This window comes from Pseudomarimonas arenosa (assembly GCF_014841215.1).
Taxonomy (GTDB): Bacteria; Pseudomonadota; Gammaproteobacteria; order Xanthomonadales; family Xanthomonadaceae; genus Pseudomarimonas; species Pseudomarimonas arenosa.
Map to the genome: position 1 here is coordinate 56,591 of NZ_JACYTR010000007.1, position 55,576 is coordinate 112,166.

The 55,576-nt window shown below is 62.8% G+C and carries 61 protein-coding genes (2 of these 61 cut by a window edge); 8 read left to right on the forward strand and 53 right to left on the reverse strand.

Going from position 1 to position 55,576, the window contains the following annotated elements:
• The 11 genes from IFO71_RS05285 to ubiE all read right to left on the reverse strand — a co-directional run.
• Positions 1-1,276 carry the 5' portion of a proton-conducting transporter transmembrane domain-containing protein gene (locus tag IFO71_RS05285; protein ID WP_192028498.1) on the reverse strand. The gene continues 191 nt to the left of window position 1, outside the view, so only the first 1,276 of its 1,467 coding nucleotides appear in the window; its start codon is at positions 1,274-1,276; its stop codon lies beyond the left edge, outside the window.
• A gap of 4 nt (positions 1,277-1,280) precedes the next feature.
• On the reverse strand, positions 1,281-2,777 hold the full coding sequence (locus IFO71_RS05290) for a monovalent cation/H+ antiporter subunit D family protein (RefSeq protein ID WP_192028499.1): 1,497 nt from the start codon (positions 2,775-2,777) through the stop codon (positions 1,281-1,283).
• Entirely contained in the window at positions 2,774-3,169 is a 396-nt protein-coding gene (locus tag IFO71_RS05295; protein ID WP_192028500.1) for a cation:proton antiporter subunit C, read from the reverse strand. Before IFO71_RS05295 ends, IFO71_RS05290 begins: the two co-directional genes overlap by 4 nt.
• Positions 3,166-3,594 (reverse strand): Na(+)/H(+) antiporter subunit B, encoded by a 429-nt coding sequence (locus IFO71_RS05300; protein WP_192028501.1) that lies wholly within the window; start codon positions 3,592-3,594, stop codon positions 3,166-3,168. Before IFO71_RS05300 ends, IFO71_RS05295 begins: the two co-directional genes overlap by 4 nt.
• The gene (locus IFO71_RS05305) at positions 3,591-4,130 is read right to left on the reverse strand and encodes a DUF4040 domain-containing protein (RefSeq protein ID WP_192028603.1); all 540 of its coding nucleotides are present in this window, start codon (positions 4,128-4,130) and stop codon (positions 3,591-3,593) included. The genes IFO71_RS05300 and IFO71_RS05305 overlap by 4 nt, the downstream gene beginning before the upstream one ends.
• Positions 4,118-4,447 carry a monovalent cation/H(+) antiporter subunit G gene (mnhG, locus tag IFO71_RS05310; RefSeq protein WP_192028502.1) on the reverse strand — a complete coding sequence of 110 codons (330 nt, stop codon included), beginning with the start codon at positions 4,445-4,447 and terminating at the stop codon, positions 4,118-4,120. The genes IFO71_RS05305 and mnhG overlap by 13 nt, the downstream gene beginning before the upstream one ends.
• Positions 4,447-4,737 carry an MrpF/PhaF family protein gene (locus IFO71_RS05315; RefSeq protein WP_192028503.1) on the reverse strand — a complete coding sequence of 97 codons (291 nt, stop codon included), beginning with the start codon at positions 4,735-4,737 and terminating at the stop codon, positions 4,447-4,449. The genes mnhG and IFO71_RS05315 overlap by 1 nt, the downstream gene beginning before the upstream one ends.
• Positions 4,737-5,213, reverse strand: coding sequence for a Na+/H+ antiporter subunit E (locus tag IFO71_RS05320; protein ID WP_332309320.1), 477 nt, complete (start codon positions 5,211-5,213; stop codon positions 4,737-4,739). Before IFO71_RS05320 ends, IFO71_RS05315 begins: the two co-directional genes overlap by 1 nt.
• Before the next feature lie 81 nt (positions 5,214-5,294).
• Positions 5,295-8,090, reverse strand: coding sequence for a bifunctional [glutamate--ammonia ligase]-adenylyl-L-tyrosine phosphorylase/[glutamate--ammonia-ligase] adenylyltransferase (gene glnE, locus IFO71_RS05325; RefSeq protein WP_225444408.1), 2,796 nt, complete (start codon positions 8,088-8,090; stop codon positions 5,295-5,297).
• 219 nt (positions 8,091-8,309) lie between these two features.
• A complete protein-coding gene (locus tag IFO71_RS05330) occupies positions 8,310-9,506 on the reverse strand; it encodes a magnesium transporter (protein ID WP_192028506.1) in 1,197 nt (398 codons plus the stop codon).
• 95 nt (positions 9,507-9,601) lie between these two features.
• Positions 9,602-10,420: a bifunctional demethylmenaquinone methyltransferase/2-methoxy-6-polyprenyl-1,4-benzoquinol methylase UbiE gene (ubiE, locus tag IFO71_RS05335; RefSeq protein ID WP_192028507.1), complete on the reverse strand. Its 819-nt coding sequence runs from the start codon at positions 10,418-10,420 to the stop codon at positions 9,602-9,604.
• Positions 10,421-10,504: 84 nt separating this feature from the next.
• Between ubiE and IFO71_RS05340 the strand changes: the two genes are divergently transcribed.
• Positions 10,505-10,990, forward strand: coding sequence for a GNAT family N-acetyltransferase (locus IFO71_RS05340; RefSeq protein ID WP_192028508.1), 486 nt, complete (start codon positions 10,505-10,507; stop codon positions 10,988-10,990).
• Positions 10,991-11,011: 21 nt separating this feature from the next.
• Here IFO71_RS05340 and IFO71_RS05345 read toward each other — a convergent pair whose 3' ends face one another.
• From IFO71_RS05345 to IFO71_RS05395, 12 genes are all read right to left on the reverse strand, one after another.
• Positions 11,012-11,374: a gamma-butyrobetaine hydroxylase family protein gene (locus IFO71_RS05345; RefSeq protein WP_192028509.1), complete on the reverse strand. Its 363-nt coding sequence runs from the start codon at positions 11,372-11,374 to the stop codon at positions 11,012-11,014.
• Positions 11,374-11,850, reverse strand: a complete 477-nt coding sequence (locus IFO71_RS05350; protein ID WP_192028510.1) for a nuclear transport factor 2 family protein — start codon at positions 11,848-11,850, stop codon at positions 11,374-11,376. The genes IFO71_RS05345 and IFO71_RS05350 overlap by 1 nt, the downstream gene beginning before the upstream one ends.
• 112 nt (positions 11,851-11,962) lie before the next feature.
• Positions 11,963-13,309, reverse strand: a complete 1,347-nt coding sequence (hslU, locus tag IFO71_RS05355; protein WP_225444409.1) for an ATP-dependent protease ATPase subunit HslU — start codon at positions 13,307-13,309, stop codon at positions 11,963-11,965.
• 137 nt (positions 13,310-13,446) lie between these two features.
• Positions 13,447-13,980, reverse strand: a complete 534-nt coding sequence (gene hslV, locus IFO71_RS05360; protein ID WP_192028511.1) for an ATP-dependent protease subunit HslV — start codon at positions 13,978-13,980, stop codon at positions 13,447-13,449.
• Positions 13,981-14,176: 196 nt separating this feature from the next.
• Positions 14,177-15,082: a tyrosine recombinase XerC gene (locus tag IFO71_RS05365; RefSeq protein ID WP_192028512.1), complete on the reverse strand. Its 906-nt coding sequence runs from the start codon at positions 15,080-15,082 to the stop codon at positions 14,177-14,179.
• Between the two features lie 4 nt (positions 15,083-15,086).
• Positions 15,087-15,773, reverse strand: a complete 687-nt coding sequence (locus tag IFO71_RS05370) for a DUF484 family protein (protein WP_192028513.1) — start codon at positions 15,771-15,773, stop codon at positions 15,087-15,089.
• A complete protein-coding gene (dapF, locus tag IFO71_RS05375) occupies positions 15,770-16,591 on the reverse strand; it encodes a diaminopimelate epimerase (RefSeq protein ID WP_192028514.1) in 822 nt (273 codons plus the stop codon). The genes IFO71_RS05370 and dapF overlap by 4 nt, the downstream gene beginning before the upstream one ends.
• A 5-nt stretch (positions 16,592-16,596) precedes the next feature.
• Entirely contained in the window at positions 16,597-16,719 is a 123-nt protein-coding gene (gene lptM / locus IFO71_RS21770; RefSeq protein ID WP_225444410.1) for an LPS translocon maturation chaperone LptM, read from the reverse strand.
• Between the two features lie 70 nt (positions 16,720-16,789).
• On the reverse strand, positions 16,790-17,155 hold the full coding sequence (locus IFO71_RS05380) for a hypothetical protein (protein WP_192028515.1): 366 nt from the start codon (positions 17,153-17,155) through the stop codon (positions 16,790-16,792).
• 288 nt (positions 17,156-17,443) lie between these two features.
• Entirely contained in the window at positions 17,444-19,510 is a 2,067-nt protein-coding gene (locus IFO71_RS05385; protein WP_192028516.1) for a prolyl oligopeptidase family serine peptidase, read from the reverse strand.
• Between the two features lie 135 nt (positions 19,511-19,645).
• Positions 19,646-20,215 carry a DUF2179 domain-containing protein gene (locus IFO71_RS05390; RefSeq protein WP_192028517.1) on the reverse strand — a complete coding sequence of 190 codons (570 nt, stop codon included), beginning with the start codon at positions 20,213-20,215 and terminating at the stop codon, positions 19,646-19,648.
• Positions 20,216-20,266: 51 nt separating this feature from the next.
• Positions 20,267-20,824, reverse strand: a complete 558-nt coding sequence (locus IFO71_RS05395) for a GNAT family N-acetyltransferase (protein WP_225444411.1) — start codon at positions 20,822-20,824, stop codon at positions 20,267-20,269.
• On the opposite strand from IFO71_RS05395, the gene IFO71_RS05400 reads away from it, so the two are divergent.
• Positions 20,823-22,307: a RimK family protein gene (locus IFO71_RS05400; RefSeq protein WP_192028518.1), complete on the forward strand. Its 1,485-nt coding sequence runs from the start codon at positions 20,823-20,825 to the stop codon at positions 22,305-22,307. The two genes, IFO71_RS05395 and IFO71_RS05400, sit on opposite strands and share 2 nt — an antisense overlap.
• An 8-nt stretch (positions 22,308-22,315) precedes the next feature.
• Here IFO71_RS05400 and rodA read toward each other — a convergent pair whose 3' ends face one another.
• The 5 genes from rodA to IFO71_RS05425 form a co-directional block, all read right to left on the reverse strand.
• On the reverse strand, positions 22,316-23,419 hold the full coding sequence (gene rodA, locus IFO71_RS05405) for a rod shape-determining protein RodA (RefSeq protein ID WP_192028519.1): 1,104 nt from the start codon (positions 23,417-23,419) through the stop codon (positions 22,316-22,318).
• Positions 23,416-25,287 (reverse strand): penicillin-binding protein 2, encoded by a 1,872-nt coding sequence (mrdA, locus tag IFO71_RS05410; protein WP_192028520.1) that lies wholly within the window; start codon positions 25,285-25,287, stop codon positions 23,416-23,418. The genes rodA and mrdA overlap by 4 nt, the downstream gene beginning before the upstream one ends.
• On the reverse strand, positions 25,277-25,768 hold the full coding sequence (gene mreD, locus IFO71_RS05415) for a rod shape-determining protein MreD (protein WP_192028521.1): 492 nt from the start codon (positions 25,766-25,768) through the stop codon (positions 25,277-25,279). The genes mrdA and mreD overlap by 11 nt, the downstream gene beginning before the upstream one ends.
• Positions 25,765-26,661 carry a rod shape-determining protein MreC gene (mreC, locus tag IFO71_RS05420; RefSeq protein ID WP_192028522.1) on the reverse strand — a complete coding sequence of 299 codons (897 nt, stop codon included), beginning with the start codon at positions 26,659-26,661 and terminating at the stop codon, positions 25,765-25,767. Before mreC ends, mreD begins: the two co-directional genes overlap by 4 nt.
• 84 nt (positions 26,662-26,745) lie before the next feature.
• Positions 26,746-27,792 (reverse strand): rod shape-determining protein, encoded by a 1,047-nt coding sequence (locus tag IFO71_RS05425; RefSeq protein ID WP_192028523.1) that lies wholly within the window; start codon positions 27,790-27,792, stop codon positions 26,746-26,748.
• Between the two features lie 227 nt (positions 27,793-28,019).
• On the opposite strand from IFO71_RS05425, the gene IFO71_RS05430 reads away from it, so the two are divergent.
• The 3 genes from IFO71_RS05430 to IFO71_RS05440 all read left to right on the forward strand — a co-directional run bounded on the left by IFO71_RS05430 (position 28,020) and on the right by IFO71_RS05440 (position 29,882).
• Positions 28,020-28,955 carry a carbohydrate kinase family protein gene (locus IFO71_RS05430; RefSeq protein WP_192028524.1) on the forward strand — a complete coding sequence of 312 codons (936 nt, stop codon included), beginning with the start codon at positions 28,020-28,022 and terminating at the stop codon, positions 28,953-28,955.
• Positions 28,956-29,000: 45 nt separating this feature from the next.
• The gene (queD, locus tag IFO71_RS05435) at positions 29,001-29,357 is read left to right on the forward strand and encodes a 6-carboxytetrahydropterin synthase QueD (RefSeq protein WP_192028525.1); all 357 of its coding nucleotides are present in this window, start codon (positions 29,001-29,003) and stop codon (positions 29,355-29,357) included.
• Between the two features lie 141 nt (positions 29,358-29,498).
• A complete protein-coding gene (locus IFO71_RS05440; RefSeq protein ID WP_192028526.1) occupies positions 29,499-29,882 on the forward strand; it encodes a phasin family protein in 384 nt (127 codons plus the stop codon).
• Positions 29,883-30,023: 141 nt separating this feature from the next.
• On the opposite strand, the gene IFO71_RS05445 is transcribed toward IFO71_RS05440, so the two are convergent.
• The 21 genes from IFO71_RS05445 to IFO71_RS05545 all read right to left on the reverse strand — a co-directional run bounded on the left by IFO71_RS05445 (position 30,024) and on the right by IFO71_RS05545 (position 50,545).
• Positions 30,024-30,392, reverse strand: coding sequence for an MAPEG family protein (locus IFO71_RS05445; RefSeq protein WP_332309321.1), 369 nt, complete (start codon positions 30,390-30,392; stop codon positions 30,024-30,026).
• A gap of 47 nt (positions 30,393-30,439) precedes the next feature.
• Complete coding sequence (locus IFO71_RS05450) at positions 30,440-31,075, reverse strand: STAS domain-containing protein (protein ID WP_192028527.1); 636 nt, start codon at positions 31,073-31,075, stop codon at positions 30,440-30,442.
• A gap of 5 nt (positions 31,076-31,080) precedes the next feature.
• Positions 31,081-32,139 carry an FHA domain-containing protein gene (locus IFO71_RS05455; protein ID WP_192028528.1) on the reverse strand — a complete coding sequence of 353 codons (1,059 nt, stop codon included), beginning with the start codon at positions 32,137-32,139 and terminating at the stop codon, positions 31,081-31,083.
• Positions 32,136-32,918 (reverse strand): cyclic nucleotide-binding domain-containing protein, encoded by a 783-nt coding sequence (locus IFO71_RS05460; RefSeq protein WP_192028529.1) that lies wholly within the window; start codon positions 32,916-32,918, stop codon positions 32,136-32,138. Before IFO71_RS05460 ends, IFO71_RS05455 begins: the two co-directional genes overlap by 4 nt.
• 119 nt (positions 32,919-33,037) lie before the next feature.
• Positions 33,038-34,411, reverse strand: coding sequence for a bifunctional UDP-N-acetylglucosamine diphosphorylase/glucosamine-1-phosphate N-acetyltransferase GlmU (gene glmU, locus IFO71_RS05465; RefSeq protein ID WP_192028530.1), 1,374 nt, complete (start codon positions 34,409-34,411; stop codon positions 33,038-33,040).
• Positions 34,408-35,013: a hypothetical protein gene (locus tag IFO71_RS05470; RefSeq protein WP_192028531.1), complete on the reverse strand. Its 606-nt coding sequence runs from the start codon at positions 35,011-35,013 to the stop codon at positions 34,408-34,410. Before IFO71_RS05470 ends, glmU begins: the two co-directional genes overlap by 4 nt.
• A gap of 506 nt (positions 35,014-35,519) precedes the next feature.
• The gene (locus tag IFO71_RS05475) at positions 35,520-35,942 is read right to left on the reverse strand and encodes a F0F1 ATP synthase subunit epsilon (protein ID WP_192028532.1); all 423 of its coding nucleotides are present in this window, start codon (positions 35,940-35,942) and stop codon (positions 35,520-35,522) included.
• 138 nt (positions 35,943-36,080) lie between these two features.
• Complete coding sequence (atpD, locus tag IFO71_RS05480) at positions 36,081-37,487, reverse strand: F0F1 ATP synthase subunit beta (protein ID WP_192028533.1); 1,407 nt, start codon at positions 37,485-37,487, stop codon at positions 36,081-36,083.
• A gap of 155 nt (positions 37,488-37,642) precedes the next feature.
• Positions 37,643-38,506 (reverse strand): F0F1 ATP synthase subunit gamma, encoded by an 864-nt coding sequence (gene atpG / locus IFO71_RS05485; protein WP_192028534.1) that lies wholly within the window; start codon positions 38,504-38,506, stop codon positions 37,643-37,645.
• Between the two features lie 137 nt (positions 38,507-38,643).
• Entirely contained in the window at positions 38,644-40,185 is a 1,542-nt protein-coding gene (gene atpA, locus IFO71_RS05490) for a F0F1 ATP synthase subunit alpha (RefSeq protein WP_192028535.1), read from the reverse strand.
• 52 nt (positions 40,186-40,237) lie between these two features.
• Positions 40,238-40,768: a F0F1 ATP synthase subunit delta gene (locus IFO71_RS05495; RefSeq protein WP_192028536.1), complete on the reverse strand. Its 531-nt coding sequence runs from the start codon at positions 40,766-40,768 to the stop codon at positions 40,238-40,240.
• 17 nt (positions 40,769-40,785) lie between these two features.
• The gene (locus tag IFO71_RS05500; protein ID WP_192028537.1) at positions 40,786-41,256 is read right to left on the reverse strand and encodes a F0F1 ATP synthase subunit B; all 471 of its coding nucleotides are present in this window, start codon (positions 41,254-41,256) and stop codon (positions 40,786-40,788) included.
• 79 nt (positions 41,257-41,335) lie between these two features.
• On the reverse strand, positions 41,336-41,608 hold the full coding sequence (atpE, locus tag IFO71_RS05505; protein WP_192028538.1) for a F0F1 ATP synthase subunit C: 273 nt from the start codon (positions 41,606-41,608) through the stop codon (positions 41,336-41,338).
• Between the two features lie 82 nt (positions 41,609-41,690).
• Complete coding sequence (atpB, locus tag IFO71_RS05510) at positions 41,691-42,509, reverse strand: F0F1 ATP synthase subunit A (protein ID WP_192028539.1); 819 nt, start codon at positions 42,507-42,509, stop codon at positions 41,691-41,693.
• A gap of 9 nt (positions 42,510-42,518) precedes the next feature.
• A complete protein-coding gene (locus tag IFO71_RS05515) occupies positions 42,519-42,887 on the reverse strand; it encodes an ATP synthase subunit I (protein WP_192028540.1) in 369 nt (122 codons plus the stop codon).
• Between the two features lie 140 nt (positions 42,888-43,027).
• On the reverse strand, positions 43,028-44,365 hold the full coding sequence (locus IFO71_RS05520) for a sensor histidine kinase (protein WP_332309322.1): 1,338 nt from the start codon (positions 44,363-44,365) through the stop codon (positions 43,028-43,030).
• The gene (locus tag IFO71_RS05525) at positions 44,365-45,705 is read right to left on the reverse strand and encodes a sigma-54-dependent transcriptional regulator (RefSeq protein ID WP_192028541.1); all 1,341 of its coding nucleotides are present in this window, start codon (positions 45,703-45,705) and stop codon (positions 44,365-44,367) included. Before IFO71_RS05525 ends, IFO71_RS05520 begins: the two co-directional genes overlap by 1 nt.
• A gap of 196 nt (positions 45,706-45,901) precedes the next feature.
• A complete protein-coding gene (locus tag IFO71_RS05530; protein ID WP_192028542.1) occupies positions 45,902-47,125 on the reverse strand; it encodes an ABC transporter permease in 1,224 nt (407 codons plus the stop codon).
• A 15-nt stretch (positions 47,126-47,140) separates the two neighbouring features.
• Positions 47,141-48,454 carry an ABC transporter permease gene (locus tag IFO71_RS05535; RefSeq protein ID WP_192028543.1) on the reverse strand — a complete coding sequence of 438 codons (1,314 nt, stop codon included), beginning with the start codon at positions 48,452-48,454 and terminating at the stop codon, positions 47,141-47,143.
• Positions 48,455-48,459: 5 nt separating this feature from the next.
• Positions 48,460-49,182 carry an ABC transporter ATP-binding protein gene (locus tag IFO71_RS05540; RefSeq protein ID WP_192028544.1) on the reverse strand — a complete coding sequence of 241 codons (723 nt, stop codon included), beginning with the start codon at positions 49,180-49,182 and terminating at the stop codon, positions 48,460-48,462.
• Between the two features lie 76 nt (positions 49,183-49,258).
• Positions 49,259-50,545: an efflux RND transporter periplasmic adaptor subunit gene (locus tag IFO71_RS05545; RefSeq protein WP_332309323.1), complete on the reverse strand. Its 1,287-nt coding sequence runs from the start codon at positions 50,543-50,545 to the stop codon at positions 49,259-49,261.
• A 262-nt stretch (positions 50,546-50,807) separates the two neighbouring features.
• Between IFO71_RS05545 and IFO71_RS05550 the strand changes: the two genes are divergently transcribed.
• A complete protein-coding gene (locus tag IFO71_RS05550) occupies positions 50,808-51,293 on the forward strand; it encodes a hypothetical protein (protein WP_192028545.1) in 486 nt (161 codons plus the stop codon).
• A 72-nt stretch (positions 51,294-51,365) separates the two neighbouring features.
• Entirely contained in the window at positions 51,366-51,953 is a 588-nt protein-coding gene (locus IFO71_RS05555) for an LOG family protein (protein WP_192028546.1), read from the forward strand.
• 131 nt (positions 51,954-52,084) lie between these two features.
• Here the strand turns inward: IFO71_RS05555 and IFO71_RS05560 are convergent, their stop codons facing one another.
• From IFO71_RS05560 to IFO71_RS05570, 3 genes are all read right to left on the reverse strand, one after another.
• The gene (locus tag IFO71_RS05560; RefSeq protein WP_192028547.1) at positions 52,085-53,302 is read right to left on the reverse strand and encodes a hypothetical protein; all 1,218 of its coding nucleotides are present in this window, start codon (positions 53,300-53,302) and stop codon (positions 52,085-52,087) included.
• A gap of 94 nt (positions 53,303-53,396) precedes the next feature.
• Entirely contained in the window at positions 53,397-53,792 is a 396-nt protein-coding gene (locus IFO71_RS05565) for a TfoX/Sxy family protein (RefSeq protein ID WP_192028548.1), read from the reverse strand.
• On the reverse strand, positions 53,789-54,280 hold the full coding sequence (locus IFO71_RS05570) for a GAF domain-containing protein (protein ID WP_192028549.1): 492 nt from the start codon (positions 54,278-54,280) through the stop codon (positions 53,789-53,791). Before IFO71_RS05570 ends, IFO71_RS05565 begins: the two co-directional genes overlap by 4 nt.
• 63 nt (positions 54,281-54,343) lie before the next feature.
• Here IFO71_RS05570 and bioD point away from each other — a divergent pair, with 63 nt between their 5' ends.
• Positions 54,344-55,069, forward strand: a complete 726-nt coding sequence (bioD, locus tag IFO71_RS05575; RefSeq protein WP_332309324.1) for a dethiobiotin synthase — start codon at positions 54,344-54,346, stop codon at positions 55,067-55,069.
• Between the two features lie 117 nt (positions 55,070-55,186).
• On the opposite strand, the gene IFO71_RS05580 is transcribed toward bioD, so the two are convergent.
• On the reverse strand, positions 55,187-55,576 hold the final stretch of the coding sequence (locus tag IFO71_RS05580) for a sensor histidine kinase (RefSeq protein WP_192028550.1). The gene runs 1,746 nt beyond the window's last position; only the last 390 of its 2,136 coding nucleotides appear in the window; its start codon lies off the right edge, out of view — the gene reads right to left on this strand; it ends in the stop codon at positions 55,187-55,189.

The following is a 55,576-nucleotide window of genomic DNA, read 5'->3' on the forward strand; positions in this document are numbered from 1 at the left end:
TGATCACCAGGGCGGCCACAGCCAGCCATTGCTCGCTCGCCATGGCGCCCTGCAGGATGAACCATTTCGACACCAGCCCCATCGCCGGCGGCAAGCCAATCATTGAAAGCGCGCCGATGGCGAAAGCGGTCATGGTCATCGGCATCTGCCGGCCAATGCCGTCGAGCTGGCTGACTTCGGTCTTGTGTGCAGCGGTGTAGATGGCGCCAGCGGCAAAGAACAGGGTGATCTTGCCAAACGCGTGCGCCACCAGATGCAACACGGCACCAATGACCGAAAACGGCGCGATCAAGGCCACAGCCAGCACCACGTAGGCGAGCTGGCTGATGGTCGAATAGGCCAGGCGCCGCTTCAGGTTATCGGCACCGATGGCAACCACCGAGGCGGCGACCAGGGTGAATGCGGCAGCGGCGACCAGGGCCGCGGCAGCGCTGCTATCTCGCAGCAGGTCGAACCCGAACAGGTAAACCACCAGTTTCACCACGGTAAAGACACCGGCCTTGACCACGGCCACCGCGTGCAACAGCGCCGATACCGGAGTCGGCGCCACCATGGCTGCCGGCAGCCAGCGGTGCATCGGCATCAGCGCGGCCTTGCCCACGCCAAACGCACACAGAGCCAGCATGCCCAGAACAGCCGGCCCCTCGAGCTTGTCGCGCAGCAAGCCACCGACGACAAAATCGGTACTGCCGGCCAAGGCCCAGGTCCAGATCAAGGCCGGCAGCAGCAGCACGATCGAACTGAACAACAACACCCCCAGATACACCCGACCACCGGCCTTGGCCTTGCGTGTGCCGTGATGTGTGACCAAGGGGAACGTGATCAGGGTGAGAATTTCGTAAAACACGAACAGGGTGAAGAAATTGCCAGCGAAGGCGATGCCCAGCGCCGAGCCGATTGCCAAAGCAAAGCAAACGTAGAATCGCGTCTGCCTGGCCTCTCGGTTGCCGCGCATGTAACCGATCGAATAGATCGAACTGACTACCCAGAGTGAGCTGGCCACCAGGGCGAACACCATGCCCAAGGGCTCTAGAACAAACTTCATGTTCAGACCCGGCAGCACCTCGAATAGATCAAGAGTGGGTCGATGACCTTGCAACACCAGCGGCAGCAGGCCCACGACCTGCAACAGGACCAGCACAGCTGTGACCAGGGTCACCGCCTCACGCAGGTTCGGCCGGCGGCCCAGCAGACTGATCGCAACGGCGGCCAGGGCCGGCAAAACGACAGCGAGCCAAAGGGCTTGGGTGGGGTTGAAATTCAATAAGCCATCCATAGCATCAAGGTCCCGCGCTCAACAGCCACTCGGCCGCCGCCTTGGCCGGCACCACCGTCCACTCGGTTTGCCAGCCGAACCACAGAGCCAGGCTCAGCATCGCCAGGCTGGGCAGCAAGTAGCCGAGCGGCGCCTCCCCCCTGATCTGCTCATTGCGTCGCGGACCACTGAGATAGGCCACTTCAACGAAGCGCCAGACATAGATCACTGCTAGCAAGGAGCTCAACAGAATGGCGAACACCAGCCACCATTGCCCGGTTTCAATGGCCGCCAGGACCAGATACCACTTGCTGATGAAGCCGGCCGTGCCCGGCACGCCGATCAAGGACAGACCGGCAAGCACCATGGCAAACGAGGTAATCGGCATGCGTGAGGCAAGACCACGCAGATCGCTCATCTGCACGCCGCCGGCACGCAGCGCAACACCGCCAAGCAGCATGAAGATCGCGCCCTTGGTGACACCATGATTGATCAGGTGAACGATGCTGGCGGTCAGCCCATTGACCGTGGCGAACGCGATACCCAGCACGATATAGCCGATCTGAGCCACGCTGGAATAGGCGAACAGGCGCTTCAGGTCGGCCTGATAGATGGCCACTGCAGAAGCGACGAACATGCCCGCCAGGGCCAACAGCAACATCAGTTCGCGCATCGGCAACTGCTCGAACACGCGGGCATCGCCAAACACGCTGAAGTAGATCCGCAGCAGCACATAGACCGCCACCTTGGTGGCGGTGGCGGCGAGGAAGGCCGATACCGGCGATGGCGCGAAGGCGTAGGCATTCGGCAACCACTGGTGCAAGGGGAACAGCGCCAGCTTCAGCGACACACCGACGGTGAGAAAGGCCAGCGCGGCCAGCACCGGGCGCAGATCTGCCGCCTCGCCTAGGCGACCTGCCATGTCCGCCAGATTCAGCGTGCCGGTCATCAGATACAGAAATCCGACACCGATGACGATGAAGGTCGCGCCGATCGTGCCCATGATCAGGTACTGATAGGCCGCCACCAGGGCACGCCGATCACGGCCCAAGGCAATCAGCACATAGGTCGACAGTGAGGAGATTTCCAGGAATACAAACAAATTGAAGGCATCGCCCGTCATGCAGATACCGTTCAAGCCGGCGATGCACAGCAGCAGCATCGTGTAGTAGAGGTAATGCTGCCCGTAGGAGATTTCTTCGCGAATGCTGGACTGGCTGTACGGCAGCACCAGGCTGGCGATCAGATTGACCAGCACCATCACCAGCGCATTCAGCGCGTCGGCGCGGTACTCGATGCCGATCGGCGGCGGCCAGCCGCCGATGGCATACGAAATGACGCCAAGCTCACCGACCCGAACAAGCAGCCAGACCGAGCAGATCAGGCTGACCAGAACCACCAGCATGGTGAGCAGAAAGGCCAGCGTACGCTGACGCAGCAGTACCGTCAGCGGTGCCGCCAGCAAGGGCAGCACCACAGGTAGGATCGGCAGGTGTTCGGCGACCTTGTCGAGCAGGCTCATCGATCCTCACTCACCCGCCGACGCTCCTCTTCGGCCTCCAGAATTTCGTCCTCGTCGATCGACCCATAGGCCTCACGAATGCGCACCACCAGGGCCAGGCCCAAGGCCAGGGTTGCCACTCCCACCACAATCGCGGTCAGGATCAACACATGCGGCAGCGGGTTCGAGTACTGCTGATACTGCGGGCTAAGAATCGGCGCGGTACCGTTGAGCAGCTTGCTGGGCGCCACGTACAGCAGGTAGACCGACGTCTGGAAAATGCTCAGCCCGACCAGCTTCTTGATCAGGTTGCCGCGGGCAATGACGATGTACAGGCCAGCCATCATCAGGAACACGGTGATGAAATAGCTGAAATGACTGACCCATTGGCCGAGCAGCGAATCAGGGCTCATTCCTCGTCCAGCCTCCCGCGGTCGGCAAACATGTAGAAGATCTTCAACATCACCCCGGCCACGGTCACTGCCACGCCCAACTCGACCCAGAAAATGCCGCGGTGCTGACCATGAATGGGATCGTGCGACAGCAGGTCGTAATCGAGGTACTGGCCACCAAGCAAAAGGCTGGCGACACCGACCCCGGCGAAGATCAATACACCAGCGGCCATCATCACTTCGACCAGCCGCTCCGGCACCTGACGCCGCGCGGCATCCAGACCGAAGATCAGGGCATAGAAGACCACCGCCGCAGCCAGAATGGTGCCAGCCTGAAAGCCGCCGCCTGGGCCAAAGTCACCGTGAAACTGCACGTACAGTGCAAATACCACCAGGAACGGGATCAGCAACTTGGCCACTACGCGCAGAATCAGGTCTTCTCTCATGCAGACTTCTCCGACTTGCGTCGTCGGCGCAGCAGGGCCACCACACCGGCACCGGCGGTGAATACCACCGTGACCTCACCGAGGGTGTCGAAACCGCGATAGCTGGCCAGCACAGCAGTGACCACATTGGGCACGTCGATTTCCTTCGGCATCTCGTTCAAGTAGTGCGGTGCGACGTGACGGTGGATCGGTGCGTTAGGGTCGGAAAACGCCGGCAATCCAAGCGCACCGTATACCAGCAGCAAGCCCACCGAGGCCGCTAAGCCCAGTGGAACCCAGGGCTTGTGCGGCCGGCCGGTGTCCTCGCTCTTCACCAGCAACAAGGCGCCAAGGAGCAATACGGTGGAAATGCCGGCGCCGACCGCCGCCTCGGTCATTGCTACATCGACCGCATCCAGCGCCACCAGCACAGTCGCCATCAGAAAGCTGTAGACACCGCTCAGCACGACCACCGAGAACAGATTGCGACTGCGGATCAGCGCCAAGGTGGCCACCACCATCAGCAGCAGCAGGACATTGATGATCAGGGTTTCGATGACCGATCCTCCCGCTTTGCCAACAAAGGTTCGATGCCCTTGGCCAGTGCCGCCTTGGCCAGCGCATGGGTGGAGGTGGGGCTGCTCAGAAAGATCAGGCCGGCTAGCATCAGCAGTTTCATGGCGACCAAGCCAAAACCGGCCTGCAGCAGCAATCCCAGCAGAATCAGGCCAGCCCCCATGGTGTCGATCAGGCTGGCCGCATGCATGCGAGTGAAGAAATCCGGCATGCGCAGCAGGCCCAGACCACCGATGGCGGCAAACAGCCCACCGGCTGCCAGACAGACCCAACTTAACGTATCGATCAAAGAAATCATCAGCGCTCCTCGGAACCGGTGTCGGTGACGCCACTGTCGCCAAGATCGGCCTTGCGGAAATACTTCAGCACGGCAATCGTGCCGATCACGTTGAGCAGGCCATAGACCAGGGCCAGGTCGAGAAACTCCGGCCGCCCATCCAGAAAGCCGAACACCGCCAACAGCAGGGTGGCGACGGTGCCGCAGGAGTTGGCCGCCTGCAGGCGATCGAACACGGTCGGCCCAAGCCAGGCACGCGCGATGGCCAGGCTCAGAGTGACCAGCAGGGCAATCGCGGCCACGGCGAACATCAGCGCCCCTGCTCGCAACGAGACACCCAGCGATCCATCGCGCTGTTGACGCAGCCCTCGGCGCCTTCGCGAGTCAAGCCATGCACCAGAAACTCTTCGGCATTGCAATGGATGCTCAGAGTTCCAGGCGTCAAGGTGATGGAATTGGCGTGGATCACTCGGCCAAGATCTGTACTCTGACTGGCCTTGAAGCGCACCAAACTGGGTGAGATAGGCAGTTTGGGATGCAGCACGATGCGGGCCACGGTAAGCGACGACTTCGCCACTTCGCCGGCCAGCCACAGCCAGTAGACGAAGATACGCCAGCCGAGTTGGAACGGCTGACCTTCAGGGTCGACTACCGACAGGCGACGACCGAACCAGGTGGCGAACAGTGCCGTGCCGACGCCAGCGCCGATCAGGAACGGTGTATAGAGGCCGGAGAGCAGCAGCCAGAACACGAGAAGGACAATGAATAGGCCAATCGCACGCAGCACAGGTCAGGCCGGGATGTGGGCGGCCCCCGATTGTACGGAATCCGTCCGCTGAAGGTGATGAAGAATTCCTTGTCCACGCGGTCAGTCCTCAGCTGGATGCAAGCCCAACGCCTGCCATTGCTGGCGTACCTGCGCCCTGGCGGACTCGATGGCCACCTCTTCCATTACCACACGCGGCCGCCCATCAAGGGTGCAAGTCAGGCCCCGGGCCAACAGCAGTTCGTAGGCTTCCAGCAGGGCGCCGGCGCGAATCGGCCAGTCAGCTGGCGCCGCGATCTCGGCCAGGCGGGCCAGCAGATCTCCGCTGGCGGTGCTCAGCAGCAGGTCTGGATACTGTGGTGAAAGGTAGATCACCGACGCCTGTAGCATGAATTCGATATCGACCAGGCCGCCCTGCCCCTGCTTGAGATCGAACTGCCCCTGGCGCCCACGATCGAGTTCACTGCGCATGCGCTGTCGCATCCTGACCAGGTCGGCGATCAGATCCTCGCGTTCGCGTCCCCGACTTAGCACTTCGTTGCGAAGACGCTGAAATCCAACCGCCAACGCTGGCGCTCCGGCCACCGGCCGGGCGCGAACCAGGGCCTGATGCTCCCAGGTCCAGGCACGCTGGCGCTGGTAGTCGGCGAAGCTGTCCAAGGACACCATCAGCAACCCCTTGGCACCATCGGGCCGCAAGCGCAGATCGACTTCATACAGACGACCGGCCGAGGTCAGTGTCGAGAGCAGGCTAAGCGCCTTCTGTACCACCCGCATCTGGTAGCGGCCAGCGTCCAGCGACCGCGACCCGTCGGTCATCAGCGCCTCGCAGGCGCGGTCGTACAGGAACACCAGATCGAGGTCCGAGGCAAAGCCAAGTTCCAGGCCGCCGAGACTGCCGTAGCCAATGATGGCCAGCCCGGCATCAGTGCCGTAGCCAGGCAGCACACCGTGCGCGGGCTCCAGCGAGCGAATCGCCAAACGCAGCACGGCAGCCACGATCTGCTCGGCCAGCTCAGCCAGCTGACGTGCGCTGGCGCTGGCTGACTGGCGTTGAAACAGGGTGGCGAGGCCGATACGAAACGACAGGCTTTGGCGGATCTCGTTCAGCGCCTGCAGGCTGGCCTCGACATCGTCGCCGTGGCGGTGCAGCTGCTCTTCAATATCGCGCCGCAGCTCATCTTCCGATGGAACATAGAGCTCAGAGCGACTGTCCAGCAGGTCATCGAGCAGAATCGGATGGGCAATGATGCGTTCGGCCAACAGCACCGAGCCGGCCATCACTTCAGTCAGCCGCTTCAGCGCTGCCGGCTGCTCGTCCAGCAAGGCCAGATAGGAGGCGCGGCGCAGCACCGCCTGAACCAGGGCCGCCAGGCGCTGCGCGGCCACCGAATTGCGCTCCTGCGAGGCCGCCCCGGCCAACAGTTCTGGCATCAGTCTATCGAGCAGCTTGCGTGCCCGCGCCGAGGCCGCGCCACTTTCCATCTGGTGGATTAGTGTGTGCAGTGAACTGTGCACCCGCTCGGGCTCAGTGAAGCCCAGCTCGGCCAACTCAGCCTCACCGGCATCACCCGCCTGCAGCGCCTGCCAATAGCCCTGAAAGCGGGCCAGTTGCGGGCCGGCGGTGCTGCGCTGTCGCGCTTCGAACACCCGCGAGAACTCGCGTCGCACCTGGCTGCGATGCTGTTCCAGCTGCTCCAGCAGCTGAGCCCAGTCGGCGAAACCCAAGCCGGCGGCCAAGCGACCACGCAGCAGCGGATCGGTAGGCAGGGTGTGGGTCTGCTCATCGCGCAGCATCTGCACCCGATTCTCCAGCCGCCGCAAGAAGCGGTAGGCCTGACGCAGACGCTCAGCCGCAGCCTCGGGAATGTGCCCGCGATACTCCAGCTCAGCCAGGGAGGACAGCAAACCGGACTGCCTGAGGCTGGGCTCGCGACCGCCACGAATCATCTGCTGCAACTGCACCACAAACTCGATCTCGCGAATGCCACCGGCGCCGAGTTTGAGATGACCGGACAGGTCCTTGCGCTGCACCTCGGCTTCGATCATCGCCTTCATTTCGCGCAAGCCTTCGAACGCGGTGTAGTCGAGATAGCGGCGAAACACGAAGGGTCGCATCTGCTGCAACAACTGCTGACCGGCGACCACATCACCGGCAATCGGCCGCGCCTTGATCCAGGCGTAGCGCTCCCAGTCACGACCGTCGCGTTGGTAATACTGCTCCATGGCAGCGAATGACAACGCCAGCCGGCCGGCATTGCCGAATGGTCTGAGGCGCATATCCACCCGAAAACCGAAACCGTCGGCGGTAACCTCGCCGAGCAGTTGGATCAGCCGCTGACCCAAGCGCTGGAAGTAAGTCTCATTGTCCAGCGCCGCGCCGCCATCGCTCATGCCGCCCTCAGGGTAGGCGAACACCAGATCGATATCGCTGCTGAAATTGAGCTCGTTGCCACCCAGCTTGCCCAACCCCATCACCACCAGCTCCACTGGCTCGCCGGAGCGCCCCAAGGGCCGGCCGTGGCGCTGCACCATACGATTGAACAATGCGTTCAGTGCCTGCTGACAGCAGTGATCGGCAAGCCAGCTGCTGTGCGCAAGACTGCTTTCCAACGGCGCTCCGCTCACCTCGCGGGCAATCAGCGCCAGGCTATGGCGATGTCGAAACTGGCGCAGCGTCGACGGCCAACCCGCCTCCTGCTCTGCTGCCAGTTCCAGCGACTGCGGCGGTGCGTCGAGTTGAGTCAGCCACTCGGGATGACGGCGCAATTGCTCGAAGGCGTAGTCACTGGCCAACAGCAAGGCGCTCAGCGCCACTTCGGATCGGGCGCCCGCCAACGACAAGCCGGCCCGGCGTTGATCCAACCAATCCTGCAGTTCAGGGCTCAGCGTGGGCATCGATGTCGACATCGGGGCAGTGTCGCATGCACAGGCAGGCGTGGAAAAAAGAAACCCGCTTCGGTCATCGACCGAAGCGGGCTTCGCCCTCCCCACCTGATATCAGCCCTCCCCGGCCAATGCCCCGGCATCCTACCGGGGTCGGTGCTCCACAATCACGCTGCGGTGCAACGAAAAATTCACAGATTGGCTACGACGCTTGTCGTGCAAAGGCGGCTGCTAGATCACCCACATCGCCGCCAGACTCAGGAACAGTCCCATGCTGACAACGTCGGTGGCGGTACTGAGCACGATGGTCGAGGCGGTGGCGGGGTCGGCCCCGAGTCGCTTCATCACCACCGGAACCAGGGCACCGGCCATGCCGGAAAAGGCACTGCCAATCGACATCGCCACAAAGATGACCAGGCTCAGAGTCAGCGGATCCGCGGTTTTCTCGCCGGCCGCGAGGTAGTACATGGCCGCACCGGCAAGCAGACCAGTAATCAGACCGTTCAACAGCCCAACCGCCCCTTCCTTCAGCACGGTACGGGCTACCGGCAGGCTGTTCAGTTCACCCAGGGTCATACCGCGCAGCATCACCGCCAGCGATTGCGCGCCGAGGTTGCCGCACTGACCGGCCATCACCGGCAGGAACATCGCCAGCACCACGATGCGGTCGATGGTGTCCTCGAAGAAACCCACCACGGCGGCCGCCACAAACACCGTCAACAGATTGATCAGCAGCCAGGGATGGCGAAACTTGAAGCTACGCAGCCAGGGTGTCTGCAGGCGCTCTTCTTTCTCGACGCCGACCATGGCGCCAGCCTGGGCCGAGATCTCGAATGCCTGCTGCTCGAACATCACCTGCCCGCGCACCAGACCAACCAGGTAGCCGTTGTCCTCGCACACCGGATAGACCGGAAAATGCCGCGTCACCACCTCACGCATGGCATCGACCAGGCGCTGCCGCGGATGCAGGGCGAACGGCTTGGGGATCATGATCGAATCGAGGGTCGCGTCTGGCTTGGCGTACAACAGCTCGCGAAAGGCCACCACGCCAAGCAGGCACTCCTGCGGATCGACCACGAACAAATAGACCACCAGGCGCTGGCGAATCAGCTCGCGCAGCTCGTTGACCGCGTCGCGCACCTTGGTGCCGCTGAGAAACACCGCGGGCGGATCCTCCAGAAGACGACCGACCGTACCCTCCGGATAACTTTGCGCGTCGGTCCAGTCGGTTCCCGGTGGCGCCACCTGCAGGATCGCTTCGCGCAGCGTCTGCGGCATCGCCGCCAGGATGGTCGAGGCGCGGCCCACGGGCAGGGCGGCGAGCAGCTCGGCCGCTTCGATCGGATCGATACGACGCAGACGATCGGTAGCGGTCAGGGCATCTAGCGTCGACAGACGATCAGAGGAAATCGGCTCACGCGGACTCATGCGGCTCCAAGCGACAGCGAACAGGGACACCCAGGATCGGGCGTGCGCAGCATAGCAAGGCCCGGCGCCGGCGCCGTATAGGCGGCGCCAAGGTCTTACACTGCGTATCCGGAGTGAATCGCCACGATGCCGGCGCTCAGATTGCGGTAGCTGCAACGCGTCAGGCCGGCCCGCTCCATCATCGCCTGCAGTTCCTCCTGCGGCGGGTGGCGACGGATTGACTCAGCCAGATACTGATAGCTGTCGCTGTCGCCGGCAAACAGACGTCCCAGGCGCGGCAGCACCTGAAAACTATGAAACTCGTAGAGCGGCTTGAACCAGTCGGCCTTGACCTCGGAGAACTCCAGCACCAGGGCACGACCACCGGGCCGCAGCACACGGCGAATCTCGCCCAGCGCGCGCTGCTTGTCGGTGACATTGCGCAGTCCAAAGGCCATCGTCACCAGATCGAAGCTGGCATCAGCGAACGGTAGGGCCTCGGCGTTCAGCTGCATGTACTCCAAGCCTTGAACCAAACCGCGATCGATCATGCGATCGCGGCCGACCCGCAGCATCTGCGCATTGATATCGCCGACCAGAATGCGGCCGCGCGCACCGACCCGAGGCAGCAGCAAGGAGGCGATATCAGCCGTACCCCCAGCCAGATCCAGCACCTGATCACCGCTACGCACACCACTGGTGGCAACGAAGTATCGCTTCCACAGCCGATGCACGCCCAGACTCATCAGGTCGTTCATCAGGTCGTAGCGGCTGGCCACCGAGCTGAATACCTGACCGACCAGCCGCTGCTTCTCCTGGGTCGGCACCTCACGAAAGCCGAAATGGGTCGAGGGCTGGCCCTGCTGCGCGACGGGCGTGGCGACGCCAGCTTCGGCGTCGGTCTGGCGAGAATCGTTCTGGCGCGAATCAGTCATCCGCGCATTATCCCGATTCAGCCGCGATGCGTCTTGTGTCCGGGCCTCATGGCACACTCTGCGCCTGCGAATCTTGGACCGGGCATGAACACCTCATTGCAAACGCTGCGCTGGCAGTGGCTGGCCCTCGGCGAGATGGGCCCCGAGCAGGTCTACGCCTTGTTGCAATTGCGCGCGCGGGTGTTTGTGGTTGAGCAGAATTGCCCCTATCTCGATGCCGATGGCAAGGACCTCAAACCCGGCGTAGAGCATCTTCTGGCCTGGGACGAACAGACCCTGGTGGCCTGCCTGCGCCTGATTCCGCCCGGCGGCTCATTTGCCGAACGCAGCCTGGGGCGCATTGTCACTGCCCCCGAATGGCGTGGCAGCGGGCTGGGCCACGCGCTGATGCAGCGCGGCATGGCGAAGTGCCATGCACAGTGGCCGGGCGAACCGCTGCGCATCGGCGCCCAGGCCCATCTGGAAAAGTTCTATGCCCAGCACGGTTTCGAGGTCGCCTCAGAACCGTATCTGGAAGATGACATCCCGCATATCGAGATGCTGTGCCGGGTCAGCCCGCCTACCTCATGAGGCGGCGCCGAACCGGCCGGGCTAGCCCGGCGGATCGCGGCTGAGGCCGGCGCGCTGCAGTTCGGCCAAGTAGGCTGGCCAGCGCTCGGCCTGCTCCTGCCCCAGTCGATACAAGGTGTCCCAGCTGTAGATGCCACTGGCATGACCATCGGTGAAACGCAGACAGACCGCATAGTGACCCACCGGCTCGATCGCCGATATGTTCACCTCGCGCTTGCCGGCCACCAGCACCCGCTGGCTGGGATGATGACCCTGCACCTCCGCCGACGGGCTGTTCACCCGCAAGTATTCGCAGGGCAGCATGAAGCGCTGACCGTCGCTGAAGCTCACTTCCAGCTGTCGACTCCGCCGGTGCAGCTGCAGGCCCTCAACCACCGGTTTCATCAGGGCGCCGTACTGCCGACCGCCGGGGCAGACTCGCCGGCGGTGTCTTGTGCAGGAAAGTACCAGGCGCGGCGAATCTGACCTGCATCATCGAGCTGATACACACTGGTGGCGGTCTGCCGCTCCTGCCTGCCTTCTTTGCCAGTCCACACCACCTGTTCAATCAGGCTGACGTAGCTGCCGTCGACCTGAAGATCGATCAGCTGGGTGTGCAATCCGGGGGTGCTGCGAAAGTAGCCATCGAGCCAGCTGCGCAGCTGGTCGCGGCCCACCACCTCGACATTCATCCGCTCGTCTTCGATCGAAATCCAGCGAAAATCCTCGCTGACGGCGGCCACCATCTGTTCGACATCCTGGCGTTCGGTGGCGGCAAAGAACGCCCGCATACGCTGCTCGGCGTCCTGCGGCGCGGCAATCGCGCTACCAGCCAAGACCAGCAGGCCCAGCGTGGCCGGAAACAGTTGTCGTACTCGCATCTCTACTTCCTCAACAGCTTGCTGAAACGCCTTCGCTTGACCTCACCCTGATTGCAACAGTTCCCGTCATTCGTCTCGTTGCTCGCCGAGCTGGCACGAGGAACTCGAGTGCTCACAGGATGTAGCGACTGAGGTCTTCGTCCTGCACCAGATTGGCCAGCTGGCGGTCGACATAGGCCCGATCAACACTGAGGCTTTCACCACCACGATCCGGCGCCTCATAGCTCAGGGTATCGAGCAGCCGCTCCATCACCGTGTGCAGGCGTCGAGCACCGATGTTCTCCTGCCGATCGTTGATTTCACAGGCAATTTCGGCGAGCCGCTGGATAGCGTCATCGCTAAAGCTCAGCGTCACCCCCTCGGTCGCCATCAGCGCCGGGTATTGCTTGCTCAACGCATTGTGCGGTTCAACCAGGATGCGCACGAAGTCCTGCTTGGTCAGGGCCTGCAGCTCGACCCGAATCGGAAAACGGCCCTGCAGCTCGGGTATCAGATCGCTCGGCTTGGCCAGATGAAAGGCGCCGGAGGCGATGAACAGAATGTGGTCGGTACGCACGATGCCGTGCTTGGTGCTGACCGCCGAGCCTTCCACCAGGGGCAGCAGATCGCGCTGCACACCTTCGCGACTGACATCGGCGCCGTAGCCTTCCGAGCGCTTGGCCACCTTGTCGATTTCGTCGATGAACACGATGCCGTTCTGCTCGCAGGCCTGCAGCGCCTCCTGCCGCACCTCGTCCTCATTGACCAGCTTGGCTGCCTCATCATCCAGCAACTGCTTGAATGCCGCGCGGATCTTCATGCGCCGCTTCTGGGTCTTCTGACCGGAAATCTGCGAGAACATCTGCCGCAACTGCTGGCCCATTTCCTCCATGCCCGGCGGCGCCATGATGTCGACGCCGACATTGAGATTGATATCCAGCTCGATCTCACGCTCATCCAGTTCGCCCTTGCGAAACTGTTTGCGCAACTTGGCCCGGGTCTCACTGTCCTGACCCTGCACCTCGCCGCTACCGGCATCCAGCGCAAAGCCCATGCCGCGCTGCGGCGCCGGCAACAAAGCGTCAAGAATGCGCTCCTCGGCGCGCTCTTCAGCCTGCGCATGAACACGCTGTTTCGCCTGCTCACGAAACATCTTCACCGACACATCGGCCAGATCGCGCACGATCTGCTCGACATCCTTGCCGACATAACCGACCTCGGTGAACCGTGTGGCCTCCACCTTGACAAAAGGCGCATTGGCCAGCGCCGCCAGACGCCGCGCGATCTCAGTCTTGCCAACCCCGGTCGGGCCGATCATCAGGATATTCTTCGGCACCACCTCATCACGCAGTTCCGGCGCCAGCTGCATGCGCCGCCAGCGGTTGCGCAGAGCAATCGCCACAGCGCGCTTGGCATCCTGCTGACCAATGATGAAGCGGTCCAGTTCGTCAACGATTTCGCGGGGAGTGAGAGAGGACATTTGAAGAGCCGGGATTGGAGATTCGGGAGTCGGGATTCGCTAGCAGCGGGCGATGCGCAAGAGTTCAGCGGGTCGCGGGAACCGGAGATCAGTCATCGCTCTTGCGAATCTCGACTCCCGAATCCCGAATCCCGGCTTTACAGCTCTTCCACCACCCGATTGTGATTGGTATAGATGCAGATGTCGCCGGCCACGCTCAGGGCTTCTTCGGCGATCTCGCGGGCCGAGAGTTCGGTGTGCTTCAGCAGGGCCTTGGCTGCGGCCAGGGCGTAGGGGCCACCGGAACCGATCGCGATCAGTCCATCTTCGGGCTCCAGCACATCGCCATTGCCGGAGATGATCAGCGAGGAGTCGCTGTCCGCCACCGCCAGCATCGCTTCGAGACGGCCGAGTCGACGATCGGTGCGCCAGTCCTTGGCAAACTCCACTGCCGCGCGGATCAGCTGCCCGTGCTTTTCCAGTTTGGCTTCGAACAGCTCAAAGAGGGTAAATGCATCCGCCGTGGCGCCGGCAAAGCCGGCCAGTACGCGGCCGTTGGCCAGCCGGCGCACCTTGCGGGCATTGGCCTTGACCACGGTATTGCCCAGGGTGACCTGGCCGTCGCCGGCGACGACCACCGACTGGCCGCGGCGCACGCTGACGATGGTGGTGGCGTGAAAGGATTCCGACATCGAGTTCTGACCGAGCTGGCGAGAGTCCCTGTTAGATTGGGGCCATCGCGGTGAACACAAGCCCGCCGCTCATTGCTCAGGCTCGCCCCTCAGGTCCCCACTTCTTGGCGCCGCTGGCCGAACCGCTCCGCTCAGCAGCACAGGAATGAGGCCGCAAACGACTGAATCTCGTTGCTGTCCGGGTGAAATCTCAAGCTCAGTCCCGTGGTTCGGTCTTGCGCCTGGCGCGCGGGTGCGCGGCGTCGTACACCTTGGCCAAATGCTGGAAATCGAGATGGGTGTAGATCTGCGTGGTGCCGATATCGGCATGCCCGAGCAGCTCCTGCACTGCGCGCAGCTCACCGGATGACTCCAACAGATGACTGGCACAGGAATGGCGCAGAAGGTGCGGGTGGACCCGCTTCCAGACACCCTGCTGCTGGGCCAGCAACTTCAATCGACGCTGCACGGTGCGCGCCGAAATCGGGCCACTCTGACGGCCGGGAAACATGTAGTCGCTGCGCTGGTGGCAGCGCTCGGCCCACGCCTGCAGTGCCTCAAGCGCCCGCCGCCCGACCGGCACGATGCGTACCTTCCGCCCTTTGCCGACCACGCGCAGCTCGGCCTCGCGCGCATCCAGATCGGCCCAGCGCAGCGCGCACAACTCCGATAAGCGCAGGCCCGAGGAATAGAACAGCTCCAGCATGGCGCGATCGGCGGCCGACTGGTCATCCTCAACATTCAGCTCCACCAACTGACGCGCCTCGTCGGCATCCAGCACCTGGGGCAGCCGGCGAGCGGCCTTGGGCGCCCGTACACCCAGTGCCGGGCTGACCCGCAAGCGCCCGATCTCGACCAGATAATCAAACCAGCTGCGCCAGGCCGACAGTCGCCGCTGCAAGCTCTTGGCGGCCAGACCGCGACGATGCGCATCGGCCAGCCAACGGCGCAGGTGGGCGGCCTGTAGCGCCGACCACTCGACCACGGCCGCGGCCTCCATCTGCGCCAGCAACTCGGCGCATTCGCGTTGATAGGCGGCCAGGGTATGCGGCGAGGCCCGGCGCTGATCACGCTGCCGCGCCAGGAAGCTGTCCCGGTCTGCCTGCAGCAACGCCAGAGTCATGGGCTCAGCCGCCCTCCTGCTCGTAGCGCGCCATCGCCACTCCCAGCGACTCGGCCATCAAGCGCAGAAACAGGGTGCCCATACCAGGAAAGAATCGATGCGGATCATGGGTGGCGATCGCCAGCATGCCGCGCCCGTTCAGTGGCAGCAGCGCCACTGACTGCACCAGCTCGGACTTGTCACCGAACAGACATTCCAGCTTGTCCTTGTGCACCCGGCCGCAGAGCGGCTCATCGCCGGCCATGAAATCACGGAACGGCACCCAATCGGCATGCTGCGGATCGCGCACGCGGAGCCAGTCAGTTTCGCCGATGCCGGCCACTGACTTGAACAGCATGATGCGGATCAACTCGGAGCCAAAGTCTTCCTGCAAGGAGGCCACCATCGCACGCAAGGCGCCTGAGGCACTGCTCGCCCGGATCAGACTCAGCGCCAGCTGATGGGTGCGCACGGCCAGCCGCTCATTGTCTTCGGCATTGCGAAACAGCTCGTGCAAGCGGCGATTGAGCTCACGGTTCTTGTCGCGCAGCACCTCCACCTGATAACTCAGCAGTGAGGTAGCCTCGCCCGCTTCGCGGGGCATGGTCAGGTTCAGCGCCAGATCCGGGTATTGGGCCAGAAAGTCCGGATGACGCCGCAGATATCCGGCCACCTCGTGGGCACTCAATGACTGCGCCGTTCCATCACTCATAGTTCCATCACTCCTTCGAATACAAAACAGTACGGGCCACGCATGCTCACCTCGCCGGTCGTCCGGTCAACCTCGATCCGTAGCCGGCCGCCCGGCAGATCAACCGCCACCGGCGATGTGCAACGCCCGGCCCGCTGCAACAAGGCCACCGCGGCGCAGGCGCCGCTGCCGCAGGCCAGGGTTTCGCCGGCACCGCGCTCGAACACCCGCAACTTGATGTGCTGCATGTTCACCACCTCGGCGAACCCGACATTGCAGCTGTCGGCAAAGCGCGCATCTGCCTGCAACGCAGCACCGAGTTCAGCCACCGGTGCGGTGCTGATTTCATCCACTTCAATCAGCGCGTGAGGATTGCCCATGGACGCCAGCGCGAACGACCACCATTGGCCGGCGAAGACGATTTCCAACGGCTCGCTGCCGGCAACGAAACCGACGTCTTGGTGATCGAAGCTGACTCGGCCCATGCGCAGCTCGACCTGCTGCTCGACAAAGCGCACTTCGATCGGCCCCGCCGGGCTATCAAGCAGTCCGCCGCGCTCGGGCAGGATGCCGGCGCGACGGGCCCAAGCGGCCACGCAGCGCGCACCGTTGCCACATTGGCCGGCGACGCTGCCATCGCGGTTGCGGATCGAATAGGCCAACACCGCACCGGCACTGCGTGGCGGCTCGATCAGCATCAGCTGGTCACAGCCAATCCCACGATGCCGATCGCAAAGCTGAGCCAGCTGAGACTCACTCAGGCGCTGTTCCCACTCGCGGGTATCGGTCACTACAAAATCGTTGCCGGCCCCGTGCATCTTGCTGAAGCGGAGCTTCATCGGCGTCAACCTTGCTGGCTATGACTCTTGGCCGGACGTACCAGCTCGCCCTTGTTGCCGCAGGCGGTCAGCGATCCTGCCAGACAGAGCAGCAGTGCGACATAACAGGCAAGTCGAACACGCGACATCGGGACTTCCTCGAAAAGTCATCACACTATCGCATGTTGCTATTCAGCGCACCGGCCCGATGGCCGGCGATTACGCCGTCTCGGCCAGCCCCGCCCCGGTCACCGCCGGCGCTGTGGCGCGATACGCCGCTACGGCGCTGGCCGCGCTGGCGGTGCTGGGCTCGGCGGCTGCCTGCTGCACCAAGGCGGCCTCGGCCGCTTCGCTACGCGCGGCCTGACCGGCATCGGCCACGGCAAAGCGATCATTGAAACTCTGAATCGGCGAGAACGGCGCAAAGCTGCGACCGTTACCGCCAAACGCCCCCACGTACTGCACGAACATCTGCAGCTGCGTACCGGCGGCCAGGCCCGACACCCCGGCCATGGCCCGAGCCGCGGCCGAGATCTCCACCGGCGCCCGGGCGTCGCCCAGCGTCTGCCGGCTGACGCTGAACACAGGCGCACCACCGGCGTTCCCCAGCGGGGACGTCGCGAGTCTGACTTGCACCTGGCTGGCTAAGGGTTCCACTGCTGTTTCCGTTCTCTGCTCGATTCAGCGCCATAGGCGAATTGGATCATCCCAAAGCAGGTATCGGCGGTTTGGCGGAAAACTTTAGGGCGAAATGCAAAAAAATTTCAGCCGCTGCGATAACGCTTACAGCGGCTGATAAAAACAGCTTAATTTTCAAGGCTTTATTGGTTCGCGGCCAGCCAGAAATAGTGGCTGGGCAGCGCTACCCTCGGCTCAGGGCGCAGTTTCTTCAGTCTTCGGCGCCAGTCGCTGCCACAGGAAGGCGTAGGCCAGGGCCTGCATATGCGCCGCCTGAGAATTATCCGCCGCGCCGCCATGCCCGCCCTCGATGTTCTCGTAGTACAGCACCTCGTGACCCTGCTCCATCATGCGCGCCATCATCTTGCGAGCGTGGCCCGGATGGACGCGGTCGTCGCGGGTCGAGGTGGTGAACAACATCGCCGGATAGTCCTGCCCCGGCTCTACGTTGTGATACGGCGAGAAGTGGCGGATGAAGTCCCATTCCTCCGACTTGTCCGGATCGCCGTACTCGGCCATCCAGGAGGCGCCGGCCAGTAGCTTGTTGTAGCGCTTCATGTCGAGCAGGGGCACTTGGCAGACCGCGGCTTCGAACAGGTCGGGGTACAGGGTGACCATATTGCCGACCAGCAGACCGCCGTTAGATCCCCCCTGAATGCCCAGATGCGCCTTGCCGGTGACCTTGCGATCAATCAGATCCTGCGCCACTGCAGCGAAATCCTCGTAGGCACGCAGACGATTCTGCTTCAGCGCCGCCTGATGCCAGCGCGGCCCGTACTCGCCACCGCCGCGAATATTGGCAATTACGTAGACGCCGCCACGACTCAACCAGCCGCGGCCGGCGGAGGCCGAGTAACTTGGCGTCAGGGAAACCTCGAATCCACCGTAGCCATACAGCAGGGTCGGATGGCGGCCGTTCAGCGGCAAGTCCTTGGACGCCACCTGGAAGTATGGCACCCGGGTGCCATCCTTGCTGGTGGCGAAGTGCTGGCTGACCTGCAAGCCAGTGGCATCGAAGAAGCTGGGCAAGGCCTTCAGCTGCTGCGGCGCTTCGCCGACCGCACCGAGCATCAAGCGGGTGGGCGTAATGAAGTCGCTGACGGTGAGGAAATAGGCATCCGAGTGATCCGGATCGACTGCGGTGGCACTCAACCGGCCCACGCTGGGCGCGCCCTTGAGTGGCTCTCGCGCCCAGCCGTCGGCGCCAGGGGTCAGCACGAACAGGCGGTTCTTCACGTCATCCATGACGTTCAGCAGCAGGTGATGACGGGTGGCGCTGAAGCCATCGAGCGAGGTCGTTTCGCTGGGCTCGAACAAGGCGTCGAAATCACGCTTGCCGGCCAGAAAACTATCCAGCTTGGTGGCCAGCAGGGAGCCTGGCTGCCACTGCTTACCGCCGACCTCCCAGGGCTCACGCAGCTCCAGCAGCAGCCATTCGCGATGAATCGACTTGTTGGCGCTGTTCGGCGCCTCGATCTTCACCAGACCCTCGCCCTGGCGCAGGTACAGCTCGTTGTTGTAGAAGGCCAACGCGCGTGACACGTAGTCGCGCTCAAAGCCCGGCGTATCGTCGTGGCCGGCAGCGATGTAGAGGTCGGACTCCAATCCTTCGTAGACCAGCTTGGCCTCACTCATCGGCGTGCCGCGACGCCACTCCTTGACCTGCCGCGGATAGCCCGAGCTGGTCAGTGAGCCCGGCCCAAAGTCGGTGTACACGTAGACCCGATCCTGATCGATCCAGCCCAAGCCACCCTTGGCCTCCGGGCGGAAAAATCCGTCCTTGATCCACTCTTTCTTGCCGCTGTCGAACTCGCGAGTGACGTCGGCGTCAGCACCGCCACGCGATAGCGAGATCAAACAGCGTGTGTAGTCGGGCTTGAGACAGTCGGCGCCGTGCCACACCCAGTTTTCGCCTTCGGCCTTGTTCAGCGCATCGAGATCGATCAGCACCTCCCATTGCGGGCTGTCCTTGCGGTACTCGGCCAACGTCGTGCGCCGCCACAATCCGCGCTGATGCTTCTGGTCCTTCCAGAAGTTGTAGTAATGCTCGCCCATCTTCTGCACATAGGGAATCTTGGCGTCGGAGTCGAGAATCGCCTTCAGGTCGCGCTCCAGCGCCTTGAACTCGGCACCAGCAGCAATCGCCTGTTCCGATTCTGCATTGCGCTGCTTTACCCACTCCAGCGCTTGGCTGTCGGTCACGCCTTCCAGCCACAGATACGGGTCATCGGCAGCCTCAGCCGCCGGCAGTTGCTGACTCATCACAGACAGGACCCCACTCAATACCCAACCCAATTGCTTCACTGACTTCTCCTCGCAACAAGAAACTCGATCCGACCGGTGCGGACTGCTCGTCCAGGAAACCAAGGCCCGATCAGACCACAATCAACGGAACGCTCACTTGCGCTTGAAGCGCAGCGCGAAGCCGGTATCGGCCGGCAGATCGACATCCTCGCCGACATGCGACTTGACGTCAGTGATGGTGCAGATGGATTCGGCGTCGAATCCGCGAATCAGGGCCAGCAGGGCCGGCATCTTCTTCCGCCATTCGACCACGAAGATTACCTGCACCGGTTCGGCGTTGCGCCGACTGCCGGCCAGCTCGACCACGCGATAGCCCTGGTCGCGCAAGTACTCGGCAAGCAGTCGATCGGTGCGATAGGAAATCACCCGCACCAGCTCACGGCCCACACCGAGCCGGCGCTCCAGTGTGATCCCAAGGAAGTTGCCAGAGGCGAAGCCGGCGGCATAGGCCACGGCCAGCCAGGGTTGCGCATCCAGATGCAGCAAGACCTGACGCACCGCCAGCACCCAGATCAACGCTTCTACGAAGCCGATGATCGTCGCCACGCTGCGATAGCCACGGAATCCGACCAGAATGCGCACGGTACCCAGCGAGACATCGGCCACGCGGGCAAGAAAGATCAGGGGCGCCAGCGCCCAGGCGGAAAGGTACAGGGTATCCATGCGGCAATGCTAAAGCAGAATGCTTGGAGAGCCGATGAACCGGCGTGCAGCTCAGGCATTCGGATCAGGCCGGGGACCATCATCCAGGCGGCGCTGCATGCAAAGTGCGGCCGCGCCGTCGTCGTAGTAACCGGGCTTGCGCCCCTGAATCTGGTAGCCGCGCCGGCGATAGAGGGCGATCGCGGCCGCATTGTCTTCGCGCACTTCCAGGCGCAGCGCGTGGTCGCCAGCCTGTACCAAGGCGGCTTCGGCAGCGGCCAGCAGTCGCTCGGCCAGGCCCTGACCGCGATGCTGCCGATCCACAACCAGCGAATACAGTCGCGCCGAGTGCTGGCCGGCATGCCGCAAGATCAGCAGGTAGCCCAGCAGCCGCCCCTCCGACGCCGCCAGCACACGCCACAAGGCGCGCGGTGAAGCCAAGTGATAGCGCAGTTGACGGGGCGACAGGCGATCGCCGGGAAACTGCGCCTCCAGCCGCAGCAATTCGGACATATCCGCCGCTTCGGCCAGGCGCAGGCTGGCCGGCGGCTGAAGCGCCTGTTCAAGCGCGGAGTGCAGCCCGCCTTGGTTTGCTGCAGACTGGGCGCCTCTCGAATGCCCGTTCGCCATGAGCCGTCTCGTCATCGTTGTTGAAAAGCTGTCCGACTGGGGGTCGTACTACCCGTCGGAGAATGTAGTCACCGCACTCGACTACCTCAAGCAGACCTCAGTCGATGCCGAAGACCGGGTGCAGGTGATCAATCTTTGCCGCAGTTTCAAGTACCTCGGCCTGGGCTACTACGTCTCGCTGCTGGCCGAAGCGCGCGGCCACAAGGTCATTCCCTCGGTACGCACTGTGAACGATCTGCGGCGACGCTCACTGTACGGCATCGACATCGAAGACCTTAACCAGAAGCTCACTCGATTCTTTCCCGAGGGTGCCAGCGACACCACCGATTTCGGACTGCTGGTGTATTTTGGCCGAACCAGCTACGCACCGCTGCAGGATCTGGCCCGGCAGGTGTTTGAGGCGTTTCCCTGCCCAATACTCAAGATCGAATTCGAACGACAGAAGGTGTGGCAGATCGCCTCGATCCGTCCAGTCGGCCTGCAAACACTCAGCGACGCCCAGGAAGACAGCTTCGCCGAGGCCCTGGATGCGTTCAGCAAGAAGTTGTGGCGCAAGCCACGTCAGCGACGCAAGTATCGCTACGACCTGGCCATGCTGCATGACCCCGGCGAGGCGATGCCGCCGTCGAACAAGAAAGCGCTGAAGCTGTTTGTCAGCGCGGGCCGTGATCTGGGCATCGAAGTCGACCCGATAGGCCGCAACGACTTCGCCCGACTGGCCGAATACGACGCCTTGTTCATCCGCGAAACCACCACGCTGGAGAACCACACCTATCGTTTCGCCCATCGAGCCGAACGCGAGAACATGGTGGTGATCGACGACCCGGTATCGATTCTGCGCTGTACCAACAAGATCTACCTCAACGACCTGCTGAAATCGCGCAAGCTGCCGATTCCGCGAACCGAGACTCTGTTTCGCGACGACAGCAAGAAGCTGGCAGCGCTGCCGGACAGCATGGGCTTTCCGATCGTGTTGAAGATTCCAGACGGCAGCTTCTCGCGCGGCATCGTGCGCGCCGAATCCTCCGAGCAACTGCATCGCGCCGCGGCCGAGCTGTTCCAGCACACCGCCTTGCTGCTGGCCCAGGAGTATCTGTACACGGAGTTTGACTGGCGTATCGGCGTGCTGGCCAATCAGCCGCTGTACGCCTGCCAGTATTTCATGTCGCGCGGCCACTGGCAGATCTACAACCACGCTGCCTCAGGCGCTGCCAAGAGTGGTGCATTCAAGACCCTGCCGATTCGCGAAGCGCCATCTGAAGTGGTCAAGCTGGCCCTGAAGGCCACTGCCGCCATCGGTGATGGTCTGTATGGCGTCGACATCAAGGCCACCCAACGCGGCCCGGTAGTCATCGAAGTCAACGACAACCCCAATATCGATGCCGGCATCGAAGACGCCTACCTGGGTGACGACTTGTATCGGCGCATCATGGAAGAGTTTCTGCGCCGGATGGAGCGTAAGCGTCTCGGCATCAAACCCTGACGCTGGGATCAGCCCATGAACTTGCGGTGGGCGTGAATCGACATCACCACCCCAAAGCCGGCCAGCAGGGTCACCGCCGAGGTGCCGCCAAAGCTCAGCAACGGCATCGGCACGCCCACCACCGGCAGCAGACCAGACACCATGCCGCCATTGACCACCACATACACCGACAGGCTGAGTCCGATCGCACCGGCGGTCAGCCGCGACCAGGTCTCCCGCGCGTTGGCGGCAATCCACAGACAGCGACCTATGATGAACAGGTACAGAGCCAGCAGCGCGGCAACCCCGACCAGACCGAACTCCTCTGCGTAGACGGCGAGAATGAAGTCGGTAGTGTGCTCGGGCAGGAACTCCAGTCGCGACTGCGTTCCCTGCAGCCAGCCCTTGCCCCACAACCCTCCCGAACCCACCGCAATCTTCGATTGAATGATGTTCCAGCCAGCGCCGAGAGGGTCGGCTTCGGGATTGAGAAAGGTACGCAGTCGATCGCGCTGGTACTCACGAAGAAACAACCAACCGACCGGCGCCAATGACAGGCCTGCTGCGCTTAACAGCATGATTCGTTGCCAGTTGATGCCGGCCAGATAGATCACGAACACGCCGCTGGAGGCCACCAACAAGGCGGTTCCGAGGTCGGGCTGCAGCAGGATCAAGCCGGTCGGCAAACCAATGATCACGGCGGCCAGGGCCAGATCTCGCCAGGTCGGCGGCAACACCCGGCTATGGAGGAAGGCCGCCAGCGCCATCGGCACAGCGAGTTTCAGGAATTCGCTGGGCTGCACGAACACAACACCGAGATTGAGCCAGTGTCGACCGCTACGACCGGTGCCGAGCACGGGCACCAGGGCCAGCAGCAGCAACCCACCGGCAAAAATCCACGGCGCCCACAGACGCAACTGCAACGGCGGTATGCGCGACAGCACCCATAGCGCTGCAAAGCCGACCGCAAAACGCAGCGCCTGGGAGATCACCAGGCCCGTATTGCCGCCAGCGGCGCTGTACAGATTGGTCAGGCTCAGCGCCATCAACAGCAGCAAGGCGCCGGCCAAGGGTAGATCGAGCCGCGGGGTGGCGAAGCGACGGATCAAACCGCCCAGAACAGACAGATTCATCGACCGTCTCCGCCCAGCAGCCAGGCATCGAGTATCTTGCGTGCCACCGGCGCCGCGGCGCGCGAACCAGAGCCGCCACTTTCCACCACCACCGCCAAGGCGATGGTCGGCGCATCGGCCGGCGCAAAACAGACAAACAGGGCACGGTGGCGCAGGTCGAAGGGCAACAGATCAAGATCGATCGCCTGATCGCCGACCCGACTGACTCGTTGGGCAGTGCCGGTCTTGCCGGCGATCAAGTAGCCGGCGTCCGCCGCTGATTCGCGTGCCGTGCCGGTAGGCGAATGCATCACCGCCACCATGCCATCGATGACCGTCTGAACATTGGCCGATTGCAGCCCGAGATCGATCGGTGCCGGATGCGGCTCGTCAATCAGGGCAGCGTCGAATCCGCGCTGCGCTGCGTGAACCAGGCGCGGCTGGTATAGCTGTCCGCGCGAGGCCAGGGCGGCGGTGGCGCGGGCGAGCTGCAGCGGCGTGGCTACCCAGAAACCCTGACCGATGCCGGCAATGACGGTTTCACCGGGGTACCACGGCTCGCCGCGGGTGGCCTGCTTCCAGCCGCGGGTTGGCAGGATGCCGACAGCTTCTCCGCTGAGATCGATACCGCTTGGCTCGCCAAAGCCAAAGCGGCCGATGAACCCCGACATCCGATCGATGCCGAGATCGACCGCCAGATCGAAGAAGTAGGTGTTGACCGACTGCGCCAGCGCTTCGCGCAGGTTGACCGTGCCGTGCCCACCCTTGCGCCAGTCGCGATACTCGCGCTGCTGGCCCGGCAAGCGATAGGCGCCACCGGAAAACACCGTGTCCCCGGGACGCCGAAGCCCGAGCTCGAGACCGGCCAGAGCCACGAATGGCTTGAGCGTGGAACCTGGCTCATAACCACCGAGTACGGCGCGATTGAACAATGGCCGCGAAGGCACCTGCAAGGCTGCGTAGTCCTTGCTGGCAATGCCATTGACAAACAGATTGGGGTCGAAGCTCGGCAGACTGACTAAAGCCAGCACTTCACCATCGCGTGGATCGATGGCTACGGCGGCCCCGTGCTGTTCGCCAAAAGCCGCCACCGCGGCAGCCTGCAGCTTGGCGTCGACGCTGAGATAAAGGTGTTCGCCGGAACCGGCCGGATTGCGCTTGAGCGTACGCAGCACGCGTCCTTCGGCATTCACCTCGACCTGCTCGAAACCGACCTCGCCATGCAAGCGCTGTTCGTAGGCGCGCTCTACACCCAGCTTGCCGATGTGGGTGGTACCGGCGTAGCGGGTCGGGTCGAGGTTCTCCAGCTCGTCCTTGTCGATCCGGCCGACATAGCCAATGACATGGGCGAACAGATCCCCCCGAGGGTAACGCCGGGTTAAGTAGGGCACCGCCTCGACACCGGGAAAGCGATGCCGATTGACGGCGAAGGCGGCCAGCTCAGCTTCGCTGAGCCGGAACCGCAGCGGCACCGGCTGGAAGCGCCGGTGCTGGCGGCGATTCTCAAGAAAGCGCTGACGCTCCTCTTCGCTGAGCGGAATCACCTGCGACAGCTGATCCAGCAGGTGGGGCAGGTCCTTGACCTGCTCCAGCACCACTTCCAGTCGGTACGCCGGCACGTTGTCAGCCAGCAGCTCACCATTGCGGTCATAGATCAGCCCGCGTGCCGGCACGATCGGATGCAGCTTTACCCGGTTGGCATCAGAGCGGGTCAGCAGTTCATCGTGCTGACTGATCTGCAACCAATAGAATCGCCCAGCCAGGATCAGCAGGGCCAGGGCGATCAGCAGCAGGGCAATCAGCGCGCGCGCCTGAAACAGGTTGCTTTCGGCAACAGTGTTCTTGATGCGTTTCTGCCGCCGTGGCCAGCGGCGGCGTTCAATCCGCACGGCGCCGCCCGCGCAGCAATAGCTGATCCAACAACAGGAACACCCATGGCCAGATCAGGGCACCAATCAGGGGAGCGATCCAGAAGCTCGCCGGCGGCACCCCCTCGCCGCTGAGCAGGCGAATGGCCAGGGTCACCACACGGTCGTTCAGCAGCAGAAGTCCGACCGCCAGGGCTTGCTGCGACAGCGGGAAAAACCGCAGTCGCGGCCGAAATCGCAGCACCAGGAACAGGATTACGCAGAGCCTGAGGGCCTGCTCGCCGAGCAAGCTGCCGTACAGCACATCGGCCAGTACTCCGATCAGGAACACCCGGCCAAAGCCGAGCTGAGACGGGGCTTCCAGCACCCAGAAGATCAGCACCAAGGCAAGCCAGTACGGTCGCGCCGCCAGCAACACGTCGGGCAGCGGTAGCAATGCAAGAAAGCCGGCCGCCAGCAGGCTGCCATACAACAGCGCGGCACTGACCTTCAAGCGACTCACGGCGCCCCTCCAGAAGCCAGCTCGCGCGGCGGCCCAACCTCGCCCTCTCCTGCTGGCTCAACCCATACCAGCAGCAATTGCAGGCCCCGATCCAAGGCAGCCGTGGGCTTGGCATCAGCGACCAGGAACAGGCGCGTCTCGTCGGCCTGAATATCACTGATCTCGGCCACCGGCAGTCCGGCGGGGAAGCGGCCGCCCAGGCCCGAGGTAATCAGTTCATCGCCGACCTGGATATCGGCACTTTGCGGAATATTCGGCACACTGAGCCGATCGAGCTGGCCAACGCCATAGGCCACCGTGCGCACTCCAGACCGTCGAACCTGCACCGGAATGGCATGCGAGGGATCAGAAATCAGCATCACCGTCGAGCGCAGTGGCCCGACATCGATCACCTGGCCGTAGACACCGCCGCCATCGATCAGGGCGGTGCCGGCACGCAACCCATCGCGCTGCCCGAGCTCGATCACGGCGCGATGGCGGAATGGGTCGACCTCGAAATCGGCCAGCGGCGCCAGCCGCACCCGCAACACCAAGCCCTGGGTGCCGCCCAGCAACTGGCGCAGATCACGGTTCTCCTGCTGTACCTGCTGCAGGCGCGCCAGCCTCGCCTCGGCCACCAGTAGTTCCTCGCGCAGACGGTTGCGCTGAGTAATCAGAGAATCGCGCTCACCAGCGTAGTCGAACAACCAGCGGGTGCCGCGCCCGGGCAAAGCAGCCAATTGGTACAGCGGCTCCATGGCCAGGCCGACGTAATCACGCACCTTGCCCAACCAGTCGCCCCGATAGTCCGACACCATCAGGCCGATCGCCAGCAGCAGATAGCCGAGCAAACGCGCAGTACCGGCGCCGGCATCGGAAAACAGCGGCGGTGCCGGGGAACTACTCGCCGGCATGGCTGGCCGACGCCGGAAGCTCAGCGTGGTCTCGCGGCCTGGTGATAGGGTCCGGCACGTTCACAGCCGCTCTCCAGCGACGACCTATTCTGGCGAGAAAAAGTCGTTTCCGTGCATATCAATGAGTTCCAGCGCACGACCGCCGCCGCGGGCGACGCAGGTCAGCGGGTCGTCGGCTACATGCACGTGCAGCCCGGTCTCCTCAGAGATCAGCTTGTCGAGATCACGCAGTAAGGCGCCGCCACCAGTCAGCACAATACCGCGCTCATAGACGTCGGCGCACAACTCTGGCGGCGTCTGCTCGAGCGCGCCACGCACCGCGCTGACGATACCGGACAGCGGCTCATGCAGGGCTTCCAGCACCTCGTTGGAATTTATGGTGAAGTTGCGCGGCACGCCTTCGGCCAGATTACGTCCGCTGACTTCGATCTCCTTGATCTCGTTCTGCGGAAATGCACAGCCGGCTTCGATCTTGATCCGCTCGGCCGTGGTTTCGCCAATCAAGGTGCCGTGGTTGCGCCGCACGTAGTTGATGATGGCTTCGTCGAATCGATCGCCGCCGATGCGCACCGACTGCGAATAGACGATGCCATTGAGCGAGATCACCGCCACTTCCGAGGTGCCGCCGCCGATATCCAGCACCATAGAGCCGCGCGCCTCATGAATCGGGATGCCGGCACCGATCGCTGCCGACATCGGCTCTTCGATCAGGAACACTTCGCGCGCGCCGGCCTCTTCGGCCGATTCCTTGATAGCACGTCGTTCCACCGAGGTGGAACCGCAGGGCACGCAGATCAATACCCTCGGACTGGGGCGCAGAATGCGCGCGCGATGCACCTTGCGGATAAAGTGCTTGAGCATTTCTTCGGTGGTAGTGAAGTCGGCGATGACACCGTCCTTCATCGGCCGAATGGTGACGATGTTGCCCGGCGTGCGACCCAACATGCGCTTGGCCTCGGCCCCCACCGCCGCCACTGATTTCGGCGAACCCGGGCCGCGATCCTGACGGATGGCAACCACCGAGGGCTCATTCAGGACGATGCCCTGGCCGCGAACGTAAATGAGGGTGTTGGCCGTTCCCAAGTCGATCGAGAGATCGTTGGAGAACAGGCCGCGAAGGCTCTTGAGCATGCCGGGAATCCGCTTTCAGAAGAGAGACAACAAAGCGCGAAATAGTAGCAGTGATGCGGGTTTGGCGCACGAACGGCGTGCGCGCCCGTAGTTCACGAAATGCTAACGAGAGAGTCCCCGGCGTTGCCCGGCGTCTCGCCGGCTGGCGGCAACGGGCATGCAGCCGCGCCCAACTCCCGCTACGATAGCGAGCTGCCCGGTGGGCGACGATACCTTCAGGAGTTTGGATGTCTACTTTGATCTGCGGCTCGCTGGCCTATGACACCATCATGGTGTTTCAGGACCGATTCAAGAACCATATCCTGCCGGACAAAGTGCATATCTTGAATGTGGCTTTCCTTGTGCCGCGGATGCGTCGCGAATTCGGCGGCGTAGCTGGCAATATCGCCTACAACCTGAAGCTGCTGGGCGGCGATCCGCTGCCGATGGCCACCGTCGGCCAGGACTTCGGCCCGTATCGCGAGCATTTCGACGCCTGCGGGATCAGTCTCAAGCACGTCAAAACGATCGATGAGTTGTTCACCGCCCAGGCCTTCATCACCACCGATCTCGACGACAACCAGATTACCGCCTTTCATCCGGGCGCCATGATGCGCTCGCACGAGAACCACCCCAAGGACGTGGCCAATATCGACTTCGCCATTGTCGGGCCGGATGGCCGCGACGCCATGCTGCAGAACGCCAGTGAACTGGCCGAACTCGGCGTGCCGTTCATCTTTGATCCCGGCCAGGCCATGCCCTTGTTCAACGGTGAGGAGTTCCGTCATTTCATTGAACAGGCGACCTATGTGACGGTGAATGACTACGAGTCGAACCTGCTCAGCGAGCGCACTGGCTGGAATGAAGAGCAGATTGCCAGTCGGGTGAAGGCCTATATCATCACCCGTGGGCCGAAAGGCTCGGTCATGCTGAGCCAGGGCGAGCGCATCGAAGTGCCACCGGCGACCCCAACCCGCGTGGTCGATCCCACCGGTTGCGGCGATGCCTATCGGGCCGGACTGATCTTCGGCCTGTCCCAGGGCTACGATCTGGCCACCGCTGGCCGCGTGGCGTCGCTGATGGGTGCGTTGAAGATCGAGCACCACGGCACGCAGAACCAGCGCTTCGATTACGGCGAGTTCGCCCAACAGTTCAAACAACAGTTTGGCAGCGCACTGGGCTGATCGGCCCAGCGAACGCCCACCGCACTCTTACGGCAGGAGTCAGGCATGCGACTGTTCAAAGCCTTCACACTGGAAGCGGCACATCGGCTGCCCAATGTGCCGGCAGGCCACAAGTGCGCACGCCTGCACGGCCACTCCTTTCGCGTTGAAGTCCACGTCGAGGGCGAGGTCGATCCGCACACAGGCTGGGTGATCGACTTCGCGGAGATCAAGGCGGCCTTCCAGCCGCTGTACGATCAGCTCGATCACCGTTACCTAAATGACATCGAAGGCCTGGATAATCCAACCAGCGAACGTCTGGCGGAATGGATCTGGGCGGCATTGAAGCCTCGCCTGCCCCTGCTCGCCGAGGTGGTGGTACACGAGACCTGCACCTCGGGCTGTCGCTACCAGGGGCCGTAACTCCATGAAATAAGAGAGATTCCTCCGCTCGTCGGCGCGCGCTTGAATTTTGTTGCAGTGCAACATAGGTATTGCTACAGTGCCGCCACACAGTCAGTCATTCGCATGCCTGACCCACATGTCTCTAGAGGAGGGACCATCATGTTCGAGAACTTCAATCAGCCGGTGATCAATCTTGGTAAGCAGTTCGCCGATTCGGCGCTCAAGGCCCAGCAGCTGGCCCTGAACAACTTCGAGCAGGTCGCCAACCTGCAGCTGAAGGCGCTGGAAACCCGCGTCAACGCCACCTTCGAATTCCTCGGCGAAGCCGCCGAAGTGCGTGATTTCGACGGCGTCAAGGCGATCTGGCCGAAGGGCTTCGCCCTGGTCAAGGAGTCGGGCGAGCAACTGTTTGCCACCAGCCAGGAAGCTATGGGCCACACCGTCAAGACCAGCGAGGCGATCAGCCAGCTGATCAAGACCCAGGTCGAAACCGCCAACGACAGCATCGTCAAGCCGGCGACCAAGGCCAAGGCCGCGAAGTAAGCCCAGGCTTGCCAGCTGCCAACGAAACGGCCCGCTCAGCGGGCCGTATTTGTTTGTGCCGTGATCATCGGCCGGCGACCATGACTGCGCACGACACCTGACCGCCGCCCGGCTTTGCCGCGGCTTTGGGCAATGGTTCGCTTAGACGAAGAACAAGGCCACGGCACAGCCCAGTGCGGCCAGCCAGACCAGACTTCGTGGCGTCGCCCAGTCGGCCATGTAGCAAACGCCGTACAGCAGGCGCAGCAGCACGAAGGCCAAGGCCAGGTAGCCGATGCGCTCGACCTCAGCCTGGCGCCAGAGGGCGAACAGCACGGCCGTCGCGAACAAAGGAAATGCTTCGAAACTGTTCAGATGCGCGCTGTGCGCGCGATGCGAGCGGCCGTCCTGCTTGGACAACCAACCGCGCGGATCGCGGTTGTTATAGCGCGGCGCGGAGAACTTCGCGACCACCACGAACAGATACGGCATCAAGCCCGCTGTCAACAGACACGCCACGATCAGTGTCACAACGCTTCCCCCTGGAATCGCGCCCAATCAGCGGGCAGCCGATGAAACTACTTGCGACCGAACAAGCGTTGCCAAAAGGAGCGCTTCTTGACCGGCGCTGGCGCCGGCTTGGCCGCCTTGCCCGCTGCTGAGCCAGCGGCGATATCGCCCGCCGACACCCGCCGCATCACCTGGGTGCCCTGTGCTATGGCCCGGGCGGCACGCGGGGCGTGTTGCTTGCCAGCCAGCAGATCAAACGCCAGTTCAGCCAGCTTCACCTCGGCCGGGGTTGCCGCCTGCTCCGCCACCGGCTCGATCTTCAGCAACTCCATCATCAGCTTGGCGTAGTTCTCCCCACCCGAGGCGGGGTGATTGTCCAGCGCAGCGGCGCGGCTCGGAAACATGGTCAGCAGTACGGCCACTCCGGCAGCATCGAGAATCTGTCGCACGGTTGGCTGCACGCCGGCCAGGCGCAGGCTGGTACTGGGCGTGTTGAGCGACTTCGACAGCGAGGCCAAGGTACGTACGCCCGCGTTGCTGATATAGCCGAGCTCGCTAAGGTCAAGCACGATATGCCGCTCACCGCCGGCCACCGACTCCTGGGCGAACAGTTCGAAGTCCGGCGCGCTCTCGTTGTCGAGCCGTCCGGAGATGGCGGCGATCAGAATGCCGCCGACACGATCTCGCAGGATGTCTAATGCCATAGCGCTCAGCCTTCGCGAAAGGTGAATCGCGCCGGGCCAATCTCCAGCACGTCGTCGTGGCGCATTAGGTGCTGTTCCACCACCACGCCATTGATGCGCACGCCACCCCCCAGATCACTGACCGTGTAGCCGGCCATGCTGACGCGGATTTCGGCGTGTTTGGACGCGGCACCGGCGACCCGTACGTCGCAGTCCTCGCCAGAACCGATGCTGACGGGCTTCAAACCCACCGTGTGGGTCAACTTACCGGCCTCGGGGTTCTGCGGCACCAAGCGAGCGCCACGGATGATCACCGTCTGGTCGGCACGCGGTGGCGTGACACCACCATTGCTGCCTTTCAGCACCCGCATGGCCTGTGTGGCCCCCGGATCACCTGCTGCGGGTATCGCCGGCGCTGGCGGCGGCGTCGGCGCTGACGGCGGGGGCGGGATAGTGGCATTGGGATCGGCCAACTGCTCGGGCTTCAGCGTCTTCAGCTGCACCGTGGCCTCCTCGCTCGGCGTCTGGGCCGGAGGCGGCTGGGTCGATGCGGGATCAACCGTCGGGTTGGACAGCGGCGTGGCGGGCTCGGCCTTGTTGCCGGCCGCGACCTTGCTGTTCAGCTCCTCTTCTGAGCGAAACGCGGCGACAAAGCGCTCACGCAGGCCCTGCGCCTGTTCGCGCACGTCTGCCTTGGCCTGCACGCGCTGGTCGATTTCGGCGATGCGTCGGTCAAATTCTTCCTGGTCGAACTCGCCGAGGGTGTGCCGAAACTCCACTTCCTCTCGATCCAGTGTGGCCGCCTCATGATCGGCCTCCGAGCGCGACAACAGGGCGAACAGCTTGGCGTACTCCTGCCGCGCCTTGTCCTTCAGCGGAGCGGCATCCTTGTCCAATTGCTTGCGTTTGCTTTCGTAGTCGCCCTTAACCCGTTGATAGACCGCCTGGGCAACGCTCTCCTTCTTTTCTTCCATCGCCTTCAAGCGATCATCGAGCGTTTCCACTTCCTGTTTCAGCCGGGTCAGCTCATCGAGCACCGAGGTGTCGATGGCGGCAAGCTCTTCACTGATGGCAGTCTCGCTCATGCAGCCGCCCCCAGCAGACGCAATTCAATCGCGCCAAAGCGCAGAGTGTCGCCAACTTTCAGAGCGACCTCCTCGTCCGGCTGCACCTTGGTGCCGTTGACCCAGGTGCCATTGCCGACACCGGGTTCCTCACGCAATGACAATCGCCCGGCATTGACCAGGATGCGGGCATGGCGCCGGCTCAGGGTGCGCGCAGTGTCGTAGTCACCCAGGTTGATCTCGGGGATTGACCCGGTGGCCGGATCGGGCCGTCCGACCAGCAGTTCGGTCTTGCCACCGGGCAGCGGAATCCTGCCTTCGGCATGTTCCAGCACATAAGGGATGGCGGCCGGCTGCACCGTGGTCGAGGACACCGGCGCCTTGGCAGTAGCGGCCGGCTTGGATGGCGCCGCCGATGGCGTAGCTGCCGCACCGCCGCCTTGCCTCTGCAGGGCAACCCGTTTGGCCTCGCTTTCCTTCAGACGCAGCACCAGACGCCGCATCACGTGCACGGCGATTTCCGACTTCTCGCGCAGTACGGTGTGAAACGCTGCGATATCGATGCGCAAGGCGCGAACCGCCGTTTTGGCCGTGACCGAGGCGGTATGCGGCTGTTCCTGCAGGATCGACATCTCGCCGCAAAAGTCACCGGGGCCGATCTCGGCCAGCACCAAGCCAGGTGCATCCGCCCGCTCCACCACCGCCTGCCCGGACTCCAGCACAAACAGGGCGCTGGCCGGTTCACCCTCACGAATCATCGGGCTTCCAGCGGCAAACTCGACAAACGGACTCTCGCTCATGTGCTTGGGGCCTCGACTGCGAATCGCTCGATTATGCCGAGCGGTGGAAAGCCGCCGCAAGCAAGGCGCGTGGATTGGCGTTCAGCCCGCGCCCTTTATCGGCACCGATTCGGCCAAACCTATCCTTTGGTTGGCTTACTCGGACGGCGCCATTGGCTGATGCTGATCTGTTTGGCCCGGGTCAAGGTCAGCTGATCGTCCGGCGCCTGCCGGGTGATCACTGAACCGGCACCGATGGTGGCATCAACGCCGATTTTCACCGGCGCGACCAAGCTTGAATTGGAGCCGATAAAGGCGCGATCACCGATCTCGGTCCTGTGCTTGTTGGCGCCGTCGTAATTGCAGGTTATGGTGCCGGCCCCGATGTTCACGCCCTCGCCAATCTCGGCATCTCCTAGGTAGCTGAGGTGATTGGCTTTGCTTCCACGGCCCATGCTGACCTGCTTGGTCTCGACAAAGTTGCCGATGTGGGTTTGGTCGGCCAGTCGGGTACCGGGTCGAAGGCGAGCAAACGGGCCAATACGCGCATCGGCGCCAATCTCGACGCCATCGAGATCGCAGTGCGCCTGCAGTATCGTGCCCGCCCCCAGGCTGACATTGCGCAGGCGACAGAACGGCCCGATCACCACGCCGTCAGCCAGGTCCACTTGACCTTCGAACACCACATTGACGTCAATTTCCACATCGCGACCCACGCTGACCGTGCCACGCACATCCAGGCGATTCGGATCAGCCAGGCGCGCGCCGGCCAAGGCCAGCGACTTCGCCTGGCGCAGCTGGTAGCGCCGCTCCAGCTGGGCCAGTTGCCATCGATCATTGGCGCCATCGGCCTCGCCCGGCTCGCGACAGGACACCGCCTTGGCCGGCCGCCCTTCGGCCGCCGCCATGGCGAAGATGTCGGTCAAGTAGTACTCGCCCTGGGCGTTGTCATTGCGCACCTGACTCAACCAACGCCGCAGATCTTTCGCAGACGCGACCAGCACACCGGTGTTGATGGTGCGTACCGCACGCTGCTCCGCTGTCGCGTCTTTCTCTTCGACGATCGACATCACGCAGCCGTGTTGATCGAGCAGCACACGACCGTAGCCGGTCGGGTTGTCCAGCTGATCCACCAGCACCGAGCAGCCGTGCTGGGAAGCGGCAGACAGCAGGCCGGCCAGCGTATCGGCTCGAATAAGCGGTACATCGCCGTACAGCACAAGTACCTTGGCATCGTCGCTGACCTGAGGCAGAGCCGCTGACACCGCGTGGCCGGTACCCAACCGCTCGGATTGCAGCGCCCAACGCAGGCTGCCATCCGCTGCAAATGCCGACTGCACCTGATCGCCACCATGGCCATACACCACATGCACTTTCGCTGCCGAAGCAGATCGCGCCTGAGCTATGACATGACCCAACATCGGCTGACCGGCGATCGGCTGCAGCACTTTCGGCACGTCGGAGCGCATTCGCTTGCCTTCGCCGGCAGCCAGAATAATCGCTTCCAAGCTCATTGCAGGTTCTCCATCTTGCGCTCGGCCGCATCTCCGACCACCGACAGGCGGCCGTTGAGGCGGCGAAAGGTTAGTGCCAATCGCACAGAATAAGCGTGTCGTGAGACGACTTCACGGCGCACGGCATCGGTCTCTCCGTCGCCATCGGTATCAACATCCCGCCAATCGCTGATCTCCAGCGGCACCAGCTGCCAGGACCGCGCAGCCGCGGAAATCGCCTGCTCAAAATCACTGGCACATTCGCCGCAGCGCTGCTCAGCCGGCAGTGCATCGATATCGGCTCGCTGCACCCGACCGTTCTCGTCCACCACGGCCAGCAGCTCAATTCGCAAGGGTTGGTCGAGCGATGGCAACCAGCGATCCGGCACCTCGGGCATTGGCATGTCCTCAACCTCACCGGCACCGGGATTGCTGGATTGACCGATTTTCAACGCATGCTCGCCTTCGCGGCCGGTCGGCAAACGCTGCGCCTCCACCGCACCACGCGCAAATGGCGGTGCAACAGTGCGCGTCGGCGCGCTGCTACAGCCAATCAGCAGCAAGGCCATAGCGGCGGCGCCCAGCCAGGCGCGAACCTGCCACGGACGCGGGCAACGCGGCATCTGGATCGATTCACTTCGAGGAAAGCGGATGGCAGGGCGCCCGCTGCACGGCTTGAACGACCTGGGCCAGCGATTCGCCCAACGGCGCCATCGCATGCAGGTGGATCTGGATGCCCGCTCGGCGGTGCTGGCATTGCGGCTGCTCTGATTCAATGTTTGGGTTCGCTGACTGGGAGCGGAGGTCGCCAATTTTAGCCTGACGATTCGCGCATGCATCGCCGTCATCGCCGAACGCAGAGCAGCATTGCGTGGACTCCCCTCGGCCGCTGGGCGGCGAGGAGTTTCTGGCCATTTTGCTCGACCTGGGGTTGCCGGGCGGAGCGATCAGGAGACCTTCGGGGCCCTGATCAAGCGTGCAGACTTGACGCTCTATCGCGCCATGACTGAGGGGCGTGGCCGATTGAGTCTGGCGGTCGAGACGAGATCGAACGGTGCAGACGGCGAATAAAACAACGCCGGCTTGCGCCGGCGTTGGATCGAGCCCTGTTTGCCGGAGTGGCGGATGCTCAATGCTTGAGATTCTTGCGCAGACGCTCCAGCGCCTGCAGCTGGGCGTTGACCTCGGCGAGCTTGGCCTGGGCTTCGGCCAGTTCCATCGCTTCGGAACGTCCCGCCAACACGCGCTCGGCTTCTTCCTTGGCCTGCTTGGCGGCGGCTTCATCCAGATCCTCAGCGCGCAGGGCGGTATCGGTCAGGATGGTCACCACCTGCGGCTGCACTTCCAGCACGCCACCGGAAACGTAAAAGAACTGCTCCTCACCGCCCGGCAGAATCACCCGCACCTGACCCGGCTTGAGCCGGGTGATCAACGGCGCATGGCGCGGCGCGATGCCAAGCTCACCCATTTCGCCAGTCGCAATCACCATCTCGGCCAGACCGTGAAAGATTTCCTGCTCGGCGCTTACGATGTCACAACGAATGGTGCTCATTGGTTCCTCACTTGGTTCGGAACGTGATTGGTGATTCGTGATTCGTGATTCGTGAGAGCCAAAGCCCTAACCCTTCGCGAAACCCGGCTCTTAGCCAATCACAAATCACTAATCACGAATCACGAATCACTCGGCCGTTTAGGCCGCAGCTCCCATCTTCTTGGCTTTCTCGAAAGCCTCGTCAATGCCGCCGACCATGTAGAAGGCCTGCTCGGGCAGGTGGTCGCATTCGCCGTCGACGATCATCTTGAAGCCGCGAATGGTGTCTTTCAGCGACACGTACTTGCCGGGCGAACCGGTGAACACTTCGGCGACGTGGAACGGCTGGCTGAAGAAGCGCTCGATCTTGCGGGCGCGCGACACGGCCTGCTTGTCTTCTTCCGACAGCTCGTCCATACCCAGGATCGCGATGATGTCCTTCAGCTCCTTGTACTTCTGCAAGGTGGCCTGGACGCGACGGGCGGTGTCGTAGTGCTCGTGGCCGATCACGTTCGGGTCGAGCTGACGGCTGGTCGAGTCGAGAGGATCCACCGCCGGGTAGATACCCAGCGAGGCGATGTTACGGCTCAGCACCACGGTCGCATCCAAGTGGGCGAAGGTGGTGGCCGGCGACGGGTCGGTCAGGTCGTCGGCAGGCACGTACACGGCCTGGATCGAGGTGATCGAACCGGTCTTGGTCGAGGTGATGCGCTCCTGCAGCACGCCCATTTCCTCGGCCAGGGTCGGTTGGTAACCCACCGCCGACGGCATACGGCCGAGCAGGGCCGACACTTCGGTACCGGCCAGGGTGTAGCGGTAGATGTTATCGACGAACAGCAGCACGTCCTTGCCCTTGCCGGACGCGTCTTTCTCGTCGCGGAAGTATTCGGCCATGGTCAGGCCGGTCAGCGCCACGCGCAGACGGTTGCCCGGCGGCTCGTTCATCTGGCCGTACACCATGGCCACCTTGTCGAGCACGTTGGAATCTTTCATCTCGTGGTAGAAGTCGTTGCCCTCACGAGTACGCTCACCGACGCCAGCAAACACCGACAGGCCGCTGTGCGCCTTGGCAATGTTGTTGATCAGTTCCATCATGTTGACCGTCTTGCCGACGCCGGCGCCGCCGAACAGGCCGACCTTGCCGCCCTTGGCGAACGGACACATCAGGTCGATCACCTTGATGCCGGTTTCCAGCAGCTCTTCGGCCGCGGCCTGATCTTCGTAGCTCGGCGCCGAGCGATGGATTTCCCAATGATCTTCAGAAGCCACCGGACCGGCTTCGTCGATCGGTCGACCGAGCACGTCCATGATGCGACCGAGGCAAGCCTTGCCGACCGGCACCGAAATCGCCTTGCCGGTGTTGTCGGCAACGAGTCCGCGCTTCAGGCCATCGGTGGATCCGAGAGCAATGCTGCGCACCACGCCGTCGCCCAGCTGCTGCTGGACTTCGAGGGTGATCTCGGTGTTCTGCACCTTCAGCGCGTCGTACACCTTCGGCACCTGGTCACGCGGGAACTCCACGTCCACGACCGCGCCGATGATCTGCACAATCTTGCCCTGGTTCATTGTTTTCGCTCCGTAAGTCAAACTTTGGCGAGCGTTCGTTGGTTCGCTCTTTTAACCGTAACGTGATTGGTGATTAGTGATTGGTGATTGGCTAAAGCGCGCCCGCCGCTGCTCTTTCGAATCACAAATCACGAATCACGAATCACGGCTCTCAATCAAACCGCTGCCGCGCCGCCGACGATTTCCGAGATTTCCTGGGTAATCGCGGCCTGACGGGCCTTGTTGTAAATCAGGTTCAGGGTGTCGATCAGCTTGGTCGCGTTGTCCGAGGCGGCCTTCATGGCCACCATGCGGGCTGCGTGTTCGCTGGCCTGGTTCTCCAGCACGGCCTGATAGACCAGCGACTCGACATAGCGAGTCAGCACATGGTCCATCACGCTGGGCGCATCCGGTTCGTAGATGTAGTCCCAGTCGTGCTTGGTTTCCAGCTCATCCGAGGGCGGCAGCGGCAGCAGCTGATCCTGTACCGGCTTCTGCACCATGGTGTTGATGAAGTCGTTGTAGCAGAGGAATACGCGATCGATCTTGCCTTCCTCGTACGAATCCAGCATCACCTTGATCACGCCGACCAACTGCTCAACGCGCACCTGCTCACCCAGATGGGTGACCGATGCGGCCATGTTGACTTTCAGACGACGGAAGAAGGCGGCGGCCTTCTGGCCGATGCACACCACATCGACGTCCACGCCTTTTTCCTGCCACTGACGCATGTCCGCCAGGATGCGACGGAACATGCCCGAGTTCAGGCCACCGCAAAGACCGCGATCGGTCGACACGATGATGTAACCAATCCGCTTGACCTCATTGCGATCGGCCAGGAACGGATGCACGTACTCCGAGTTGGCCTTGGCGATATGGCCAATCATCTGCCGCATCAGGCGTGCATACGGACGGGATGACTTCATCCGATCCTGCGCCTTGCGGATTTTCGAAGCCGAGACCATTTCCAGTGCACGCGTCACCTTTCGGGTGTTCTGCACCGACTTGATCTTGGTTTTGATTTCGCGACCACCAGCCATTGGTTCCTCGCTCGCTTTGCTCGCTCAGCGTGATTTGTGATTCGTGATTTGTGATTCGTGTCTTGGCTCGGTGATCCGTCAGCGTTGCGGTTGTCCGCGACTGACAAATCACCAATCACCAATCACTTATCACGTCGTTACCACGACTGCTTGAACTCGCTGATGATCTGCTTGAACTTGCCTTCGATTTCGTCGTTCCAGTCACCGCTGGCGACGATCGACTTCTCCAGCTCACCGTAGGTATTGCTCAGGTGGGCATGCATGCCGGCTTCGAAGTCGATGATCTTGTTCACCGGCACGTCATCGAGGTGACCTTCGTTGACGGCGTAGATCGACAGCGCCATCTGGCAGATGTTCATCGGCAGGTACTGCTTTTGCTTCATCAGCTCGGTGACGCGCTGACCGCGCTCCAGCTGCTTACGGGTGGTCTCGTCGAGGTCCGAAGCGAACTGGGCGAAGGCCGCGAGTTCGCGGTACTGCGCCAGCGAGATACGAATGCCGCCAGACAGCTTCTTCATGATCTTGGTCTGCGCAGCGCCACCGACGCGCGACACCGAGATACCGGCGTTCACCGCCGGGCGGATGCCGGCATTGAACAGGTCGGTTTCGAGGAAGATCTGACCGTCAGTGATCGAGATCACATTGGTCGGCACGAAGGCCGACACGTCACCGGCCTGGGTTTCGATGATCGGCAACGCAGTCAGCGAACCGGTCTTGCCCTTGACCGCGCCATCGGTGAACTTCTCGACATACTCCTCGTTGACCCGAGCAGCGCGCTCGAGCAGACGGGAGTGGAGATAGAACACGTCACCCGGGTACGCTTCGCGGCCCGGCGGACGGCGCAGCAGCAGGGAGATCTGGCGGTAGGCAACGGCCTGCTTCGACAGATCGTCGTAAATGATCAGGGCGTCTTCGCCGCGATCGCGGAAATACTCGCCCATGGTGCAGCCGGAGTAGGCGCTGATGTACTGCATGGCAGCCGATTCAGACGCCGACGCCGCCACCACGATGGTATGGGCCAGGGCGCCGTACTGTTCCAGCTTGCGCACCACGTTGGCGATCGAGCTGGCCTTCTGGCCGATCGCGACGTAGATACACTTAACGCCGGTGCCCTTCTGATTGATGATGGCGTCGATCGCCATCGCGGTCTTACCGGTCTGACGGTCGCCAATGATCAGCTCGCGCTGGCCACGGCCAATCGGGATCATGCTGTCGACCGACTTGTAGCCAGTCTGCACCGGCTGCGACACCGATTTACGCCAGATCACGCCCGGGGCCACTTTCTCCACCGGCGCGGTTTCCTTGGCCTCGATCGGGCCCTTGCCGTCGATCGGCTCACCCAAGGCGTTGACCACGCGGCCGAGCAGTTCGGTACCAATCGGCACTTCCAGGATGCGTCCGGTGGTCTTGGCCACGTCGCCTTCGCGCAGGTGCTCGTAGTCACCCAGCACCACCGCACCGACCGAGTCACGCTCGAGGTTCAGTGCCAGCGCAAACGTATTGTTCGGCAGTTCGATCATTTCGCCCTGCATCACATTGGCCAGGCCATAGATGCGGACAATGCCGTCGGACACCGAGGTCACCACACCTTCATTGCGCGCTTCGGCGCCAAGGCTGGTCTTCTCGATACGGGTCTTGATCAGTTCACTGATTTCAGACGGGTTGAGTTGGGTTTGCATGGTGCTTTCCCTTGGTCGTCCGGCTTAGCCGGCGCTGGTTACTTGAAAAGGTTTACTGGGCGAGAGCCGCTTCGAGGCGCCTGAGCTTGCCGCGCACACTGCCGTCGATCACCACCTCACCGGCGTCGATGACGGCGCCGGCAATCAGCTCGGGATCGACCTTGCACTGCATCTGGATCGACTTGCCGAAGCGCTTGGCCAGCGAGTCGCTGATTCGCGAGGCCTCGGCGTCGTCGATCGCCACCGCGGAGGTCAGGGTGACTTTGAGCGTCTGCTCTTCCTCATTGCGCAGCGCCTCGAACAGCGCCGCAATCTCCGGCAACAGGGCCAGACGTCCGTTCTCCGCCAGCAAGGAGAGAAACTGGCGGAAGTTGGGATCGGCATCGCCGGGCGGCAGCAACAGGCCCAGCTTGTCGTCCTCACTCAGGGACGGATGACCCAGCAGCGAGCGCGCACGCTCGTCGTTGGCCACCGCCGCCGCAAAGGCGAACAGCGAGGACCAGGACGGCAGGCGACCGTTGTCGCGGGCCAGGGAGAAGGCGGCGCGGGCGTAAGGCCGGGCCAGAGTAAGCGCATTGCTCATCGACGGTTGCCTCTATCTCAGAGCTGGGTGGCGAGCTCGTCGAGCAACGCCTTGTGGGCGTTGGCATCGATCTCGCGACGGATCAGCTTCTCAGCGCCGGCCACGGCCAGACTGGCCAGCTGACCACGCAGCTCTTCACGCAGCTTGTTGGCTGCCGTTTCGATCTCGGCCAGGGCCGCCGATTTTTGGCGATTGGCTTCGACGATGGCGTCTTCTTTCGCCTTGTCGACGATCTGGTTGGCGCGGGCGTGGGCCTGATCGATGATCTCGTTGGCCTTGACGCGCGCGTCCTTCAGCAGCTCGTTGATCTTGTCTTCGGCCTGCGCCAGTTCGCGGGTGCTGCGATCGGCGGCGGCCAGGCCGTCGGCGATACGCTTCTGACGCTCTTCGATCGCCTTGGTCAAAGGCGGCCAAATGAACTTCATCGTGAACCAGATAAGGATCGCGAAGCTCAGCGCCTGCAAGAAGAATGTGTAATTCAGATCCATGATTTACCTCGCTGACCGGTGCGCGTCGCCGAGCATTGGCCCGGCGACGTTGCGGCGGGCGCTGATGCGCCCGTACGGCTTAGGCGGCGTTCAATGCCGCCAGCAGCGGGTTGGCAATGGCGAAGAACATCGCGATGGCCAGACCGATAATGAAGGCGGCGTCGATCAGACCGGCCAGCAGGAACATGCGGGCCTGCAGCATCGGAACCAGCTCCGGCTGACGGGCAGCCGACTCAAGGAACTTCGAACCCATGATGCCGATACCGATACAGGCACCCATGGCGCCGAGGCCGATCATCAGGCCGGCAGCGATGGCGGTGAAGCTCTGAATATTGGCGATGAACTCTTGCATGACAACTCTCCTTGGAACGATTCAACAGCGTTGATAGAAAACCACTCGAGCCGCGTCGCCGGGCGCCGCGGCAAAACTTTGCTTAGTGCGCTTCGTGCGCCATGGCCAAATAGACCACCGACAGCACCATGAAGATGAAGGCCTGCAGCAGGATGATCAGGATATGGAAGATCGCCCAGGCAGCATTGAACAGCACGCCGGGGAAGAAGGTCACCCAGCTGGCGGCCAGACCGGCGATCAGCATGAACACCAGCTCGCCACCGTACATGTTGCCGAACAGACGCATCGCCAGTGATACCGGCTTGCTCAGATACTCGACCACATTCAGGGCAAAGTTCGGCAGCGCCAGAGCGGCCTTGGCACCGACGCCATGGGCGTGGAACGGCGCGGTGAACAGCTCCTTGGTGAAGCCCCAGCCGCCCTTGGCCTTGATCGAGTAGAAGATGGTCATGATGAAGACCACCGTCGACATCGCGAAGGTCGTGTTCGGGTCGGCGGTCGGCACGATGCGCCAGTAGGTGTTATGCGCGGTCTCTTCACCAGCAATCAGGGTGACCAGCAGACCGATCAGGTCGAGCGGCAGCAGGTCCATGGCGTTCATGAAGAACACCCACATGAAGATGGTCAGCGCAAACGGCGCGATAAAGGTGCGGCTGCCATGGAACACATCCTTGACCTGACCATCGACGAACTCGATGACCATCTCGACAAAGGCCTGCCCCTTGCTCGGCACGCCGGCGGTCGCCTTGCGCGCCATGCTCCAGAACCAGAAGCAGAACAGCAGACCCAGGCCCAAGGCCGTCGCCCAGCTGTCCAGATGGACGGTACCGTCCGCCACCATATTGTGCTTCAGGTGATGCTGGATGTACTCGGTCAAACCACCGCCAGACTCAGCAGCCACGGATTCACCTCAAGATTTAATGCGATAAGCGAGTAGGGACGCGACTAGCGTGGCGCTCAACCCTGCCAGCAGAGGCAAGGGGAGCAGCCCGAATCGTGCCAGACCCAAGTAGAGCGAAAGCACGATCACCAGCCACTTCAGGGCAATCCCACCGAACAGTCGAAACAGGGCCGTGCCCGGCTCTGCCACCCCGCCAGCGAAACTGCGCCAAGCCATCAGCGCATTGCCAAGCACGACCGCAAAGCCACCGACCGCCGCGGACAGCGCCGCCTCGAGTCCCTGCACAGCAAAGGCCAGCGTCAGCAACGCAGCGACCGCGCATTGCGCGAGTACCTGCTGCGTCGCCTGACGTCGGCCGGCGGCCAAGGAGTTGAGCACGGGCGTACCTGGGAGCCGGTTTACGACAGTTCGGCGAATCCACCCCACCGAGACGCCGAAGTTTAGCAGTCGCTCGGCGCACGCCGCAAGCGGCATTAGTTGTGACGACGCGCACGCAAGCACTTGAAGTTTGGGCAAATTCAGCCAGCGTCAGGGTCCCGCGGCAGTTCGATCTCGACCTCGAGGCCACCCCCCTCACGCTGTCTGAGCTGCAGCTTGCCGCGATGCGCCTCAACGATCTCGCGCACCAGGGCCAGACCAAGACCGGTGCCGCTACGCTTGGTCGAGTAGAACGGCATCAGTGCGCGTTGCATCACCTCTTCGCCCATTCCGCTGCCCCGATCGACAACCCAGATCCGCCAGCAATGTGTCGCGGCGCTAGCACCGAGTTCCACCTGATCTAGCGGCGAACCAGCCTCGGTGGCATTCTTGATCAGGTTGCTCAGCGCCTGCTCCAATTGCACTTGATCGATCTGAACCTGGGCATCTCTGGCCTCAGCATCGAGCCGCAAGTGGCAACCAAACTGATTGCTCAGCGGTTCTAACAAGTCCTCCAAGCGCACCCAGCCCAATCGTGGCAGGGGCAACTTGGCGAACTGCGCGTAGCCACGCAGAAAGCGATCGAGGTGTTCGGCACGCTCTCCGATCAGGTCCAACACCTCATTCAGTCGCGCATAGTCCTGGCGCCGCAACAGCTCCTGACCGGATCGCGCAACCGAGCGAATCGGGCCTAAGGTGTTGTTCATCTCGTGACTCATCACCCGAATAACCTTCTTCCAGGTGTTCACTTCCTGCCGACGCAACTCTGGAGTGAGCCGGCGCAAGGAGTACAGCAAGTGAATCCGACCATTTAATCGAAATTGTCGGATCAGGAGCTGAAACTGTTCGTCCTCATGTTCACCGCCAGCACCGGGCAGGCTGATCAGAGTGTCGACCCCCGCTTGCAGGGCCTCGGCCAGCTCAGCCCGAACCCGCGGCAACAGCCGCTGCAGGGCTTGCCCTTCCAACTTGCGACCATCGCTAATCAGGCGCCGGGCGGCCAGATTGGCGAACACGACCGGACCATCCTGCACGGCCAGCAGCATCGCCACCGGCGAGTGTTGCACCATGCTATCGAGCAGAAGTTCACGCTGGGCAAGCTCCAGTCGCTGTTCGCGCAAGGTGTGGCCTAGGCGCGTGTGGGCAGCGACCAGATCGGCCAGCTCATCGTTTCCCTGCCAGTGCAGGCCAACGCTGAAATCGTCGTTGCGGTAACCGTCGATCAGGCTTTGCAGAGCACGAAACAGCGAGCGCAGCGGCCGCAAGGCACGCCGCGTCAACCATGTGCTAAGAAGCAGACCGACGACCAAGCCGAACGCCAGGCCGGACCAACGGCTTTCACTCAGCTCAAACCAAACGAATCCGACCGAGATTGCCAGCAGCAAACTGAGCGCGTTCAGCGCCAGCAACCTGCCTGCAATCGAAGTGCGCCAGTCCACTAAGCGCGATCCACGCCCAGCTTCTCCATTCGCCGATATAGAGCCTGGCGGCTTAGACCCAATTCAGCGGCAGCCTGGGCCACCACGCCACCGGCGCTACGCAAGGCTGCTTCAATGGTCTCACGATCGGGCTCATCAACAGCGCTGCTACTGCTGGACGCACGTGCCGCAGGCAAGCCCAGCGCAGCCGCCTCTATCTGCGCGGACGAACTGAGCAAGGCGGCACGCTGCAAACAGTTCTTCAGTTCGCGCACATTGCCAGGCCAATCATGCCCCGCCAGCGCCTTGGCGGCGGAGGCACCGAGTTGCTTGCCAACGGGCAGAAAGTGTTCGGCCAAAGGCTGGATATCCAGCGGTCGTTCGGCCAAGGGCGGCAGCGCGACTTCGATCACATTGAGACGGTAGTACAGATCCTGGCGGAAGCCGCCCGCGGCAATCATCGCCGTCAGGTCGGCATTGGTTGCGCTGATCACCCGCACCTTAACCTGGCGTTCCTTGTTCGCACCCAGTCGCTCAAAGCGACCGGTCTCTAGCACCCGCAGCAGCTTGATTTGCCCCGCCAAGGGCAGGTTGCCAATCTCATCCAGAAATAGAGTGCCGCCATCGGCGGCTTCAAACTTGCCTTCCCGTGCCCGGTTGGCGCCGGTATAGGCCCCGGCATCGGCACCAAACAGCTCGGCCTCGATCAGCTCGGAGGGAATCGCGCCGCAATTCAGCGTCACGAAGGGCCCATTGGCCACCGCGGAATTGGCCCGAATGATTTCTGCAATTCGCTCTTTGCCGGCGCCATTGGGCCCGGTGATCAAGATCGGCAGATCGCTCTTGGCGACCTGACACGCCAGCGAAACCACTTGCTCAGTGGCTGGATCGGCGAATACCAAGCCACACAGATCGAATCGTTCGCGCAGCTTGCCGATACGCTGTTGTTCGCCGCGATGTCGGGTCCGCAGTTGCCGGTTGGCATCCGATAGCTCGAGCAAATTGCGCACACAGGCCAGCAAGCGTTCATCATCCCAAGGCTTGCCCAGATAGTCAGCCGCGCCCGAACGGACCAGACGCACGGCCGCATCGAGATGAGTCCAGGCCGTAAGCAAGATCACCGGCAGGTCCGGATGCGCGGCCCGAATCTGCGCGAACAAAGCTTCGCCCTCTGCTCCCGAGGTAGTGTCGGACGCGAAGTTCATATCCTGAATCACCAAATCGACCCCACCCTGCTCTAGACGATCGAGCCCGACCTCCGGCGTGTCGGCATAGGAAGTTTCGATGTCGTGCAGTGAACACAGCACGCTAAGCGCTTTGCCGACCGCCGGATTGTCATCAATGATCAGGATGTGGGGCATTGGAGAGTCGGGAGTCGGGAGTCGGGAGTCGGGAGTCGGGAGTCGGGAGTCGGGAGTCGGGAGTCGGGAGTCGGGAGTCGGGAAGAGCTTAGTCAAGCCCGAGGCGATTTTGCGAGTGGCGAGTGACGCCATCCGCACGGCAAGGCGAGATGCGCCACTCGACGAATCCCGAATCTCAAATCCCGAATGTCGGCGGCTAAGCCGTCCTCGTCGCCACAGCGGGCGGCACCGCCGCGGCACGCATTGCGGGTGCCAGCACAGCCAACAGACCGAGCAGCCACATGCTGACCATTCCGGCAGCCAGGTACTGCCAGGGCAGTCGACTCACAGAAAGCTCGCGCACCAACAGATCGTTAAGCGCGAGGGCCAGCACAAAGCCGCTGATCACGCCGAGACTGGAGATCAAGGCGTTCTCGATCAGGAAGTAGCGCAGGATATCGATTCGCCGCGCACCCAGGGCGCGGCGTACGCCAATCTGCTTGCGCCGCTGGTTGACCCACAGGCTGGCCATACCGACGATGCCACTGGCAGTGATCAGCAGCAGGAAGCCGGTCACTCCCAGCAACAGGCCAGCCAGCAGTCGCTCGCCAGCGTAGCGGCGGTCACGGATCTCGGACATGCTGCGTGCCCAGCGCAGCACGCGATCATTGCGCAGAGCGCTGAGCTGCGCCTCGGCCTGTCGCATCACCTCCTGCAGTCGCCCAGGTTCAGTGCGCACCACATAGACCGAATTGCCGTCAAGGAATCGTATCGGGTACAACATCGAGCCTTCGGCGGCAACGTCGTCGGTCGGCGCCCACGGGTTGTGCAGCTTTTCCACCACGCCGATCACCTGCTGACCATCGCCGTCCGGCCCAGAATACACGCGGCGCCCGACGTACTGCGATTCACCGGGATACAGCTGCTGCGCCAAACTGCGGGTGATGATGACCTGCTCACCCACTTCCATGCCCTGCTCAGGATCGACCGTCACCACATCGGCGGCGGCAAAGTCGCGTCCTTCGATCAATCTAAGTCCCAGCGTGTCGACCAGGGAGCCGGGATTGAAGTACTGGCCGGCACCGATGCGGCTATCACCGTTGTCCGGCGTGGCACTGAGTCCGCCATTGTTCCAGCCGCTCTGACCGAGCGGCACCTGATTGGTCCAGGTGGCCGACACCACGCCCGGTATGGCGCGCAGGGTTTCCTCGTCACGCAGCTGCATCGACAGCAGATCGTCGATCCGTTGCGCTGGGGCAAAGGCGATGGCGAAAACGTTGGGCTCGTCAACGCCGGCCGAGCGCGAGGACGCGGTGAGCCGTTCAACGATCAAGTAACTGGTGTTACAGATGATGGCCAAGGTCAGGGCGACTTGAGCGGCCAACAACAAGGGCGCGGTCTTGGCGCGCAGCATGGCGGAGAGAATCGGACGAACTTCCATCACAGGCTCCTTGGGTTATTGGCTCTTCAGCTGCAAGGCGGGGCGCACCTGACAGGCGCGCCAGGTTGGCAACAGGCCGGCCAGGAGAGCCGCCAGCACCGATACCAGCAGGGCACTGCCGACGGTCAGCCAGTCAATCCTCGCCACCAGTTCCAGATTGCGATCGAAATGCCGCACGAAGGCCAGGATCGTCACCGTGAACAGCAGGCCAAGCACCGATCCCACCAGGCCGAGAACGCCGGCCTCCAGCAGGTACTGTCGGAACACTTCAGCGCGCGAGGCACCGAGGGCACGACGCACGCCAATCTCACCGGGACGCGCGCTGAACTTGGCCAGTAGCAGGCTGACCGTATTGATCACGCAGACCAGCAGAAAGCCCACGGACAACCAGAAGGCGGTACGGGTGTCATCGCTGATCACCCGATTGAAGTCCAACCACTCTCGCACATCGAACAGTCGATTGTTCAGCTCGCGTGGAAAGCGGCCCAAGGCCTTCTGCTCGCGCACATAAGCCTCCAGGTAGTCCGCGTAGGCGCGTCGCTGCGCGGCATCGTCCACTTCCACCCAGTACTGGATCATCACGCACTCGGATTTGAGCATGCCGGCCATGCCCGGCTCCTCCGGGCTCGACGAACAATTGATGTTGCCGTTGAAGTCGAGGTTAAGATTGATCGCTGCGCGAATCGGAATGAAGATGTCTTCGCTGCCCTCGAAGTAATTGCCGCCGATCAGGCGGTAATACTTGGGAATCGGCGCCCAGCGATCAAACACACCGATGACCTGGAAGTCATGTCCATCCATACGGATCGACTTGCCAACGGCATCGCCTGCAGCGCCGAACAGCTTGTCGGCCAGCGCCGCCGAGATCACCGCGAGCTGCGCGCCGCGTCGATCATCCTCGGCACTCCATGCACTGCCGTGAATCATCGGTGTTTCAAACATGGCGAAGAAGTCGCGCCCCACGGCCAGGCCATCGGTGAAGAACAGGGGCATGTCCTTGCGACCAGGGTCGATCGACGGGCCAAGGCCCCAAAGCGGCGTCTGCCGACTCGCCGCAGCGGCAGTCCATAGCGCCTCGGCGTCGCGCCAGGTCAACTGACTGGGCGGGTCCCGATCGACATTGCCGCGATCGCCAGCCTGATTATCGATCAGCGGCACCAGCAGTCGTTCGCTCTTGTGCGGGATCGGATCGCCCGACATGCCGTTCAGGATGGTCAGAGTAGCAACGCTGGCGGCCACGCCGGCAGCCAGGGTCATAACCATGAGGACCGTCAGCACCGGATTGCGCCGCAGGCTTATAACACCAAGCTTCACATAGTAGAGCCACATAACACTCACTCCACGACAGCGCTGGGCACGCCGACAGCGGCCAGCGACACCCGTGTTTCTTGCAGCAGATCGGTGACCTGACCGTCAACGATATGCACATTGCGTTGCGCACGAGCTGCCAGCTCGGGGTCATGGGTGACCATCAGCACCGTAGTGCCTTCGGCATTGATCTCCTCCAGCAGTTCCATCACCCCACGGGCCATCTGACTATCCAGGTTGCCGGTCGGTTCATCGGCCAACAATAGCCGCGGCGAGCCGGCCAGGGCGCGGGCGATGGCAACGCGCTGCTGCTGTCCACCGGAGAGCTCGGCCGGATAGTGACGCATTCTTGAGCCCAGACCCACACGTTCCAGCGACGCCTCTATGCGCTGTTTGCGATCCTTGGCCGAGAAGCCGCGATAGCGCAGCGGCACGTCGACGTTGTCGAACAGGTTGAGATCGGGAATCAGGTTGAAACCCTGGAAGATGAAACCAATTTTTTCGCAGCGCAGCTGCGAGCGCTGGTTGTCATTCAACCCGCGGGTATCGACGCCGTCGAGCCAGAACTCGCCATCACTGAACTCCTCCAGCAGGCCGGCGATATTGAGGAAGGTGGTCTTGCCCGAACCCGATGGACCGGTCACCGCCACGAACTCGCCCTCTCTGACGTGGATATCGAACCCGCGCAGTGCGTGGGTTTCAATCAGATGGGTGCGATAGACCTTGCTCAACTGCTGCATGCGCAACATGGTTCACTCCTTTGCGACGGACACATCGCCATTCCGCTTCGGCAATGCATGGTGGTTGAATTGAATGGCCAAGTACTCACTCGGTAACGGTGACGCGTTCGGCATCGGCAAACAGATCGGCGCCGGAAATCACCACCCGATCGCCTATCTGCAGGCCGGAGACAACCTCGACGGAATTGACGCTGGTGGCGCCGAGTTCGATCCGCACCCGCTCGGCCAACTCGCCGTCAAGGCGATAGGCAAAGCGACCACCGGCGGCATCCAACGATGGTCCGCGCGGCAGCAGCAGGACGTTCTGGCGGGTCTCGAACAGCAGCCGCGAGGTCACCCGCTGGTTCTGCCGCAAGCCGGCCGGCATCGCATCGACAAAGCGCAGGCGCGCCAGCACTTGGTTATTGATCACCTCAGGCGAGATCGCGGCCACTTCGCCGCGGTAGGTCTGGCCGTTGATCTGCATTTCGGCCATCAAGCCCGGCGCCAGGTCATCGGCGTAGCTCTCTGGCACCGACACATCCACCGCCAACTCACTGAGATCGACCAGGGTCAGCAGCGGCGCGCCCGCTGCCACTACCGTGCGGTCGACAATGGCCAGACTTCCGACCACCGCATCAGCCGGCGCGCGCACCTTCAACTCATCGACGCGTCGCGCCAGATCGGCCACCATCAGGCGTTGCCGCTCAAGGTTCTGCTGCTTGGTCTTGAGCTCGAAATCGGCGCTACGCGCTTCCAGCTTGGCGTCTGTCTCGGCGTGGGCGGCGAGGATCTCGGCCGACTGTACGGCATCCTGGTAGCGCAGGTAGTCCACTTCGGACAAGGCGCCACGCTGGTAAGCGCGCTGACTGCGCTCGGCCTCGCGCTTGGCGGCCTGTAGTGCCAGCACGCGCTCATCGGCGGTACGCCGGGCCAGCAGCTTCTGCTTCTCGGCCAGAATCTTGCCGCGGTTGTATTCCACCTCAAGCTGTTCCAGCGAGGATTGTTCGCGCTCGAACTCGTTGTTCAGGGAGGGCGAGTCGATTTCGGCGAGTACGGCCCCGCGGCCGACCTTCTGCCCCGCTTGCACTTTCAGCGCCACCGTACCGGAATAGCCGGCATACAGGGTCGGGCTGTTGGCCGCCACCACCTGGCCGTTGGCCAGCACATCGCGCACCAGATCGCCGCGGCTCACCGTCCCCAGCCGCAGCCGCTCGCTGTTCACCGCACCGGCACTGCTCAGCCAGCTGCGCACCGACAACACGGCGAGCACGATCAAGACGAGGATGGCGATCCAGGTCCAGCGGGGGGAGCGCGTCGGGGCGGACTGCATCACTCGATCTTGGCTGGAGGTATCGCGGATCATGGTGGGCTCGCGGCTATGGATGACCACGTCTAGCAGCCTTCGTGCCAACCCAAAAAATTTACCTAAGTGACTGTTTATTTGGGTCTACTGTCGCTTGCTGTTCGGCCTGCCCGGCACCTCGGACGTCCGCTCGGCGACCGCGGACAGCGCCGTTGGCAGCCGCTGACCACGAGTGCTGACTTCAGTTGCGCGGCATAAGGTCGATATCTTCATTGCACCGGGCGAACGGAACAGTTGCAGTCGCCATCGATGAAAGCACTGTTCAACGCCCTGAACGACAGGAGGCGGCATGGACAGTTTTCGGCACGGCAGCGCGGCTGCGTTGTGGCAGGAGCTGATTCGCGAGGGCGAGGAAAAGCGTCATCTTGCGCTGGGCGAGGATCTACAGGCCTACCTGGTGTTCGCCCTGATGCGTCATCTTGGCGATGCTGAGATCAGCGCCCGCATCATGGCCCTGGAATGGCTGCGCGCACACGAGCGCCCGATCAGCCCCAGTTACTTGCGCGACGTGGGTGATCGCTGCTTGTTGATCGCTGGCTGGTTCCCACGTCTGGCCAGCCGCCGACACGTCAATCGCGACTACTATATCGATCTCGGTCGCGGCGCCTATGCCTCAGCCGCCGAGCGCTCGCCGCGCTGCGAGCGCTCGCTGTTCGCGCAACTGGCCGAAGCGTTCCGCTCACTGGTTGACGTACTGAGCGCGGTGCGACAACCCGAGCTGGCGCGCATACCACTGAACGCCGAGTCCTTGCCACGGCGAGCGGGTCATCACTGACGAGCCGCGCCAGTCACTCGCGCTACGGCTGCCTGGGTCACAATAGGCAACCCAGCAGCGAGTCAAACCAGTATGCGTGTGTGTGTCTATGCCGCTTCCAGCGGTCAATGCGATCCGCAGTATCACCAGGCCGCGTACGCACTCGGCCAACATCTGGCCGAGCACGGCTGCAGCCTGGTTTATGGCGGCGGCTCGACCGGATCGATGGGCGCGGTGGCCAATGGCGCACTCAGCCGCGGCGGCGAGGTGATCGGCATCCTGCCAAAATTCATGGCCGACCTCGAATGGGGCCATCCGGGGCTGACCGAGCTGCAGCTGGTCGAAGACATGCGCGAACGCAAGCATCGTCTGCTGACCGGCTCGGATGCGGTAGTGGCGCTGCCCGGCGGCTGCGGCACGCTGGAAGAGCTGTTCGAGGCGATCACTCTGAAGCGACTCGGCCTGTACTTCAACCCGATCCTTCTGCTTAACACACTGGACTACTGGACCGATCTCGACGCCTTTATGCACAAGGTGATCGATCAGCGCTTCATGAACCCCGAACATGCCCACATGTGGGGCCTGGTAGAGCAACCGGAGCAGATCATCGACGCCATCCGAGCGACGCCCGCCTGGCGCGAAGATGCGCGTGACTATGCGGCGGTTCGTCCTGGCGGCTGAGGGAACGCCTCCGACCAGCACGGCAGTGCCGTTGCCCTTCCCGCCACCGGTGGCGCTTTGCGCCGCAATGACTGCGACAGATCAACCAAGCAGGCGGCTAAGAGGAACTCAGCCGCCCGATCGGCCTTGTGTTACGGATTCGATGCGCGCAGCCCGATGCCGTGGGTGCCGTTGTCGCCGATCAGGTGAAGGGTGACCGGCCGGGTAGTGACAATCGCCTGCACGTCGATCCAACCGATGCCGCGCAAGGGCTGCTCCAGGGGGTTCTCGACACGCTGCAGCTCAAACTGAAAGTAGTGCTGACCGGAACCCACGGCCGGCAACTGCAACTGGCCGCGATACAGGCAATCGCTGCTGCTCTCGAAGCGCACACAGAGCGCGCCATTGGCCTGCACCTGCAGACGGCCCTTGGGCGCCTCGAGGTTGTCGCCAGTCAGGGGAAACCTGTATTCAAGTCCAAGCCAGCCGGCCTGGCCGGCCAACGCGCCGAACGGATCAGAGGGCGAATAGGACGATGGCCCTTCAACCGTTGACAGCGAATCATCGCTTACCGGGTCGGGCCAGTGGATGCCGACAGCCTTGCTCGACTTGACCATGAAGTCATAGCGCGGCGTATCTTCCGGCCAGCTCGGCACCACGCACTGCTCACTGCCGAAGTTCGGACCGAGAATGCATAACCAATCGTTGGGCAATCGGCGCTGCTGCAGCACGGCGCGCCCAGCCGACTGCGACACGACCTCACCACGCAGCACAAAGCTGCCCGGCAAGGTAGCCCCGGTGCTGTGATCACCTGCCCAGTAGCCTCCGCTGCCGATGCCGTACCACTGACCTGACTGGTCGAGCAGTGCCGTGAACACCTGATCACCCTGGTACACGCCGCTGGGCAGGCCGGGCGCGGTACTCAACTCACAGGCGGGGCCGGCGAACTTGACCAGACGCTGGATCGGCAGGCTGCCGGCGGGAAACCCATCCGCCGAGGGCTGATAGCTCACCGTGGCGCTGTTGCAGTCGCTGAAATCGATCGCCATCGATCCCCAGACCGGCAGTTCGATGTCAGCCGGGTCGAACTCGCCGAAGCGCATGCCGCGTGGTGCGTACAGTGGGCCTTCGATACGACTGCCCTCGATCTCGCCATCGAGATACAGGGTCAGCGGATTGCCATCGAGGTCGTAGCTGTACCAAAGGGCTACAGCCCGTTGATCGTTGACCACTTCAATCGAAAAACCATGCCCCGATTGCTCCGGGTTGAACCAGGTGCCGTCAAATTCCGGCCCCACATCGGCCCGAACCAGGCCACAGCAAAGCCCGAGCAGCAGCAGCGTGGCACCACGCGTCCTTGTGTTAAGCATGTGAATAGTCCGTGATCTTGGGAGCGTGGATTCTGTGCAACGGCGACCAAACCTGCAAGATCACTATGCAAAGCGCGCCTCTGCGCTCGGTTGCCTAATCGAAACGGATTCCGTTGTCTGCCTCGGCCTGATCGGCGTCGTCATCGTTCTGATCATGGCTCTCGGACAGCTGCTCGGCCGCGTAGTCCTCGATGTCGATCTCGCGCACCTTACCGCCGAGCTTGGGCTGGGCCTGCAACGCTTCGGCAGCATCGACCAGCAGCAACAGCTCGGCCCGGCGCTCACTCGGCACCTGCTGCCAATGACAACCTTGCAGTGCCCCTTCGATGGCATACAGCAGGTTGAGGCTGGGGCGAAAACTGGCCCGTTTCACTTTCAAGAATGCTTCCACCGCGCCGGTCTCACGCAGATCCTGCTCGGTGTGGATGCCGACCTGACGCAGCCAGGCCGACGACTTCGGACCGATGTTGAGCAGTTTTCCGCGACTCATGTGCCTGACTCCAGCGACGACAGGTAGGCGGCGGCAATGGCTTCCAGCCCAGCCTGATCGACCTCATCGAAGCGATTGAGGATCGGCGAATCAAGATCGAACACGCCGATCAGACGCGCGCCCAGGTAAAGCGGAACCACCAGTTCAGAGCGGGAATCCGAATCGCAGGGGATGTGGCCAGGAAACGCCTCGACGTCATCGATACGCTGCGTCTGCCGCGATTGCGCTGCAGTACCGCAAACACCACGGCCGAGCGCGATTCGGATGCAGGCCGGCTTGCCCTGAAACGGCCCCACCACCAACTCCTTGCCGTCGAAAAAGTAGAATCCCACCCAGTTGAGATCGGGCAGCGCATGGAACACCAGAGCAGACAGGTTGGCAGCATTGGCAATGCGATCACCCTCGCCATGCATCAGACCGCGCGCCTGTTCCAGCAACTGCGCGTACTGCTCTGACTTGCTTCCGCTCAAACTTGAGGTTTCGAACATGCAGACTTTCCTTTTCCTTGACGGTCCGACCGGCCCCCAGACTGACCATTGTAGGACGTCCCGGTGAACCAACTCGACTTCGTCCCGCCAGCGCCGGCAATAGCCACCCGCCTGTTCGTCACCGGTACCGACACCGGCGTCGGCAAAACCCATGTATCGCAGGCGCTGCTGCTGGCGCTGGGCAGCCAGGGATGGCGCTCGGCGGCGATGAAACCGGTCGCCAGCGGCTGCACATTGCAGCACGGTCAATGGCAGAACGATGATGCCCTGGCCCTGCAGGCCGCCGCCTCGCTGCAACGCGATTACGTCGATGTCAATCCCTACGCCTTGCCCGAGCCCACGGCGCCGCAGATCGCAGCGCGACGGGTCGACTGCCGCATCGAGATGGCGCCCGTACTCAGTGCCGCCCAGCGACTTGCGGTCGGTGCCGATCTGCTGCTGGTGGAAGGCGTGGGCGGCTGGATGGCGCCGCTTGGCGATGCCCTGATGCAGGCCGATCTGGCACGGGCGTTGAACTGCCAGGTCATCCTGGTGGTGGGACTGCGTCTTGGCTGCCTGAATCACGCCCTGCTCAGCGAACGAGCGATTCGCGCCGATGGCCTGCCGCTGGCCGGTTGGATCGGCTCGGCGCTGGCCCCTGACTTCGCGCACGCCGCCGACTACCATCAGTTGCTTGAGCAGCAGCTTGAATGCCCGTGGCTGGGCAGCCTGCCGTTTCAGACCGATGTCAGCCAAGCCGCCCAGGCCCTGGATGGGCGTCGCCTGGCCGGGGTTATCGGATTGGCGTAGGCCCTGGCCCGCCACCATGGGCCTGCAATCGCCGTGGCAATTCTGCGGCGACAGGTTGCCCTGCAGTTCCCCGTCGCCAGCAAGGTTCAAGATCTTCGCGTCGGGCCAGGGCCCGACCTACACCGGCAGGCGCAGGATGAAGCGGGCCCCGCCGCCAGCGGGGGTTTCGGCCAGCAGTTGACCGCCATGCTCCTCGGCAATCTTGCGCACGATGGCAAGACCAAGGCCGGTACCTTTCAGCTTGGTGCTCTTGTAGGGCTCGAACCAACTGGCGTCGAAACCGTCCGGCAGACCGGGGCCATCGTCCTGAACCCATAGCTCGATCATGCCGCGCTGCCCGCCGGAAATTCTGCGCGCTCCCAGCACAATCTGAACCTGCTGTTCCCCCGCTGCTTCCTTGGCATTCTTGATCAGATTGTGCAGCACCTGGCGCAGACGTCCGGGATCGGCCTCGCAGACCGGCAGCTCATTCTCGATACTGGCCTGAAGCCTGAGCTGGGCATCGCC

What these genes read in the sequence shown, in the direction of transcription:
- IFO71_RS05290 (WP_192028499.1), bottom strand. Translation starts at nt 2,777, where the DNA reads ATGAGCCTGCTCGACAAGGTCGCCGAACACCTGCCGATCCTACCTGTG.
- IFO71_RS05295 (WP_192028500.1), bottom strand. Translation starts at nt 3,169, where the DNA reads ATGAGCCCTGATTCGCTGCTCGGCCAATGGGTCAGTCATTTCAGCTAT.
- IFO71_RS05300 (WP_192028501.1), bottom strand. Translation starts at nt 3,594, where the DNA reads ATGAGAGAAGACCTGATTCTGCGCGTAGTGGCCAAGTTGCTGATCCCG.
- mnhG (WP_192028502.1), bottom strand. Translation starts at nt 4,447, where the DNA reads ATGATTTCTTTGATCGATACGTTAAGTTGGGTCTGTCTGGCAGCCGGT.
- IFO71_RS05315 (WP_192028503.1), bottom strand. Translation starts at nt 4,737, where the DNA reads ATGTTCGCCGTGGCCGCGATTGCCCTGCTGGTCACTCTGAGCCTGGCC.
- glnE (WP_225444408.1), bottom strand. Translation starts at nt 8,090, where the DNA reads ATGCCCACGCTGAGCCCTGAACTGCAGGATTGGTTGGATCAACGCCGG.
- IFO71_RS05330 (WP_192028506.1), bottom strand. Translation starts at nt 9,506, where the DNA reads ATGAGTCCGCGTGAGCCGATTTCCTCTGATCGTCTGTCGACGCTAGAT.
- ubiE (WP_192028507.1), bottom strand. Translation starts at nt 10,420, where the DNA reads ATGACTGATTCGCGCCAGAACGATTCTCGCCAGACCGACGCCGAAGCT.
- IFO71_RS05340 (WP_192028508.1), top strand. Translation starts at nt 10,505, where the DNA reads ATGAACACCTCATTGCAAACGCTGCGCTGGCAGTGGCTGGCCCTCGGC.
- IFO71_RS05345 (WP_192028509.1), bottom strand. Translation starts at nt 11,374, where the DNA reads ATGAAACCGGTGGTTGAGGGCCTGCAGCTGCACCGGCGGAGTCGACAG.
- IFO71_RS05350 (WP_192028510.1), bottom strand. Translation starts at nt 11,850, where the DNA reads ATGCGAGTACGACAACTGTTTCCGGCCACGCTGGGCCTGCTGGTCTTG.
- hslU (WP_225444409.1), bottom strand. Translation starts at nt 13,309, where the DNA reads ATGTCCTCTCTCACTCCCCGCGAAATCGTTGACGAACTGGACCGCTTC.
- hslV (WP_192028511.1), bottom strand. Translation starts at nt 13,980, where the DNA reads ATGTCGGAATCCTTTCACGCCACCACCATCGTCAGCGTGCGCCGCGGC.
- IFO71_RS05365 (WP_192028512.1), bottom strand. Translation starts at nt 15,082, where the DNA reads ATGACTCTGGCGTTGCTGCAGGCAGACCGGGACAGCTTCCTGGCGCGG.
- IFO71_RS05370 (WP_192028513.1), bottom strand. Translation starts at nt 15,773, where the DNA reads ATGAGTGATGGAACGGCGCAGTCATTGAGTGCCCACGAGGTGGCCGGA.
- dapF (WP_192028514.1), bottom strand. Translation starts at nt 16,591, where the DNA reads ATGAAGCTCCGCTTCAGCAAGATGCACGGGGCCGGCAACGATTTTGTA.
- lptM (WP_225444410.1), bottom strand. Translation starts at nt 16,719, where the DNA reads ATGTCGCGTGTTCGACTTGCCTGTTATGTCGCACTGCTGCTCTGTCTG.
- IFO71_RS05385 (WP_192028516.1), bottom strand. Translation starts at nt 19,510, where the DNA reads ATGAGTCAGCAACTGCCGGCGGCTGAGGCTGCCGATGACCCGTATCTG.
- IFO71_RS05390 (WP_192028517.1), bottom strand. Translation starts at nt 20,215, where the DNA reads ATGGATACCCTGTACCTTTCCGCCTGGGCGCTGGCGCCCCTGATCTTT.
- IFO71_RS05400 (WP_192028518.1), top strand. Translation starts at nt 20,823, where the DNA reads ATGAGCCGTCTCGTCATCGTTGTTGAAAAGCTGTCCGACTGGGGGTCG.
- IFO71_RS05395 (WP_225444411.1), bottom strand. Translation starts at nt 20,824, where the DNA reads ATGGCGAACGGGCATTCGAGAGGCGCCCAGTCTGCAGCAAACCAAGGC.
- rodA (WP_192028519.1), bottom strand. Translation starts at nt 23,419, where the DNA reads ATGAATCTGTCTGTTCTGGGCGGTTTGATCCGTCGCTTCGCCACCCCG.
- mreC (WP_192028522.1), bottom strand. Translation starts at nt 26,661, where the DNA reads ATGCCGGCGAGTAGTTCCCCGGCACCGCCGCTGTTTTCCGATGCCGGC.
- IFO71_RS05425 (WP_192028523.1), bottom strand. Translation starts at nt 27,792, where the DNA reads ATGCTCAAGAGCCTTCGCGGCCTGTTCTCCAACGATCTCTCGATCGAC.
- IFO71_RS05430 (WP_192028524.1), top strand. Translation starts at nt 28,020, where the DNA reads ATGTCTACTTTGATCTGCGGCTCGCTGGCCTATGACACCATCATGGTG.
- queD (WP_192028525.1), top strand. Translation starts at nt 29,001, where the DNA reads ATGCGACTGTTCAAAGCCTTCACACTGGAAGCGGCACATCGGCTGCCC.
- IFO71_RS05440 (WP_192028526.1), top strand. Translation starts at nt 29,499, where the DNA reads ATGTTCGAGAACTTCAATCAGCCGGTGATCAATCTTGGTAAGCAGTTC.
- IFO71_RS05450 (WP_192028527.1), bottom strand. Translation starts at nt 31,075, where the DNA reads ATGGCATTAGACATCCTGCGAGATCGTGTCGGCGGCATTCTGATCGCC.
- IFO71_RS05455 (WP_192028528.1), bottom strand. Translation starts at nt 32,139, where the DNA reads ATGAGCGAGACTGCCATCAGTGAAGAGCTTGCCGCCATCGACACCTCG.
- IFO71_RS05460 (WP_192028529.1), bottom strand. Translation starts at nt 32,918, where the DNA reads ATGAGCGAGAGTCCGTTTGTCGAGTTTGCCGCTGGAAGCCCGATGATT.
- glmU (WP_192028530.1), bottom strand. Translation starts at nt 34,411, where the DNA reads ATGAGCTTGGAAGCGATTATTCTGGCTGCCGGCGAAGGCAAGCGAATG.
- IFO71_RS05470 (WP_192028531.1), bottom strand. Translation starts at nt 35,013, where the DNA reads ATGCCGCGTTGCCCGCGTCCGTGGCAGGTTCGCGCCTGGCTGGGCGCC.
- IFO71_RS05475 (WP_192028532.1), bottom strand. Translation starts at nt 35,942, where the DNA reads ATGAGCACCATTCGTTGTGACATCGTAAGCGCCGAGCAGGAAATCTTT.
- atpD (WP_192028533.1), bottom strand. Translation starts at nt 37,487, where the DNA reads ATGAACCAGGGCAAGATTGTGCAGATCATCGGCGCGGTCGTGGACGTG.
- atpG (WP_192028534.1), bottom strand. Translation starts at nt 38,506, where the DNA reads ATGGCTGGTGGTCGCGAAATCAAAACCAAGATCAAGTCGGTGCAGAAC.
- atpA (WP_192028535.1), bottom strand. Translation starts at nt 40,185, where the DNA reads ATGCAAACCCAACTCAACCCGTCTGAAATCAGTGAACTGATCAAGACC.
- IFO71_RS05495 (WP_192028536.1), bottom strand. Translation starts at nt 40,768, where the DNA reads ATGAGCAATGCGCTTACTCTGGCCCGGCCTTACGCCCGCGCCGCCTTC.
- IFO71_RS05500 (WP_192028537.1), bottom strand. Translation starts at nt 41,256, where the DNA reads ATGGATCTGAATTACACATTCTTCTTGCAGGCGCTGAGCTTCGCGATC.
- atpE (WP_192028538.1), bottom strand. Translation starts at nt 41,608, where the DNA reads ATGCAAGAGTTCATCGCCAATATTCAGAGCTTCACCGCCATCGCTGCC.
- IFO71_RS05525 (WP_192028541.1), bottom strand. Translation starts at nt 45,705, where the DNA reads ATGCCCCACATCCTGATCATTGATGACAATCCGGCGGTCGGCAAAGCG.
- IFO71_RS05530 (WP_192028542.1), bottom strand. Translation starts at nt 47,125, where the DNA reads ATGGAAGTTCGTCCGATTCTCTCCGCCATGCTGCGCGCCAAGACCGCG.
- IFO71_RS05535 (WP_192028543.1), bottom strand. Translation starts at nt 48,454, where the DNA reads ATGTGGCTCTACTATGTGAAGCTTGGTGTTATAAGCCTGCGGCGCAAT.
- IFO71_RS05540 (WP_192028544.1), bottom strand. Translation starts at nt 49,182, where the DNA reads ATGTTGCGCATGCAGCAGTTGAGCAAGGTCTATCGCACCCATCTGATT.
- IFO71_RS05550 (WP_192028545.1), top strand. Translation starts at nt 50,808, where the DNA reads ATGGACAGTTTTCGGCACGGCAGCGCGGCTGCGTTGTGGCAGGAGCTG.
- IFO71_RS05555 (WP_192028546.1), top strand. Translation starts at nt 51,366, where the DNA reads ATGCGTGTGTGTGTCTATGCCGCTTCCAGCGGTCAATGCGATCCGCAG.
- IFO71_RS05560 (WP_192028547.1), bottom strand. Translation starts at nt 53,302, where the DNA reads ATGCTTAACACAAGGACGCGTGGTGCCACGCTGCTGCTGCTCGGGCTT.
- IFO71_RS05565 (WP_192028548.1), bottom strand. Translation starts at nt 53,792, where the DNA reads ATGAGTCGCGGAAAACTGCTCAACATCGGTCCGAAGTCGTCGGCCTGG.
- IFO71_RS05570 (WP_192028549.1), bottom strand. Translation starts at nt 54,280, where the DNA reads ATGTTCGAAACCTCAAGTTTGAGCGGAAGCAAGTCAGAGCAGTACGCG.